At 31.4% G+C, this 57,671-nt stretch carries 47 protein-coding genes and 5 pseudogenes (1 of these 52 running past the window's edge); 25 read left to right on the top strand and 27 right to left on the bottom strand.

The genetic code is table 11. The features are described from left to right. The 5 genes and pseudogenes from ACH5TX_RS02640 to ACH5TX_RS02620 form a co-directional block, all read right to left on the bottom strand. Window positions 1-150, bottom strand: partial view of a CAP domain-containing protein gene (locus tag ACH5TX_RS02640; RefSeq protein WP_439338004.1) — the beginning only. 363 nt of this gene lie to the left of the window's left edge; only the first 150 of its 513 coding nucleotides appear in the window; its start codon is at window positions 148-150; its stop codon lies beyond the left edge, outside the window. Window positions 151-752: 602 nt separating this feature from the next. Then, window positions 753-971: a hypothetical protein gene (locus ACH5TX_RS02635; protein WP_439338003.1), complete on the bottom strand. Its 219-nt coding sequence runs from the start codon at window positions 969-971 to the stop codon at window positions 753-755. 298 nt (window positions 972-1,269) lie between these two features. After that, window positions 1,270-2,434, bottom strand: a pseudogene (locus ACH5TX_RS02630) (IS4 family transposase). Between the two features lie 191 nt (window positions 2,435-2,625). After that, a complete protein-coding gene (locus tag ACH5TX_RS02625) occupies window positions 2,626-3,285 on the bottom strand; it encodes a response regulator (protein ID WP_439338002.1) in 660 nt (219 codons plus the stop codon). 3 nt (window positions 3,286-3,288) lie between these two features. Then, entirely contained in the window at window positions 3,289-5,202 is a 1,914-nt protein-coding gene (locus tag ACH5TX_RS02620) for an ATP-binding protein (protein ID WP_439338001.1), read from the bottom strand. Between the two features lie 587 nt (window positions 5,203-5,789). Here ACH5TX_RS02620 and ACH5TX_RS02615 point away from each other — a divergent pair. Beyond that, window positions 5,790-6,176, top strand: coding sequence for a hypothetical protein (locus ACH5TX_RS02615; RefSeq protein WP_439338000.1), 387 nt, complete (start codon window positions 5,790-5,792; stop codon window positions 6,174-6,176). A 515-nt stretch (window positions 6,177-6,691) separates the two neighbouring features. Here ACH5TX_RS02615 and ACH5TX_RS02610 read toward each other — a convergent pair. Further along, complete coding sequence (locus ACH5TX_RS02610) at window positions 6,692-7,720, bottom strand: DUF6588 family protein (protein ID WP_439337999.1); 1,029 nt, start codon at window positions 7,718-7,720, stop codon at window positions 6,692-6,694. A 1,487-nt stretch (window positions 7,721-9,207) separates the two neighbouring features. On the opposite strand from ACH5TX_RS02610, the gene ACH5TX_RS02605 reads away from it, so the two are divergent. From ACH5TX_RS02605 to ACH5TX_RS02560, 10 genes and pseudogenes are all read left to right on the top strand, one after another. Continuing rightward, window positions 9,208-13,356, top strand: coding sequence for a T9SS type B sorting domain-containing protein (locus ACH5TX_RS02605; RefSeq protein WP_500691795.1), 4,149 nt, complete (start codon window positions 9,208-9,210; stop codon window positions 13,354-13,356). Between the two features lie 748 nt (window positions 13,357-14,104). Continuing rightward, window positions 14,105-14,461, top strand: coding sequence for a single-stranded DNA-binding protein (locus ACH5TX_RS02600; protein WP_439337997.1), 357 nt, complete (start codon window positions 14,105-14,107; stop codon window positions 14,459-14,461). An 88-nt stretch (window positions 14,462-14,549) separates the two neighbouring features. Continuing rightward, window positions 14,550-15,044: a JAB domain-containing protein gene (locus tag ACH5TX_RS02595; RefSeq protein WP_439337996.1), complete on the top strand. Its 495-nt coding sequence runs from the start codon at window positions 14,550-14,552 to the stop codon at window positions 15,042-15,044. Window positions 15,045-15,059: 15 nt separating this feature from the next. After that, on the top strand, window positions 15,060-15,257 hold the full coding sequence (locus ACH5TX_RS02590) for a hypothetical protein (protein WP_439338031.1): 198 nt from the start codon (window positions 15,060-15,062) through the stop codon (window positions 15,255-15,257). A gap of 485 nt (window positions 15,258-15,742) precedes the next feature. Further along, a complete protein-coding gene (locus ACH5TX_RS02585; protein ID WP_439337995.1) occupies window positions 15,743-16,306 on the top strand; it encodes a BfmA/BtgA family mobilization protein in 564 nt (187 codons plus the stop codon). A 2-nt stretch (window positions 16,307-16,308) separates the two neighbouring features. After that, window positions 16,309-17,328: a MobB family relaxase gene (gene mobB / locus ACH5TX_RS02580; RefSeq protein ID WP_439337994.1), complete on the top strand. Its 1,020-nt coding sequence runs from the start codon at window positions 16,309-16,311 to the stop codon at window positions 17,326-17,328. Window positions 17,329-17,338: 10 nt separating this feature from the next. After that, the gene (locus ACH5TX_RS02575) at window positions 17,339-18,919 is read left to right on the top strand and encodes a type IV secretory system conjugative DNA transfer family protein (RefSeq protein ID WP_439337993.1); all 1,581 of its coding nucleotides are present in this window, start codon (window positions 17,339-17,341) and stop codon (window positions 18,917-18,919) included. Between the two features lie 89 nt (window positions 18,920-19,008). Then, window positions 19,009-19,275 (top strand): hypothetical protein, encoded by a 267-nt coding sequence (locus ACH5TX_RS02570; protein ID WP_439337992.1) that lies wholly within the window; start codon window positions 19,009-19,011, stop codon window positions 19,273-19,275. A 221-nt stretch (window positions 19,276-19,496) separates the two neighbouring features. Beyond that, window positions 19,497-19,958, top strand: a complete 462-nt coding sequence (locus ACH5TX_RS02565) for an Arm DNA-binding domain-containing protein (protein ID WP_439337991.1) — start codon at window positions 19,497-19,499, stop codon at window positions 19,956-19,958. After that, window positions 19,921-20,340: pseudogene (locus ACH5TX_RS02560) on the top strand (transposase); the annotation flags it as partial. The gene ACH5TX_RS02565 and the pseudogene ACH5TX_RS02560, both read left to right, overlap by 38 nt. 60 nt (window positions 20,341-20,400) lie before the next feature. Here the strand turns inward: ACH5TX_RS02560 and ACH5TX_RS02555 are convergent. The 9 genes and pseudogenes from ACH5TX_RS02555 to ACH5TX_RS02515 all read right to left on the bottom strand — a co-directional run. After that, complete coding sequence (locus ACH5TX_RS02555; protein WP_439337990.1) at window positions 20,401-21,096, bottom strand: hypothetical protein; 696 nt, start codon at window positions 21,094-21,096, stop codon at window positions 20,401-20,403. Then, a complete protein-coding gene (locus ACH5TX_RS02550; protein ID WP_439337989.1) occupies window positions 21,086-21,865 on the bottom strand; it encodes an urease accessory protein UreD in 780 nt (259 codons plus the stop codon). Before ACH5TX_RS02550 ends, ACH5TX_RS02555 begins: the two co-directional genes overlap by 11 nt. Next, the gene (ureG, locus tag ACH5TX_RS02545; RefSeq protein WP_439337988.1) at window positions 21,862-22,497 is read right to left on the bottom strand and encodes an urease accessory protein UreG; all 636 of its coding nucleotides are present in this window, start codon (window positions 22,495-22,497) and stop codon (window positions 21,862-21,864) included. The genes ACH5TX_RS02550 and ureG overlap by 4 nt, the downstream gene beginning before the upstream one ends. An 11-nt stretch (window positions 22,498-22,508) precedes the next feature. Then, window positions 22,509-23,195 (bottom strand): urease accessory protein UreF, encoded by a 687-nt coding sequence (locus ACH5TX_RS02540; protein ID WP_439337987.1) that lies wholly within the window; start codon window positions 23,193-23,195, stop codon window positions 22,509-22,511. Continuing rightward, window positions 23,195-23,689 carry an urease accessory protein UreE gene (locus ACH5TX_RS02535; RefSeq protein ID WP_439337986.1) on the bottom strand — a complete coding sequence of 165 codons (495 nt, stop codon included), beginning with the start codon at window positions 23,687-23,689 and terminating at the stop codon, window positions 23,195-23,197. Before ACH5TX_RS02535 ends, ACH5TX_RS02540 begins: the two co-directional genes overlap by 1 nt. A 1-nt stretch (window position 23,690) precedes the next feature. Beyond that, window positions 23,691-25,412, bottom strand: a complete 1,722-nt coding sequence (gene ureC / locus ACH5TX_RS02530) for an urease subunit alpha (protein WP_439337985.1) — start codon at window positions 25,410-25,412, stop codon at window positions 23,691-23,693. Window positions 25,413-25,418: 6 nt separating this feature from the next. Continuing rightward, window positions 25,419-25,778 carry an urease subunit beta gene (ureB, locus tag ACH5TX_RS02525; RefSeq protein ID WP_439337984.1) on the bottom strand — a complete coding sequence of 120 codons (360 nt, stop codon included), beginning with the start codon at window positions 25,776-25,778 and terminating at the stop codon, window positions 25,419-25,421. After that, the gene (ureA, locus tag ACH5TX_RS02520) at window positions 25,775-26,077 is read right to left on the bottom strand and encodes an urease subunit gamma (protein WP_439337983.1); all 303 of its coding nucleotides are present in this window, start codon (window positions 26,075-26,077) and stop codon (window positions 25,775-25,777) included. The genes ureB and ureA overlap by 4 nt, the downstream gene beginning before the upstream one ends. 458 nt (window positions 26,078-26,535) lie before the next feature. Next, window positions 26,536-26,761 (bottom strand): annotated as a pseudogene (locus ACH5TX_RS02515) (IS982 family transposase); the annotation flags it as partial. Window positions 26,762-27,103: 342 nt separating this feature from the next. On the opposite strand from ACH5TX_RS02515, the gene ACH5TX_RS02510 reads away from it, so the two are divergent. The 4 genes and pseudogenes from ACH5TX_RS02510 to ACH5TX_RS02495 all read left to right on the top strand — a co-directional run. Continuing rightward, window positions 27,104-27,247: a hypothetical protein gene (locus ACH5TX_RS02510; RefSeq protein ID WP_439337982.1), complete on the top strand. Its 144-nt coding sequence runs from the start codon at window positions 27,104-27,106 to the stop codon at window positions 27,245-27,247. A gap of 334 nt (window positions 27,248-27,581) precedes the next feature. Then, on the top strand, window positions 27,582-27,989 hold the full coding sequence (locus ACH5TX_RS02505) for a hypothetical protein (RefSeq protein ID WP_439337981.1): 408 nt from the start codon (window positions 27,582-27,584) through the stop codon (window positions 27,987-27,989). Between the two features lie 196 nt (window positions 27,990-28,185). Then, entirely contained in the window at window positions 28,186-28,338 is a 153-nt protein-coding gene (locus tag ACH5TX_RS02500; RefSeq protein ID WP_439337980.1) for a transposase, read from the top strand. Between the two features lie 24 nt (window positions 28,339-28,362). Continuing rightward, window positions 28,363-29,322 (top strand): annotated as a pseudogene (locus ACH5TX_RS02495) (IS3 family transposase); the annotation flags it as partial. A gap of 735 nt (window positions 29,323-30,057) precedes the next feature. Here the strand turns inward: ACH5TX_RS02495 and ACH5TX_RS02490 are convergent. The 6 genes from ACH5TX_RS02490 to urtA form a co-directional block, all read right to left on the bottom strand. Then, complete coding sequence (locus tag ACH5TX_RS02490) at window positions 30,058-30,756, bottom strand: ABC transporter ATP-binding protein (protein WP_439337979.1); 699 nt, start codon at window positions 30,754-30,756, stop codon at window positions 30,058-30,060. Between the two features lie 63 nt (window positions 30,757-30,819). Beyond that, window positions 30,820-31,611 carry an urea ABC transporter ATP-binding protein UrtD gene (gene urtD / locus ACH5TX_RS02485; protein ID WP_439337978.1) on the bottom strand — a complete coding sequence of 264 codons (792 nt, stop codon included), beginning with the start codon at window positions 31,609-31,611 and terminating at the stop codon, window positions 30,820-30,822. Continuing rightward, the gene (urtC, locus tag ACH5TX_RS02480; protein WP_439337977.1) at window positions 31,604-32,644 is read right to left on the bottom strand and encodes an urea ABC transporter permease subunit UrtC; all 1,041 of its coding nucleotides are present in this window, start codon (window positions 32,642-32,644) and stop codon (window positions 31,604-31,606) included. Before urtC ends, urtD begins: the two co-directional genes overlap by 8 nt. Window positions 32,645-32,660: 16 nt before the next feature. Then, window positions 32,661-33,554, bottom strand: a complete 894-nt coding sequence (gene urtB / locus ACH5TX_RS02475; RefSeq protein ID WP_439337976.1) for an urea ABC transporter permease subunit UrtB — start codon at window positions 33,552-33,554, stop codon at window positions 32,661-32,663. Between the two features lie 67 nt (window positions 33,555-33,621). Beyond that, on the bottom strand, window positions 33,622-34,416 hold the full coding sequence (locus tag ACH5TX_RS02470; protein WP_439337975.1) for a hypothetical protein: 795 nt from the start codon (window positions 34,414-34,416) through the stop codon (window positions 33,622-33,624). A gap of 87 nt (window positions 34,417-34,503) precedes the next feature. Continuing rightward, window positions 34,504-35,721 carry an urea ABC transporter substrate-binding protein gene (gene urtA, locus ACH5TX_RS02465; RefSeq protein WP_439337974.1) on the bottom strand — a complete coding sequence of 406 codons (1,218 nt, stop codon included), beginning with the start codon at window positions 35,719-35,721 and terminating at the stop codon, window positions 34,504-34,506. 1,365 nt (window positions 35,722-37,086) lie between these two features. On the opposite strand from urtA, the gene ACH5TX_RS02460 reads away from it, so the two are divergent. Both ACH5TX_RS02460 and ACH5TX_RS02455 read left to right on the top strand, forming a co-directional pair. Further along, window positions 37,087-38,040: an AAA family ATPase gene (locus tag ACH5TX_RS02460; RefSeq protein ID WP_439337973.1), complete on the top strand. Its 954-nt coding sequence runs from the start codon at window positions 37,087-37,089 to the stop codon at window positions 38,038-38,040. A 6-nt stretch (window positions 38,041-38,046) separates the two neighbouring features. Beyond that, window positions 38,047-40,530 carry a S8 family peptidase gene (locus ACH5TX_RS02455; protein WP_439337972.1) on the top strand — a complete coding sequence of 828 codons (2,484 nt, stop codon included), beginning with the start codon at window positions 38,047-38,049 and terminating at the stop codon, window positions 40,528-40,530. A 109-nt stretch (window positions 40,531-40,639) separates the two neighbouring features. Here the strand turns inward: ACH5TX_RS02455 and ACH5TX_RS02450 are convergent, their stop codons facing one another. Then, entirely contained in the window at window positions 40,640-40,900 is a 261-nt protein-coding gene (locus tag ACH5TX_RS02450; protein ID WP_439337971.1) for a helix-turn-helix transcriptional regulator, read from the bottom strand. Window positions 40,901-41,733: 833 nt separating this feature from the next. Here ACH5TX_RS02450 and ACH5TX_RS02445 point away from each other — a divergent pair. From ACH5TX_RS02445 to ACH5TX_RS02435, 3 genes are all read left to right on the top strand, one after another. Then, entirely contained in the window at window positions 41,734-44,778 is a 3,045-nt protein-coding gene (locus ACH5TX_RS02445) for a SusC/RagA family TonB-linked outer membrane protein (protein ID WP_439337970.1), read from the top strand. 11 nt (window positions 44,779-44,789) lie between these two features. Further along, the gene (locus tag ACH5TX_RS02440; protein WP_439337969.1) at window positions 44,790-46,187 is read left to right on the top strand and encodes a RagB/SusD family nutrient uptake outer membrane protein; all 1,398 of its coding nucleotides are present in this window, start codon (window positions 44,790-44,792) and stop codon (window positions 46,185-46,187) included. A 73-nt stretch (window positions 46,188-46,260) separates the two neighbouring features. Beyond that, window positions 46,261-48,531 carry a zinc-dependent metalloprotease gene (locus ACH5TX_RS02435; RefSeq protein ID WP_439337968.1) on the top strand — a complete coding sequence of 757 codons (2,271 nt, stop codon included), beginning with the start codon at window positions 46,261-46,263 and terminating at the stop codon, window positions 48,529-48,531. 110 nt (window positions 48,532-48,641) lie between these two features. Here the strand turns inward: ACH5TX_RS02435 and ACH5TX_RS02430 are convergent, their stop codons facing one another. The 5 genes from ACH5TX_RS02430 to ACH5TX_RS02410 form a co-directional block, all read right to left on the bottom strand. Continuing rightward, window positions 48,642-48,905, bottom strand: a complete 264-nt coding sequence (locus tag ACH5TX_RS02430; protein ID WP_439337967.1) for a DUF6520 family protein — start codon at window positions 48,903-48,905, stop codon at window positions 48,642-48,644. Window positions 48,906-48,987: 82 nt separating this feature from the next. After that, entirely contained in the window at window positions 48,988-50,064 is a 1,077-nt protein-coding gene (locus ACH5TX_RS02425; protein ID WP_439337966.1) for a hypothetical protein, read from the bottom strand. Then, a complete protein-coding gene (locus ACH5TX_RS02420) occupies window positions 50,061-50,510 on the bottom strand; it encodes a MauE/DoxX family redox-associated membrane protein (protein WP_439337965.1) in 450 nt (149 codons plus the stop codon). The genes ACH5TX_RS02425 and ACH5TX_RS02420 overlap by 4 nt, the downstream gene beginning before the upstream one ends. 102 nt (window positions 50,511-50,612) lie before the next feature. Beyond that, window positions 50,613-51,542, bottom strand: a complete 930-nt coding sequence (locus tag ACH5TX_RS02415; RefSeq protein ID WP_439337964.1) for a helix-turn-helix domain-containing protein — start codon at window positions 51,540-51,542, stop codon at window positions 50,613-50,615. A 141-nt stretch (window positions 51,543-51,683) separates the two neighbouring features. Then, entirely contained in the window at window positions 51,684-52,064 is a 381-nt protein-coding gene (locus tag ACH5TX_RS02410) for a DUF7793 family protein (RefSeq protein ID WP_439337963.1), read from the bottom strand. A 279-nt stretch (window positions 52,065-52,343) separates the two neighbouring features. On the opposite strand from ACH5TX_RS02410, the gene ACH5TX_RS02405 reads away from it, so the two are divergent. The 5 genes and pseudogenes from ACH5TX_RS02405 to ACH5TX_RS02385 all read left to right on the top strand — a co-directional run bounded on the left by ACH5TX_RS02405 (window position 52,344) and on the right by ACH5TX_RS02385 (window position 57,411). Next, window positions 52,344-54,665: an aminotransferase class I/II-fold pyridoxal phosphate-dependent enzyme gene (locus ACH5TX_RS02405; protein WP_439337962.1), complete on the top strand. Its 2,322-nt coding sequence runs from the start codon at window positions 52,344-52,346 to the stop codon at window positions 54,663-54,665. Between the two features lie 27 nt (window positions 54,666-54,692). After that, window positions 54,693-55,532: an RteC domain-containing protein gene (locus ACH5TX_RS02400; RefSeq protein ID WP_439337961.1), complete on the top strand. Its 840-nt coding sequence runs from the start codon at window positions 54,693-54,695 to the stop codon at window positions 55,530-55,532. Window positions 55,533-55,802: 270 nt separating this feature from the next. Beyond that, window positions 55,803-56,081, top strand: coding sequence for a helix-turn-helix domain-containing protein (locus tag ACH5TX_RS02395; RefSeq protein WP_439337960.1), 279 nt, complete (start codon window positions 55,803-55,805; stop codon window positions 56,079-56,081). A 178-nt stretch (window positions 56,082-56,259) separates the two neighbouring features. Then, a pseudogene (locus tag ACH5TX_RS02390) lies at window positions 56,260-56,456 on the top strand (IS982 family transposase); the annotation flags it as partial. Between the two features lie 199 nt (window positions 56,457-56,655). After that, on the top strand, window positions 56,656-57,411 hold the full coding sequence (locus tag ACH5TX_RS02385) for an Lcl C-terminal domain-containing protein (protein WP_439337959.1): 756 nt from the start codon (window positions 56,656-56,658) through the stop codon (window positions 57,409-57,411). Window positions 57,412-57,671: the final 260 nt, after the last annotated feature.

Genomic DNA, 57,671 nt, shown 5'->3' with positions numbered 1-57,671 from the left:
TTCCCAATTGTTCTCGTTAACAAGTGATAAATCTATGTTATTATATATTTTTAAGTCATTATTAGTGATTTTGTTAGCAGTGCAATATGCTAGTGATATCACAATAAATGACAGTAAAACTATTTTTATGATTAATTTATTAGAATTCATAAGTATAAATTAATTGCTAAATTGAAGGTATAAATTTGATTTTAAAAGTCCAAAGTAATAAGTGGAGTATCTATAGAGAATATCGTTATTCTGGTAATTTTGTTAAAAAAGAATAGTATTTTTAGGAGATTAAAAAGAGTTCAATCCTTGTTTTTATTTTATGTAACTTTTTAAGTTCCTATAGATTTTTATAGAGGAACGAATTACAGTTATTACTTTATGTTTAATAGATGTTATCTAAAAGTTAATTTAATTTACTATGAATAGATGATTCTTAAAATGTTAACAAAATAAAGTATATTATTAAATTTAGTATAAGAAGAATTAAAAACTAACATAGTTTATATCGTATTTTGCTAGTTTATCAATATTCGCTTTTTAATTAACTATTGTTTTTTGGTTGTCAAAATTTTTAAAATAATAAGTATGTTTTGGAAGAAAGAAATCGATTTGTGTATTAAGTAATTTTTAGTGTCTAATCATTAAATGAATTTGTTGCTAAAAACTGTTTTTTTTCAATATAAAGTATGATGTTTAGAATTGTATAAAGAGAAAAATATTTTTATTGATAAAATAGCAGTCTATTAAGCAAGTTGTATTAATCAATCAAAAGAGATGTTTTCTCTAAACCATTTTGATTGAATTAAGTTAATACCATACCATCCTGCTTCCCCCGAGAGTCTAAATACTATTAACTTATCTCCATCAGAAAAAAGATTTAATAAATAATCTTTAATTTCATAGGCATACTTATCAGATTTAACTAATATCAAATTTTTGTCAATACGTTTGTTGTAGCCAATTTTATTTATTTCCAGCATTAGAGTTTTAATTTTTTGCTCTTTTTTGTTTATATTAAAAATTATTAGGTGTGTTCTCATTTCGCTATTTAGTTTTTAGGAATCTGGGTTTTAAGTTTTATTTGACATAACAAAAATATATTTTATAAAGCATTTTTTTTATGGTTATCCATAAAATATAATTTATTAATGTTAATAAAATGTTAATTTAAAAATGAAAACATAACATTAATATTGTGAAACAATCCTGTCCTAAATAAATTTCAGGCACACTAAATCTAACCATTTTACAGGTTTAACCTCTTGTTTTATTGTTTTTTCAAAAAAGAACCCCTTGTATGCATTTATTAGGAGGCGGTTGCTCTTTCGTAAAAGGGTTGTCTAGCCATTTATAAGACTAAATCTACTTTCACAAATAGATTTAGTCTTATAAATGCGACTAAGTTTGATAAATACCAAGCATATTTTGCTTGTGTTTTTAGTGCTTTCAAAATCAGTATGGTTATTAACGCAGTCCAAATCTGTATCATTACTGCGTTTTGACTAGTTCCTAAAAAAGACTTGATATGTAGTTGTTGTTTTATGTCTCTAAAAAATATTTCAACTTCCCATCTAGCCTTATATAGTTCTGTTATCGTGTTTGCTGTCCAAGATGTTTGGTTTGTAATGACTTCAATGGTTTGTTGGTTTTTTTCATCCCACAGCGCTACTCTGCGTAGTTTTCTTGAGTATTTCTCTTTTGTTTTAGTGCCTGTAAGCTCAATAATTTCATCTTTTAAGACGTGTTGGTAATAGTTCTAGTTCTTTTATCGTTCTAAATTTTATATTGTCCTTGTGCCTAACCACAAAATAAACCTCATTGCTGTCCCAAATATTTAAGAGTGAAAAATCATTGTAAAATCTATCAGCAACAATCACGCTCCCTTTTAGTAGCGGTATGTCGTAAGCTCCTTTGTTATCAGCAGTTTTACATCTGTTATATTTACATAGGTGGGTAAATGTCCATCATAATCAAGCAGCGTATGCATTTTTACTGCGCCTTTCTTTGTCTTATATTTTGCCCAATCAAAAAGGCTTAAACAAAGACTTATGGTTGTAGCGTCTAACAAGAATATTTTTGACTTTATCTTGAAGTTTGTGCGTTTAAAATGAGCTTGCTGTCCTAGACCTTCAAGTAGTGTGTAATAGTAATCCCTAAAAAGTTCCCAACTCCTGTTTTTGTTCTGATAGCTCAAAGTAGATTTTGAAGGTGCTTTAAGCATCCCTAAATGATTAAGATTGCCAGTTGTAGAACGTAATCCATTACTTATATCTCGTAAAGATTGGCTATTAGCAAATTGACAAAATAGCATTGAGACTAAGTGAGACCAACTATCAAATCCTTTTTGATGTTTATCACTTTGATGTGTCTTGACTAATTTCTTAAATTTTGAGCGGTCTAATTTTGAGATTATTTGAGAAAACAATGTTATATTTAGCATCAGAGAAAGGTGGTTTTTGTGTTGCACCACAAAGGTAACTTTGAGGAACAAATTTCCCTTTCTCTTTTTTAAACGTTTAGGACGCTATTGATTGTGAAATATATAACTGATATTTTATTATAATAGAATAAAGTAATAAGATTAATTTTTATTAGAAGTTGTGTAAAATATATGTAGTATTTAATCTGTATTTATTAAATTAGAGATAGGTCCTTTGCAATGGTGACTATGTGAATCGTGTTATTAGCTTTAAATATATCTTTGAGTATAGACAGGCGTTTTTCTATCGCGCTTCGGCTATTGGGTCTTATTTTTTGTGCTTTAAATTGTTTACTTATTTCTCCTTGAGATAAACCAATTGAGAGTTGTTTTATCAATTTAATATCATAATCATCTATCTCAAAATTTGTAGATGGATTTATTGCATTTTCAACTTCGGAAGAAAGAAAAAGTTTTTTTGAATAAACGCATTTTAAAGCTTTTTCTAATTCATAAGACCCTTTTCTACCTTTGCAAACAAAAGCATTAACTTTATGGATATTAATTAAGTCTCTAACTTTTTGTAATCTGTTTTCCATTGAATACACAATGATTTTTAAATTGGGATATTGTATTCTTATAGAGGCTATTAAATTCTCACCTGATAAAATATTATTATAGTCTGTTTTAAATGATAAATCAGCAATTAGTAAATCAAAGGGAACTTTATCTAAAAACGCTTTTTTTATTTTTAGTATTGCTTCTTCACAATATTGAGCTGTGCATACATTCAAAACGGCATTTTTTTTTAGAACAACACGAATACCTTCATAAACGACATCATGGTCATCAACAATTAAAACTTTTTTAAACATGATTTATATGGTTATTATTGTTTTAAATCCTTTATTAATATCTGATTCAAAAATAATAGTTCCATTAATAGATTTAATACGGTTTTCCATATTTACTAGCCCCGATTTTTTTTTGATTTTACAATTACAACCTATACCGTCATCTTTATAAGTAATGATAATTTTGTTTTTATGCATACTCATAGTTATAGCAACATTAGATGCTTGACTATGTTTTTTCATGTTTACCATAAGCTCTTGAAGTATTCTGTAAAGAGTGATTTTTTTGAGTGCTCCTATCATCTTCCAATTAATATTAGAAATACCTTTTGTAATAATATTAGTAAATCCTCTATTATAGCTTAAAATTAAATCTTTAAGTAAGATGTCATAATTTTTTTTAACATCTAATTCGCTATTTTCTATTGATATATCTCTAGTTTTTTTGTACAATTTTTCTAAACTATATAATATATCTTCTTTGATATTGAAATTTCCTTCTATTTTGGATATGAGTTGGTATATGTCATTAGCGACTTCGTCGTGTATTCTTTTAGATATGCGTGATTCCGTGTGATAAATTTCCTTAATTTTCTCTTTTTTGTATTTTATTTTAAAAAAAAAGTAAAAAAATAAAGAAATAAATGCAATTAAAAGACCTATTAATTGATAAACTATTTTTAGAGATTTTTCTTTTACCAATTTTAATTCACTTTGAGTATATTTTAAATTATTTTCTTGAGCTTCTTTCTCTTTCTTATAATAATTATACTTTATAAATGAATAATTATATTCATTTTGATTTTTTATCATGTTATTGCTATCTATAACATTTTTGTATTCTCTTATTTTATCTTGATTATTAAATTCAATCATAAAAGAAAGTGCTTTCTGTCTATCTAATTTATTTTTTGTTTTTATAGATATGGCATATGCTAATTTTGAATAGGCATTAGCCTTGACCATATTATTTCTATCATAAAAGTATTCAGTTAACGTTATATAACTAGAATAAAGCCCAAAAAGGTCATTCGCTTCTTTTCTAATCTCTAAAGCCATTTCTAATTCTTTTAATGCTTCTGGGATATGTAATTTCGATTTTATTAAAGCTAAATTATTTAAAGCTTTTGCAAGTTCTTTTTTGTTATTAAGTTCTAAAGCAATAGCATATACTTTTTTAAATTCTTTTAATGCTAAAGTGTATTTTTGTTGTGCTTTATATAAATTGCCAATATTGTTGTAAACCTTATTTAAATAAGATTTTTCACTTGTTATTGTTAGGATTTTGTTATAAAAACTTAAAGCATAATTGTATTGCTTCATTTCTTTATATATAATACCCAATTGGTTATAAATACCAATTTTTGCTTTAGATGTTACTTTGTTGTTCGATAATTGATCTAAAAAAGTTAGGGCTTCTATAGCTGTTGATTCACTTTCTTTTATTAATCCAAGATTATATTGAATGCTAGATATAAATCTTAAATCTCTAATAACTTCTAATGAATCTTTGCATATAAAACTTAATGCTTTGTGTTGATTATAATATTTGAATGCATTTAAGAGACTGTCACTAATTCTATTGTAATCAGCTAGTTTTTTGTAAGCGATTAGTATGTATGAAGTATCATTGTATACTTTACTTTTTTTTAAAAATAATTTTGCTGTAGATATGGCAAGATTATAATCGCCTTTTTTTGAATATAAATAACTTTTTATGTTTAGACCCTTTAATAAAAAATCAGAATTGTTCTTTTTTCGTGATAAATCAATTAATTTATTAAGGCAATTTAATTTGTATGAAATTTTGTTGTTTTTGGATTTACTTAATTCGTAATAATAGGCTAAGCTATCAGTTTCTTCTTGAGCTGATGCCCTAGAATTGAAGACTAAAATATAGATTAAAAAAAAGAGGAATGAAGTCTTATAAGTTTTCATTCCTCTAAAATAGTAACTAAATTTTGCTAGGCTTAATTTACGTTGAAAATTCTATTAAAATTTTATTAACTGGTTTCTTCTTCAGGCAAAATTTCTGAATCATCACCATGAACTCTCATTTTTTTCATTATTGTTGAGTTTTCTGAATTATCACTTTGCGGTGTACATGAATATAAACCGATATTAAGTGTTATTGTAAAAAGAAGTAGATATATTTTTTTCATTTTATTTATTAAAAATTAGACAATAGCATTGCTGTTCGATTATTACAATCGGTTTTTATAGCTAAGCAATACATGATAATTTCGTAGAGACGTCTCTCTAGTTGGGAAGTGTAACGAGATTTGTATAGAGAAGTATAATTACTTCCCAAAGATTATGCTTTTCTATACAAAGTTTTTTTTCAAATTATTAGGCAATACACTTACTATAAGTATGCTTTTTATTAATTCTGATACAAATGAAATAAGATTAATGCGATTAACTAGGAAGTCTTTAGGAAAAATTGCGGAAATATTTAGGAAAGCAGTTTTTCATGATAATTTATTTATAGTAAAATGTTTTTAACAATTATAACTTCTATTTTGATGCATAAAGAATTAATACTAGAAGCCTTTAAAAAGGCAAATGTAAATAGAGCTCGTTTAGGTGAAAAAAATCCTTCATTAATAAGTAAAGCTAAACTTTTGTCAGATGCTGTTCATTTAGAGGCAGGATTCGTGTTAGGCGAACGTAGTTTTCGAAATTATTATAACAAAGCAAAAGAGATCTATTCTACAGATGAAGATATTAATATCAAACAGTTTAAGGTTATTCTTGGATTGTGTAAGTATTTACAATATGAAAATTATGAAGATTTTATATCTAAAATAAATTTTGAGAAAAGTAAACATAGGGGTGAAAATAAAGATAGAATAAAAAGTTTTTTTCTATCTTTATTTTCATTAAAAAAAAGAAGAAGGCATTATATTTAATCTATTGTTTATCAAATTTTTTAATGAGACGATACAGTTTCACTATGATTTTTACTTGTAACTATTAATTCAATAAATGATATGTTGTTATACTAAAAAAGGAGAGCAATACGTTTACCTTTTTAGTTTTTTTTGAATCGAACGACTCAAATTTAAAAAAAAATATCTTTAAAAATGCAGAATATATTAACGTGATTTAAAAAGTTATAATTGACACATTACGTTTTGTTCTGTTTTTTATTAGTGCTATGTGTGAATTTAAAATTCAGTTGTTAGTGCTGATAGTCTTAAATTATAAATAAGAAAGTTTTTGAATTTTAATATAGAAAAAAGCTATTTATTTTGTAGTATAAGATGGTTTTACAATAGCTGTTCTTTATTTAACAATTATAAATAGGCAATTGTTGTCTTTTTTTATTTTAAAATATAATAATTTGATATTAAGCTATATACTGTTCAAGTAAGCAAATGAATCTTATTCAATTACAATTAAAATGGATAAAGGATATTTTGTTTTATCTAAAACTAAATGCAATTCCTGTTGAAATAGTAGAATATTCTTGAATAGTGTAATTCCCAAAAATATTAAAAAAGCCTAGACTTAATCTAGCCCCAATAGTCGCTTTAAATCCACTTGTACTAAAATCTAAATTTATAGGGTCTGTAATTGTTGTTGTTACTTTATTATTAGGAGAAGGTAAACTAGTATTGTATTCTAAATTGTATGTTCCTAACATGTTTAATGTTGCTTGACCACCTGTATAACCAAAACCACCATAAACATTTATGATTGGAAAATTTAAAGATGCTATGGCTTGTGCAGTAAAAGCATCTAATTGAAATGCTGCGCGTTGATTTTGTCCAGGAATGTTTACCCCATTCATTTTATAATTAACCTCCATAGAGGTATATGCTGCTAATAACGAAACATGCAAAGGTAATTTATCTAATGAACCAAGTAAACTGGTTAGTTCTTTTTTTAGACCTAAGCCTAATAAGTTTCCTTTTACATCGTCATTTTCAACTTCAGGAACGAAACGTAACATGACATCAAGTTTGTAAGGTAATCCTAAATTTAATTGCACTGCTGGTGTTGGTATAGCACTTAATGGTAAATCTTTACTTATACCAGAAGGCATTTTGAAAGATGTTGTTACATCTTGTTTCCCAAATGGTGTCTCTATAGTTGTATTTACAAACATAGTCGCTCCATTACGAGATGCAATTACAGTTGGACTTGTAGTTTCGCTAGAAGAAATATTTGTTAAGCCTAAACGGGCAAAATTTATAATCTCATCTTTTTGAGGAACTATGGATGCATTTAAACCCATTGACAAATCAAATCCTAGTTTTTTATGCACCTTTGCTGTATGATACCATCCACTATTCATGCCATATATTAAGCCTTTAATAGCAGGGTTTATGTAGCTTTCTGTAAGTTTATTTGCGTCACTTTTTGCTGCTAGTAAAATACTTTCTAATTCTTGTGCTTGAATAAAATGTGTTATTATAGTACATAGAATAAGTAGCATTCCTTTTTTCATATTGAATAATTGATTTAAATAGTTTAACTAATAGAATCTCTGTGAATTATGCTTATGTTGATCTTGTTTTTTTAGGCTTTTCTATAGTATTTACGCTAAAAAATAAAAGCGCAAAATTTATAACTAAAAGTATAATAATTAAAAATGTTAATGTTTTCATTCTTTTTAAGAATCTTTCTAGCTCGATTAATTCATGTTTTTAATAATAGTTTATCTAAATTCACATATAATACGAAAGAAGGGTATATCATTATTGTTGATTATTATTATTATTATTATTTCTTGATTTAAAAATAGTATCAGTCATGAATAGTTTTTTTAATAACAATATGTAAATGTAAAATTGATTTTTCATAATATTATAATCAAAAAAATATTAGATAAGCTATTGAGTATTTCTGATATCTATTGAGTTTAAGATTTGTTTAAAAAAGGAAGCAGATAGTATCCCCTTCCTTTTTTTGTAAATTGCTATTTAACCAACTTCTTAAAATTATATTTAAAGCCTCTCACATTTTTAAACATTAAAGTTGATGTTTCAAATTTATTATAATTTTTAGTAATGGTCATATGTATAAGTAGTAAGTGGGATTCATTAGCTATAAATGGTGTTTTGTATTTTACTAAATTGTATAACATGTTATTTGTCATTAGTATCAGTTATTACTTTTAGATTTTAAAAAAAAAGAGAAGTTGTTTTTTGTCAGCTGTTTAATTAATTTTTTTATTTGGAATTAGTCATTTTATTTAAATACACATTAAACTTTGTTTTCAAATAATAGTTGGGCTTTTGTTCAACTATTATTTTTTTTACCTTATAGTTGTTTTTATATGTATTGGTATTACCATATTTCTTGCTAGTGTTATTAATATGACCACTAATATAAAACAGGTTTTTTTAGACTTCTTTTTTTAGAGACTTAATAAGGGAGGTTTAAAAATGATTATTATTTCACTTATGAGTTTTGTTCGTTTATTTGCTGAGTATTTAATATTGTGAATCAAATGATATACTTCTGAATTTTTACAAATTATTATTATGTATAATGTTTGCTTAATGAAGGAGAGAACATGTTGCTATTACTGAGGGTATGGCTTATAAAATACCTAGAATATTTGACATATAGGTTTATACTGAATTTCTGTATATGATACTAACTATAAATGAAACAAGTATCAAAATTCATAATAGTAATAATTTATGAATAGCTTTCAGATTATTAATTTCATTTATTAGAAATCTTTTGCCGTAGATTTAGTATACATATATAGATAGATTGACTTGCAATAAATAAGGTGGACATTATGTTGCTAGATTTAAGCTGCTACATTTTTTTTTTTTACATTTCTAATCTAAGTTAATTTAAGTAACTCTAAATCTCTCAACATAATGCCCAGTCTAATATAGTGAGTCCATTTTATAATATACCCGTTTGTAATACATATGTTGCAGTTATTTCTTTGTGTTTTTTTTAATAACTCAATATATGTTTTTTTATTTAAACAACTTTATAATTGATTTGAAATTCACTAGTTTTTTATTCGTTTTTTTATTTTTTTTTATCGCTCACACTCAGGTCTTACAAGTAGATAATTTTGATAGTAACACTCCAAAAGATTTGGTAAATATACTCTTAGCCAGTTCATGTACTGATGCATCCAATATTACTGTGTCTTCAAATAGGTCTGTTGCGAAATTTAATGCAGTTGGTACTTTGTTTCCATTTAAAGATGGACTTGTTCTTAGAAGTGGAGAGGTTGAATATACAGAAGGGAAATATACAGGTATAAATCTAGATAGTCAAATAAACACAAATAGTGATGCTTACTTAAAAGATATTTATCAAGAACTTTCAGGGGCTTTGTCTACTATAACGGATGTGGCTTTTTTGGAATTTGATTTTGTGCCTATTTTTAATAATCTTGAGTTAGACTTTATTTTTGCATCTAATGAGTATGGAGAGTGGCAATGTGGTTTTGGAGATGTTTTTGCTTTTTTATTGACGGATTTAACAACCAATATAACAACTAATCTAGCTGTGTTGGATGATACAGAGACACCTGTTTCAGTTTCTACGGTAAGAGATGTTAGGTATAATGCATCATGTGAGTCTCAAAATTCAGAACTGTTTAGTACCTATAATGTTATTAATCATGATGTCTCATTTATGAATATGCGAGGATACACAAAAGCTATAAAGGCATTTTCAGATGTAATTCCTAATAGGTCTTATCGAATTCGTTTGGTTATAGCAGATGTTAACGATTCAAGGTATGATTCTGCAGTTTTTATTAATTCGGGCTCGTTTGATATAGCATTTGATTTAGGTGAGGATAAAGAGCTTTGCGATGGAGATTATATTGAAATAAATACGGATTTTGATGCTGATATTTATGTACACGATTGGTATTTCAATGGGATTATTATTCCTCATGAAAATAAGAGTGTACTTACTATTTATGAACCAGGAACCTATAGTGTTCGTTTAACAAAAAAGGGAACTTCATGTATTATAACTGATGATATTGTGATTTCAGAACTTCAAGTGATACCTCCAAAAGACTTAAGGGTTTGTAATTCAGGAGAAAAAAATTATAGGTTTAATTTGGAGCAAAATAATGCCAAAGCGTTAGGTCTTGATGAAGACAAATATGAAGTATATTATTACATGGAATTAACGCCTGTAGATGTTTCTATAGATACCGCTATAAAACAAGATAAAAGTATATCTTATTCTAGTATTGGAAATGAAAGCATATATGTGAAAATATGGAATAAAAAAACGAATAGGTTTTGTGAAGCAATTTATGTTTTTGACTTAATAATAGCAAAAGATTTTACAATTAGTATTCCTGATGATATTTTGGTATGCGATGATGGATTAAGTCATTTCGTAAACTTTACAGATAGAAATGATCAAATATTAGGAACACTATCTGAAAGTAACTACGATATATATTATTATGCATCCGCAGATGATGAATTGAATAATACTCCTATTATAGATCCTACGAATTATCTTTTTTCTAATGATTTAGGAACTCAGAATATTTGGGTAAGGGTTGTTAATAAGCAATTTCCAGAATGTTATGTTGTAACATCTTTTGCTATTAATATTGTAGGGCTACCACAAGTAGATGTTCTTGAAGATGTTATAGCTTGTAGTATGTATCAATTACCTGCGTTGTCCCATGGAATGTATTATGATGCTCCGAATGGTTTTAAAGGAACTGGAGTAATGTTACCAGAAGGCTATATTGTAGAGACTTCTGGAGTTTATTATATTTATGAAGAGCCTAATGTTCAAGGTTGTTCAAATGAATCTAATTTTAAAGTTACTATTATTGATGAGTATGACATGCCTTTAGATTTCTGTGAAAGTTTAACGATTCCTCCAGTTATTGAAGGTGCTTTTTATACCGCATTAGACGGTTATGATGGAGATGCAGAAATAATACCAAGTGGTACTGTTATAAATACAAGTCAAACAATTTTTTTTTATGCAGAACATGATGGTGTTTTTTGTACAGAAAAACAGTTTGATATTACTATCCATGACCGTCCAATGGTTGATGATATTGAAGATGTGGTACTCTGTACTGGAGATACCTATGTGCTAAGATCTTTAACAGAGGCTTATAACAGTTATTTTATTAATGGATACGAAACCATGGCAGGAGAAGTCATTTCAGAAACAACTGAAGTCACTATATTTGCTGATGATGGGTTTTGTACAAATCAAACTTCATTTATGGTAACATTTGTGCCTGCTGTGAACAATATAGAAAATTGTGGTTCTTATAAATTGCCTAATTTATCAGTAGCTAATTATTATACACAACCATTCGGGCAAGGTACTATTATTCCTGATGGCTCTTTAATAAATGAATCTCAAACGTTATATGTATATTCAGAATATGCTAGCTGTACAGACAATTTGTCTTTTGATGTAACAATTAAGTCTATTCCAAGAGTGGATACCATACCGGATGTTAGACTTTGTGAAGCTGAAGTATATATTTTACCAACTTTAAATTATGGTAATTATTTTACGGGTACATCAGGTACTGGCAATGCATTGTTTCCCGGAGATGTTATAACTGAAACACAAACTATTTATATTTATGCTTTATTAGATGATTGTTCAAACCAAACGGATTTTCAAGTTGAAATAAGAGAGAAACCTCAAGTGGATAGTTTTAATGATATATATACATGTGGTTCTTATGCGTTACCAAGTTTATCCCATGGCTTATATTATACAAAATCAGGAGGTCAAGGAGAGCAATTATTTGCAGGAAAAATTATTTCTGAAACTCAAACAATATATATATATAATAGTTATGAAGATATTAAAGGGTGTGATAATGAGAAGTTTTTCACAGTTTATTGTATGGGAGTTAGTCTTGGTGATGATGATTTTAACGATGTTTATGTTTGCGATTCTTATATACTCCCAAAGTTGTCTATTGGAGCGTATTATTCAAGGCCAAATGGAGAAGGAGAACGTATTCCAGAATTGTCAGTTATTACGGAAACACAAACTGTTTATGTTTTTATAGAAAAAACTGATGGACGTAATAGTTGTAGTGATGAGGAGGATATTTTAATAACTATTGCAAAAACACCTGTTTTACCTGTTTATGAAGATATTGTTGTGTGTGGTCATTATATTTTGCCTACTTTAAATTTTGACACAACATTTTTGGATTCTGATATGTATGATTTAAGTTATTATCGTAAATCAGGAGGAGATGATAAAATAAGCATATCTGAATATAGTATAGACACCCCAGGATCTTATAATATTTATGTAAGAGCAACGGCTAAAAATAATAGTGATTGTTATGATGAAGTATCCTTTTTAGTTCAAATTTATCCTTTATTAGATTTAAATATAGAAAACCAGTTTCTTTGCCTAGACCCTGATTCTGGTATTGCTGAGGAGCCTGTAACCTTATCTACTAATTTAAATTCAGAAGCTTATGATGTGTTTTGGTATTTGAATGATGAATTAGTTGGAGAAGGTGTTAGTTATAATACAAAAACACCTGGTGTCTACTTTGTAGAAACTATAAAAAAAATTCCAGATGTCGTGCCAAACTGCAGCTATAAAGCGTCTAGGGTTCAAGTATATTCAATAAAAACGATTGCTAAAGCTAATGTTACAGATGATTTTGCAAATAATGCTATCATTACAATAGAAATAACAGAGCAAGATTTTGGCGATTATCAATTTCAGCTAAATGATAGATTGTATCAAGATAGTAACATCTTTGATAATGTATCGTCTGGTGAACATACCATTAAAATAAAGAGTCTACAAGGCAACTGTACGCCGTTACTCTTGCATGTTATGGTGTTAAAATACCCTAAATTTTTTACTCCTAATCAAGATGGGTTTAATGATACATGGAATATTAAGGATTTATATGAAGAAAAGTATCAAGCAGTTATATCAATTTATGATAGGTATAATAAATTAATAAAACAAATACAACCTTCAGGTTCAGGTTGGGATGGAACATTTAACGGGCGTAATTTACCGTCAAATGATTTTTGGTTTGTTGTAAATTATTTAAATGATGCAGGTGTATCTAAACAGTATCGTTCGAATTTCTCATTAATAAGATGAATTATTAGTTGAAAAGATATAGGGCTATTATTAAGTGTATTAGTGATTAATATAGTTGCTATATGATGACGCTTTTGAACCTTCTCATGAGTAAAATTGATTAACTAAGAATACTATTAAAACTGCTACTAGTATATTCAGCACATTCCTCTGTATTTCGCAAAAAGCTTCATTCCGAGAAAAAAGCTTCCTAAAAAAGTCTTAGACATAATTCACACTTTTGATTTTTTATTCCGTTAAGCCTTTCTGCTTTGCTGGAAATAAAACGTATTGGGAACTCAATAGAAGGACTATATTCCAAGTAAAAAGCGTGAATCAAGTCCGCTACATAGGATAAAAATGTATTTGTCATGGTGTTCTACTTCCTATGATTTTGTATTTCACAAAGACTTTAGACTCACATCCTGAGCCATCACCACTATACCTTTTTTTGACAGCAAAATAACAACATTCAGCTTTGAACGACAGCATAACCAGGCTCACTTCGACTGCGCTCGCACTTTTTATATGTCTTAACAAAGCTGAATATTGAAACGCACTAAGCAACAAAAAGAAGGTAACAGTGACGGCTCTATGGGAAGTAAATCTAAAAAGAATCTTATGAAATCATACAAAATCAATAAAAAGGAAGCGGAACACAAGATAAAAAAACAAAAAAAGGAAAACGCTCTGGATATCATAAGTAAATCAATAATAAAGCTTGTCTGAATCGTTCAGATAGGTTCATTAATCTTTAAATTTTTTAATTATGAGTACGCTAAAAAACAATGTGCAGTTAATTGGCAACGTTGGAAACGAGACTGAAATTACGAACCTAGACAGCGGAAAGAAAGTCGCTAAATTTTCATTGGCTACCAATGAATTTTATAAGGATTCTAAAGGAGAAAAAGTGACAAACACACAATGGCACAGTATTGTGGCATGGGGAAAGGTTGCTGTAATCGTAGAAAAGTATGTAAGTAAAGGAAAAGAAGTGGTCTTAAAAGGCAAATTGACTTCTCGTTCGTTTGAAACCAAAGCCGGAGAGAAAAGATTTATTACCGAAGTGGTCATTGATGAAATCCTGCTTTTGGGTATTAAAGGGAATGCGAATGTCACTAAATAGCAAAAAAAAAGTGGGTGTTACTTTAGATGGGTACACCTGCTTTTTTTCTCGATTGCTATTGGGGTTAATCTAATAATACAGAGAAACAATGAAAACAAAAAGGCACGAATTACAAAATACATATTCAGAAATGTGTAAAGGCACCGTTAACGAAATACAGATTAGTTACCGAGAAAAAATAAGCATGTCTAAAGCCATGATTGTTAAAAATTCGGAGGATGCCGCAACCTTGATTTTTAATCAATGGAATCAAGATACAATTGGATTGCAAGAATCCTTTAAGGTGTTGTTATTGAATAATTCTAATAAAATTAAAGGGGTTTACCAATTGTCTACGGGAGGTATCACAGGGACCTTAATCGATATGCGGATTTTGTTTGCCGTTATTATCAAAACCTTATCTGTGGGCGTTATTTTAGTTCATAATCATCCCAGTGGGAAACTGTTACCTAGTGAAGCGGATAAGCAATTAACAGACAAGATTAAAAAAGCTTCGAAATTGTTTGATGTGAATGTTTTAGACCATTTAATTATTATACCCGATGGTAATTATTACAGTTTTGCTGATAACGGCTTATTATAATTTAATGCCATGATTATGATCTATTTGAATTATACCAACCTCGATGCTGAAACCCAAGACCGTTTGCTTCAAAATTCAAAACAGGATGTGGAGCAACACTATGGAAATGATTTAAAAGCCTATGCTATAGAAAATCATTTGGATTATGATACGATTCTATATGAAGAGGCAGTGAAAAATTTATATAACTACCAATATGTTTTTAATATATAGGAGTATCATGAAACATCATGTAATAGATAAAAGGCTTTTGAAAAATTCAAGAGTCTTTTTTTTGTTATACAAAGTTCCTTAGCCGTCAATATTTTTCTAGCTTATTAGTAAAACGGACGTTTTGTTTTTAAGTTTTTATTACAATCATAAGTAATAGTTAGAAAACGTGGTATTTGATGGGGATTTGTGTTTTTGTTTTAAAAGGAAATCTCATAACTTTAAAAGAAGTAGGACGCTTAAAAAAAAGCAACTAAATGATAATCTGGTTGTTTGGAATTTTGGTACGCCTTGCCTACCGAAATGGAGAAGCAAGAGGGTAGCGTGCTCACGCAACGCTACATGTCTCATGTACTCCGTAAAGTTAATGTTTAAAGGTGTTTTATGGGGTTGGTAAAAAAAAGAAATAGGATGATTTGACGCAAAACCCTCGAAACCCCAATAAAACGGTCGTTTTTTGCGTCAAAAAGCGCCAAGTAATAAAAATTATGGATACGTTTTCTACTGTACGATTTAAAATTAAGGTTGCCAATAGGTTCAGAAAGTTCTCTATACAACTTGCCCGCACCCATACCGAAGCTTTGGAATCCATGCTAGATTTTTTTGAGGTTCATGAGTTATCTCCGATGGACTCAATTGATGGAAGTCTCAGCGCTATAGAAATTAGAATCAAAAAAAGGATTGGTAATGCCATTGCCATCATTAGAGACATTGAAAAAAGCCAAACCCTACCAACAGTTGCTATGTTACAATCCCTGTTTGAACAACAATTTGAGGAGGAACATGATAATGAATTTTTGGACGACGATTTTGAATTTATAGAGACCAAGTTTGAGGATGTAGAAAGGGGAGAAGCTTGGGAAGAAGAAACTACCATTCCCAAAATACGATATGACCGGCTGGAGGAAAAAATGGAAGGGCTTAAAGCCGATTTTAGTCATGTGCTGAGTAAAGTCAAAGAAGTCAAGCACAGTTTTGGGAAGGATTATTTAAAACTGGAGCTCACACTGGAAGAAATAGAAAAGTATAAACGTAGTATCAAAAATGCATAAGGATGTATATAGCCATTAGTAAACAACAACAAGGCGAAAATTTTAGCGGCAGTGTACGGGATTTTGTAAACTATCTGGAAAAAGAAAACCAGGAGAACAATCCGGAACTTCAGGACTCTTTTTTTGACCAGTACCATGATCACATCAGTGCAGATGAAGTAATTACCGAAATAGATTCTAACACGTCCAAACTTAATAAGAAAGCCCCCAAGTTTTATTCCATGGTGGTCAGTCCATCTCAAAAGGAATTGAAAGCCATCAATAATGATCCTGAGAAACTACGTCTATACGTCAGGGAAATGATGAAGGATTATGCGAGGTCTTTCCATAGAAATGAGCAGGTTGAGGTGGATGTTATAAAATACTATGCTAAAATTGAAAAGCAAAGAACGTTTAAGGGTACCGATAGGGAAATACGAGAGAACCAACCCTATGCTACCAAAATATTAAAACTTAAAAAGGACATACGAGCTATTGAAAACGGGGAATCAACAGGCGACATAAAGCGCATTAAAAAAGAGATCGACCGTTTGGAAACCGATGCGCCTCATAAGATTGATGGGAAACGTATTGTACGGGGTATGAAAAAAGAAGGCATGCAAAACCATGTCCATATCATCGTCAGTCATAAAGATGTAACTAACACGTTCAAGTTATCGCCCTTATCGCAGCATAAAGCGGCTGAGACTATTTTAAATGGAAAAACAATAAAGCAAGGGTTTAATCGGGACCAATTTTATAAGGCAGCTGAAAAGACTTTCGATAAGACCTTTCATTATAAGCGAAACTTTGTCGAAAGTTATAAAGCCAGAAATATATTGGATAAAGATCCCAAGCGCTTTCTAGCGATGCTAGCTGGACTGCCGACGACAGAAAAACAAGTCGCATTTAAAATGTTATTCAAAGCAGGCGTTAATCTGCCAACCATTCCAACTAATAAAGTACAACTAGCTTATAAAGCCCTTATGAAACTCAAAAGAGGTGTGGAAACCGCTATGAACTCGGGCTCTATAGGCGTTTAAACTAAATATTATGGTAAGCTTACACGTGTTAATTCCAGCATTGATCTTAGGAGGACTCATCTCTTATATGGTCAACAAATATGTGCGTCATGGGATTTTTATGATATTCATGTGTCTGATTCTAGCTTCTGTAATTATCGGGGTGATGATGGACTTTCACGCCTTATTAAAAGCCATTCTCCTTATGGTTGTACCCTGGCAATTTATAAACCTGGTGTGCTATGTTTATGGCGGGAGCACTGAAAATCAGATCATCCGAAAAGAATACAAAGTGGTGATGAAAACCCGTGGAGCTAATCTCGTTCTGGAAAATATTAGACGCGGCATCTCAATCATTGCAGCAGCAGGTAGTGGCAAAACGGAAAGTATCATCTACAGCCTAATGAAGCACTTTAAAGACCATAAGTTCTGCGGTGTTATCCATGACTATAAGCATTTTGAAATCACTGAAATGGCATATCCCTTATACCTAAACAGTGGGAACAAATTCTATATCGTTTCTTTTGATCCTATTCATTATAGAGTCAACCCCATTGCTCCAAAATATTTGCCTGATGAAGAGAGTGTTTATGAAGTGTCTAGAGTGCTTCTGGAAAATCTAATGGAGACCAAAGAATCCGATAACAACAGTACGTCACGTTTTTTTAAAGATGCGGTAGAAGGACTTATCAGTGGGCTGATTTGGCGTTTAAGAACAGATTATAAGGACTACTGTACCATCCCACACTTAATAGCCCTTTATCAGCAATTGGGAACCAAAGGCCTCTTGAAATTCTTAAAGGCAGATTTGACCGCCAGAGCCATGGCGGATGCTTTTATCAGTGGGGTAGGATCCGAACGGCAAACCGCTGGCGTGAAAAGTACCTTAGCGAATGCCTTTAAAAAAATCAGTACTAAAAAAATATTCATGGCCTTGTCCTCCGATGATATTCCACTAGATATCAATAACCCAGAAAACCCTGCTGTTATTTGTGTAGTCAATAACCCTAAAAAAGATGCTTCTCTCTCACCAGTCATAGCCACCATTTTACATACCATAACCAAACAAATAAGTGAACGAAAGCGGTTGCCTTCTTTTATATTATTAGAGGAAGCGCCAACCATCAGACTTTTACATATGCACCGCATCCCAGCGACCCTAAGAAGCTATGATATCGCAACAGTGTATGTCATGCAAGATAAAATACAGAACGATATGTTATATGGTGAAAAAGCTAGTAGAGCCATACTTAGTAATCTGTCCTATCAGTTCTTTGGGAAAGTTAATGATCCGGATACCGCTAAATACTATGAGCGTTTCTTCGAGATCGTGAAGAATCCAACCAAAAGTATAAGTAAAGGAACCGGGCTAACCTGGGAAGCCCGAATTACTAAAGGCGAAAGAGAAGTGCCTAAAAGACGAGCAGAAATCTTTTTTAGATTGAAGCAAGGGGAGTTTATCGTGTTTGCGGATGGCAAGGATAAAAAGGTGCGTTTTAAACAGCCACATATTATTAAGGAACTTCCAAAGCCGCCGAGAGCGTATACCGAAAAGGATTTACAATTAAACTTCAATAGGATCTATAGCGAGGTGAAATCTATGTTTAAATAGTATGTTTGCTGAAAATGTATCTCTAAAGGATGGGAAGTTGACTATAAAGGATTAAATGGGATGAACCTGATTAAAAGGACTTATTTTGTTTGAAGCGCAGCTCAAATCTTTCTAAATTTAATTATTTGAGTTATAAATCATATGAGACAATACTATCTGCGAATAAATCTGCTATGGCATTTTTTAAAACATCTAAAGAAACCTTGATGCATTCTACTAGCTATGATTTTATAGTCTTTAGATTTTATCAGTGGGATGACATTCTAGAAGAATTAGACGCATGGGAAACTTATATCACTATAGATGAAGAGACATATCATACTTTATATAGCAACTTATGCCTTGAGTCTTTTTAAGCATTATTCTAATTCAAAAAAAAACTGTAAATATATGATTTACAGTTTTTTTTTGTTTTTTTGATATCAAAACATACCATTTAAAATCATATAAAAAGGGGTTAATTCGGTGTTAGTAAAAAATTCCTACATCCACTGACACCGAATTATTTTTTTTTTTTTTTTGACACGTAATACCTTGAATTACAAATGATTAAAATTATTTTTTAATTAGCCTATTTGTGATTTTTTTTGTAAATTCAATCAAAATTAACAACAGATCGGTGTCACTTTCAATCTCAATTCTATCATACATTAAAAAAACCAAATTGGATTTCTTAGGAAAAACAAATATTTACCTAAGAATTACGGTGGATGGCCGAAGAGCTGAATTCAGTATCCATCGCAAAATTGAGCCAAGTCGTTGGAATAGCGATACTGGCTTAGCCAAAGGGAGTTCTAAAGAAATTCAGGAACTTAATAGGTATATTGCTTCTATAAAGAGTAAACTATTTTCATTGCATCAGCTATTTATTGATCGGGGTGAAATGGTAACAGCCATTAAATTACGTGACCGTTATTTAGGTAAAGATGAAGAATGGACTTACTATATTAGACTTGACATAAAGTTGCGAGATTTAGAGTTACAAGAATTAACTTTGAATCATGAAAAAAAGAAACAGAAATTACAGTCCATCATTTAAGCAAAAGGCAGTAGAATTAAGTTATTCTCGAGGCAATACAAAGCAAGTGTGTGAGGAATTAGATATTCCTTATTCGGTATTACACCGTTGGCGAAAAGAATCAAAAATTATGGTAAGAACAGTTTTCCAGGTCGAGGTAAAGCAAAATTGACAGATGAACAAAAAGAAATAGTTCTATTAAAGAAACAGCTAAAAGATATTTCAGAAGAACATGATATATTAAAAAAGGTGGTTAATCCAAAGCTTCAACTGGCACATCATTTAAAAGACACACAGTGTCTTTCCATTCTGTCCTCTCCAAGAGCGACAAGTAAAATTTAGGTTTATAAAACATCATAAATTTTATCTAAAAAAGACTTTTATTTTAGTGGCATTCTATCATCAACATTAACTTGGATATGCTATGACAAAGTTAAAGATTTACCTTCATCATTTAAAAGCACTACCAACCTAGCCAAATCATCCCAAATCCAGAAACTAATATTATAGCACCACTTATAAGCTCTATATATTTTTCAAATCCCTTATATTTAATTAAATTTATACCATAAAAACCGATCAAAACCATAGTCAACATGGTTAAAACGGTTGCCAAAGTATAAATTATAATTAAAACTCCAACCTCAAATGATGAATAATCAATTGCTGGATATACAATAAGTGGAATCATGGGTTCACTTGGTCCAGATGCAAAAATGAAAAACATCACCCACGGTGTTACTTTAAATCGTCGATTAGAGCTTACTATTTGCCCATGTTGGTGTTCAAAAACATAGATTTCACCTTCCTCTGTAGTATGAAAGTGTTTATGAATTTTGTTTTTATTCAAATTATAAAGAGCATACAATACATAGCCTAATCCAAAAAGAAACAATATCCAAGAAGCAAACCCACCTCGAACGGATTCAAGATTCATAGTCTTAGATAAAGTCCATCCTAATAAAATGCCCAACAGCCCTAAAATCACCGAACTGAATACATGTGCAATTCCACACAACGAAGTCCATAAAATTGTTTTTTTTAAGCTCCATTTTTTAGAACGAGACAAAACAATAAATGGAAAATAATGATCGGGGCCACTAAAGGTATGCAAGGCACTAATGAAAATTACTGTTAGGCAAAGTAAATTAAAATTCATTTTTTTTTATAATTTCAGCCATTTCTTTCATCCATAAAAATAATTTTTCGGCTTTGTTATACAAAATTTTCACTACTAAACCATTTGTTGGTGCTTCTGAAATTCCAAACATGACATTTTTTTCGTTTAAAAAAGTATTCAATTGCATTTTTAATAGTTTTACATCACAGGAATCGTGTAAAAAGACCAAGCACAACTGATGTGTGAAACCTTCATACTGACCTAGATTCATAGGGTTAGATTCAGAAGGTTTTAAATATAAATTTTCAAAAAAAACTAAGTTATTTTCTTTGTAAATCTTTGTGACAGATTGAAATTGCTTGAATTCAAAAACTTCCCCTTTTAGTTTTCTACCACTAGTGAAAATTTCCCCCCAAAGAATGGATGCTTTTTTATCTAAAAAAATGGTGGTAATATTCTTAAAACAAGCCCCTTTGTGAGGCACACAAGGATGCGGTAAGTAACATAAAAAAGCATTCTCATTTAATGTTACTTTTGTTTCTTGAAAAGCGCTTTTTTCCATGCTAAATAAACGCTGGAAAGATTGTGTGGTAAGCTCTAAATGACTACCTTTATTTAAGGTATAGTCAAAATACAGTTCATCTCCATCCAAAACCCCTGGAGAAGAACACATCAAAATGAGCTCTAACATTGTTTTCTGCTTATCCTCCCGAATATCTAACACTTTAAAAGGAGTATTAAAGAAAGCTGATTTCAATTGTGTTATCCCATTTTTTACCTCGGACTCTATACTTACTCTTGAAATCATCTCACCAAATTAGGTTCGTCTATGTCTTCCAAAAACCCATATTTTTTAATCCAGCCTATAACATCATCCAAACCTTCTTTTTTTATTAAATCTGTAAAGATAAAAGGTTTACCACATCTCATTTTACGAGCATCATGCTCCATTATACACAAGTCGGCATTAACATAAGGCGCTAAATCTATTTTATTAATTATCAACAAATCGCTACGCACAATTCCTGGCCCACCTTTTCTTGGGATTTTATCTCCTTCGGCAACATCAATTACAAAAATGGTTAAGTCAGCTAAATCTGGACTAAAAGTAGCCGACAAATTATCACCACCGCTTTCAATAAAAATCAATTCAATTTTCGTAAATCGTTCCATCAAATCGTCAATCGCTTCTAAATTCATACTAGCATCTTCACGAATGGCTGTATGCGGGCAACCTCCTGTTTCTACTCCAATGATTCGATTGGCAGGTAATAAACTGTTTTTTGTTAAAAATTCGGCATCTTCTTGTGTGTAAATATCATTGGTAATTACTCCAATAAAATATGTCGATGCTAACTCTCGTGTTAAACGCTCAATTAAGGCTGTTTTTCCTGAACCTACAGGTCCAGCAATTCCTATTTTTATATAATTTCTTTGCATTTTTTTTGTTTTCAAGACATATACAATCTTGAATATAAATTTTCATGTTCCATAGCACGTATATCAAACCCAGTTGTGTTCATTCCTAATAAATCTAGATTGGGCTGTAAAGCCTTACTTGTTAGTTTTTCTAAAACTGGCAATAATTCAAACAACAATATTTGTCCAAAATCCTGACTCAAAGGAATTAGCTTTACAGCATTAGTTATGTAACCAACGGTAGTGTTGTAAAAAAAACCCTTCAAAGATTCCTGTTTTTCTATTTTTAATTCGTGTGCAAATATTGCATACAAAATACAGTAATGCCCATAAATGCTTTCATTTTTTAGCGCCAATTTTAATTGATGGGTTAATTCGGTTTGTATTAAAGGACTAAAAATCTTCATCAATCTAATTCCTAGTTTCTGACTAGCACTTCTAATTTCTTTTGGTAATTTGGATGCATTGCACAAACTATCTAGTTCTATAATGTTGTTCCAATCTTTGTTTTTGCAAGCGTCGTAAACCAAACTAATAAAGAAAGCCTCATTTGGCAAAACATTATGGGTCAGAACTTCGTATAAAAAAACTCGAACACTTTCTACCGACTTAACGATCTCTTTTTGAGTATAAGTTTCCAATCCATAAGAATGAGAAAATCCACCAATAGGCAACATAGGGTCTGAAAGATGCAGTAGGTACAACAAGGAATTTTTCATTATTTTTGCGTTAGATTCATAATTTTTGAAAACAAAGTACTGCTATATCCATGCGGCGAAACCGATGTCCTTAGAGGTGTCAATAATTGTCTTTTATCTTCATATACTTCAAACCCCATGGCTATCAATTGTCTAAATAGTGGTCTGTCAAAAGGAACAAACAATCGTTCTTTTTCATAAAACAAAGGTAAATGCTTATTTCCTATTTCATAACAAATAGAAGCCGTCTCAAAATTATTTTTGGGAATAATTACTATACAATCACAAGGAATAATATTTACGACATAATTTGTATTATCTACCTGAATTAAGATATCACCTTGCCGAAAATTAGGATTTTCGTTCAAAAATTTTAATCGGAAACTTTTGCCATTTCTTGCCATTTTATGTTGAATACGTTTATTTGTTTCAAACCATTCAAAATCAATAAACACCTCTATTCCAGTAGGTTTAAGACTTGATGATTTAGCTTGATTTTTAGCTGTAATAATCATATTAAAACAAAAAATACCTTTGCGCCATTGGAACGACATTCAAGGGCTCACAGGTAATATGCTCCCCATCTATTCTAACTTGATAATTCTCTGGATTGACTTCAATAATTGGCGTTTTATCATTATGTATTAAATCTTTCTTTCCTATATTTCTGCAATTTTCAACTGGTAGAATAATTTTATTTAAATCATATTTTTCAATAGTTTTATTTTCAATGGAAATTTTTGAAACAAAAGTAATACAGGTTTTATGTAAAGCTTTTCCATAAGCTCCAAACATACGGCGATAAATTACTGGTTGTGGCGTGGGAATCGAGGCACTTGGATCTCCCATTTTACTGGCTATAATCATTCCTCCTTTGATAATTATTTCAGGTTTAACACCAAACATAGATGGTTTCCACAACACTAAATCTGCTAATTTCCCAGATTCAATTGAACCAATATGATTTGAAATCCCATGAGTAATAGCTGGATTAATCGTGTATTTTGCAATATATCTTTTGACTCTAAAGTTATCATTTTTTTTGGTTTTATCTTCTAATAAAAAACCTCTTTGAATTTTCATCTTATGAGCGGTTTGCCATGTTCTAATAATAACTTCACTTACCCTGCCCATAGCTTGAGAATCACTACTCATCATACTAAAAACACCTATATCATGCAAGATATCTTCAGCAGCAATCGTTTCTGGACGGATTCTGGAATCCGCAAAAGACACATCCTCGGGAACTGATTTATCTAAATGATGACAAACCATCAACATATCTAAATGCTCATCAATAGTGTTTTTAGTAAAAGGACGGGTTGGATTGGTACTGGATGGCAAAATATTTGGATACATAGCCGCCTTAATAATATCGGGAGCATGACCTCCACCCGCTCCTTCTGTATGAAAAGTATGTATTACCCTTCCGTTTATAGCTTTAATAGTATCTTCTAAAAAACCACTTTCGTTAAGCGTATCTGTATGAATGGCAACTTGAATATCATATTTATCTGCTATAACTAAAGAAGCATTTATTGTTGCAGGGGTAGCACCCCAGTCTTCATGAATTTTTAATCCTAAAGCTCCTGCTTTAATTTGTTCTTCCAAAGGTTCTAATGTTGAGCAATTTCCTTTTCCAAAAAAACCCAGATTAATTGGAAACGCTTCGGAACTTTCCAACATTTTTTGAATATTCCAGCTCCCTGGTGTCACAGTCGTAGCTTTGGTGCCGTCAGCTGGACCTGTACCGCCACCTATCATAGTTGTTATTCCACTATATAAAGCATGTTCTATTTGTTGTGGACAGATAAAATGAATGTGTGTATCTACACCTCCTGCCGTAACAATTAAACCTACTCCAGAATGCACTTCGGTTGAAGCACCAATAATCATATTTTCGGTAATTCCATCCATCGTATCAGGGTTACCGGCTCTTCCTACTGCAACAATTTTGCCTTCTTTAATACCAATATCTCCTTTTACTATGCCCCAATGATCAATAATAATAGCATTGGTAATTACAAAGTCAAGAACCCCGTCATCTCTTTTAGCTCTTGCTGATTGTGCCATACCATCTCTTATGGTTTTTCCTCCTCCAAATTTAGCTTCTTCTCCATAAACCGTAAAGTCCTTTTCAATCTCGATAAACAATTCTGTGTCAGCCAATCGTATTTTATCCCCAACTGTTGGTCCAAACATATTGGCATATTTTATTCTATTTATTTCTTTACCCATAATACATTACTGTTTTAGAAATTGATCTAATTTTTTTCGTATACTTTCTTTGTTGAAAGCATTAATATTAGAATCAATCAAATTATTAAAACCAAAAATAATTTGATCACCACTTATCGTGACTAGCTCTATTTCTTTACCTTCTCCAGGTTCAAAACGTACAGCTGTACCTGATGCTATATTCAATCGCATGCCCAGTGTTTTCATTCGATCAAAATCCATTTTTTTGTTCACTTCAAAAAAATGAAAATGAGACCCTATTTGTATGGGACGATCACCTGTATTACTTACTGTAATTGTAACACTTTTCTTATGTATGTTGATTCGAATAGAATCTGACTTTAAAATAAATTCTCCTGGTATCACTTAATTGGGTTATGAACTGTTAATAATTTAGTTCCATCAGAAAAAGTCGCCTCAATTTGAATATCATGTATCATTTCTGGAACACCTTCAATTACATCATTTCTAGTGAGTATAGTTGTCCCAAAACTCATCAATTCAGCAACTGTTTTACCATCTCTAACAGCCTCCAAAAGCTCACAACTTATTAAAGCTATAGCTTCTGGATAATTAAGTTTTACCCCTCTTCGCTTTCGTTTAACAGCTACTTCCCCAGCTATACTTAAAAGGAGTTTTTCTATTTCTTTTGGACTTAAATACATTTTATTACGTTAGTTAAAAAAAATATTGGATTTATTTAATCAATTATAATTTCACACCTTAATTTATACTGTGCATGCAATAGCATGTACCTCATTTTATCCTTGATCTCAAAAGACAAAAGTCTAAAATCTTTTAGTTTTCTTTTGATAATTCTTCCAAGAAGTAAATACTGTTTAATAGTATTAAAATAAAAACTTTCTCTTTTAAAATCTTATTGAACTTAAAAAAACAAAACAAAGATGTTTTAGAGAAAAAAAATTTTTATAAAAATAAATAAAACGCCTGCTAGCTTTAAACACAAAGTAATAACTGTTTGCTATTAGCAACCGTTACCCGTATTGTATTTGAAAAAAGTTCTGCAGACTACTATCAACAATGAAACAATCCTGAGAGTTGTTTCATTTAAAAGTCATCTGTTTTTTATCGCTTCTCTTAAACGGAATAATTTTCACTAACACCTGTTATAAACACTGCGTTCTGTTTTTTTCGATAGATCAATAGGCAATATCCTAAAAAGTTGGCATTCACTATCAATACTCATATATTCTGCGGTCAAGTCAATGACTATAAGCTCTAAATCGTTTAGCTTGGGTTTTCGGATTTGATGTAAATAATCTGATTTTGTACCTAAATCCTTTTAAAACATCTAATATTTTAGCGTAATTTGTTTTAAAGTTGAGCATCGCTAATTGTTGTGTCATAATTATAATTTACTACTATTTAGTAGTTTGTGCAACTTTTATCTAAATGTACAATGGGTTAATTTAGATAAAAAATGAATTTAAGAGCATGTATAATTATAAAGCTAATTTTTACAATTTTAACATTATTTATTGTATTAAATTATATTCTCAAGATTGTACTAAAGAAATTGTAAAACTTTCGATAAGGAGATTATTCCTTTTAATAAGAGAAATATTTAATTAAAAGTAATAGTTGATTCGACAGGAATGCGGCATAATCAAATTTCTGATCTCATATTATGTTTTTATAGAAAAAAGAATATTAAAACTTAAGGAGCAGCTATGCTGTATTGTCCTGGTAGTGATTACGGAATTGTTAACATAAAGGATGATAGAGAAAGTAAAGCAAAACGATATCTACAAATTGGTTTTAATGTTGTTGGCAGTATTAAAGAAGAGACTTCCCGATTACAGGATTGTAAATAATCAAGATAAAGTACCTTTATCTGATGCACAAAAAGTTCTAGCTATATTTTGGAGTTACTACATTTACTCGTACAGAAATTTTAAGACTGTTTATTTAAAAACAAGTTTATAAGTAGGGAGTCTAAATCAGAAGCAGTACGATTAAGTTATCAACGAGAAAATATTAAATAATTAGCAGATGAGCTAGTGTAAGCTTCCCTTAAAACCTGAAACCGATTCTATAGAAGTAAAACAGTTACATAAAGTCTTAAAAGAAAAATAATTAGAGCTTGTAACCTTTAAAAAAAGCTGATCACATCTTTTCCAAGAGTGATGGGAAATCTATCAATTTATAGTGAGTTATGAACATTTATATCTTATTGAAAAGAGGTGTAGAATTTTAAAAGTAAGTAGAAGTAGTTATTATAGGCAGTTCAGTCATGTTCTATCAAATGGAGCTATAGAAAATAGTCTGTTTACAGATTTGATAAAAGAGGTTTTTGATTTAAGCAATCATCCATATTCTATTTCTAGAAATCATTTAAATAGAAACTTTAGACCAAAATCATTAAATGAAGTTTGTGTATCTGATATCACTTATATAAAAACAACTTCAGGTTGGTCATTAAGTAAAGAATTGTATACAGATCAAACTATTATTCCAGCTTGGAAAATGGTAATATCAAAAAGACAAATAACCAAGTCTTTACTTTTTCATTCAGACAGAGTTATACAATATACTTCTATAGGATTTAGAAAATGAAGTAAGAAAAGTACTTTAATTATTCAAAGTATGATAAGAAAGGCTAATTGTACGGACAATACTATGGCAGAAAGTTTTTTTTAACGCTTAAAGTTGAACTGATATATCATCATAATTTTAAAACTATTTGTAGGCTTTCCTAAAAATAGGACAGTTAATAATTCGAATTTACTAACTTTAAATTCAAACTGTCACAATGAGAAACGGCAAATTTAGCGAGAGTCAAATTATCAAGGCTCTCAAGGAGAATCAACAAGGTAGATTCGTAGGCGATATATCAAGAGGATTAGGTATCGACAAGAGTACGTTTTATTACTGGCGTAAGAAATACGGAGGTATGGAGCAATAAGAACTTAAGCGTCTTAAAGAGCTTGAAGCAGAGAATAACAAGCTAAAGCAAATGTATGCTGATGTTAGTTTAGACAATAAAATGCTAAAAGATATATTGTCAAAAAAAGTACTAAAGCTTTCCGATAAGCGAGTTCGTGTAAAATATCTTGTTAAAGAATTTACCGTGCCTATCTTACGAGCCTGTAAGGTTGTAGGATTAAGTAGGTCAATGTGGTACTATCAGAGTAAGAAAAACGATAGTGAAGTTATTGACAAGCTCACAGAACTTGCAGAATCGTATCCCACTAGAGGTTTTGATGAGTATTGCCACAAAATCCGTCGTGAAGGCTTAAAATGGAACAGAAAACGAGTGCTACGCATATATCGTGAGATGAAGCTTAGTTTAAGACTTAAGCCCAAAAAGCGTTTGGATAAACGTGTAAAACAACCTTTAGAAACACCAGAAGAACTCAATGTGTGTTGGAGTATGGATTTTATGAGTGATGCTCTTACCGATGGTAGAAAACTTAGAGTATTTAATGTTATAGACGACTGTAATCGGGAAGCTCTAGCTATTGAAGCAGGACTATCATATCCAGCAAGAGCTGTTGTGGAAACGCTAGAGTATTTAAAAGACGAAATTGGAACACCTAAGTTTGTGAGGTGTGATAATGGACCAGAATTTATATCTAAAACCTTTATGAATTGGTGTATAAAGAACTTTATAGAAATCAAGTATACTCAACCTGGAAAACCAATGCAAAACGGATACATAGAACGTTTTAATCGTTTCTTTAGGGAAGATATACTAGATGCCTATTACTTCAATGACACATATCAGTTGCAGAAGATAAGCGATAACTGGAGAGAAGACTATAATTTTAATCATCCTCATAAATCACTAGGAAACAAATCCCCTAAAGAATATATGCCCAGATTTGAAGAAGAATTTAAATTCTTCTTTAAATCTGACCTAAATAATAATTATTTGTCGAAAATTTAAGGTATCCTAAAAAGGGGAAGGCTACATATTGGGTAAACCAAATTAGTATATATAAGTTTGGTTTAACAGTAAACGTTTGCACTCGAGGTGAAAATATAAAACAGCTAAAGAAATTGAATTAGAATTTTATCAAATTAAAAATGTGGCATAGATCTTAGATTATTTGCTCGACTTTTTGTTTCAAGTCCAAGATAATATTAAGAATATGTCGAGCATAAAAATAATTTTATTTAATTGATTTATTAGTTTTATTTCATCTGAAAGATCAAGAGTATTATGTTGTCTCTTCTGTTGTAAACACCTTGTTTTAGGAGATTATTTGAATAAAGACATGCTTACTAAATAGTTGTTTCTAGCTTAAAAAGTGTAATTCAAAATTTGATACAAAAATTTATCATTCCAATAATTTATAAAACTTAGAAAGTAAAATGTGTTTTTAAGGTTTGCGTTTAATGTTATAGATAAACGAGGATTGGTAACATGTAAATTTTTTCAAACTTATACTTGTAATTATTTTTTTTATTAACTAATTCATATTCCATTATCAAAAATTAATACTTCTGAATATAATTTCTAATTAGTTTCAAATCAGTATTATCATTTGTCATAAAACAAAATTAAATATTATTCAATTTTGCCTTGGAATTACCTACCCTTTAAAAATGAAAATATAGATTAAACTTCATATATTAAACAGTCTTTTTGAGTTTATATAGATTCTAAAACTTTAAAAGGCTATAATTTGATGCTTTCTATAACTGAGGTTCTATTTTTATTAGTTAAAGAACCTTCTTTAGTAACTTGGCCTCCTTGAAGAAAATAGTAAGAATTAGATAATTCAAGTGCGAATTGTACAAATTGTTCTACCAACAAAACAGTAACATCTAAATCTGTAGTAATTCTTTTTAAGATATTTCCAATTTCTTGTACAACATTTGGTTGTACTCCTTCGGCAGGCTCGTCTAGTAAAATCATTTTAGGTTCTATAACCAACATTCGTGCTATAGCTAATTGCTGTTGCTGACCACCACTTAGCATGCCTCCTTTTCTTTTTCTAATGCCCTTTAAATCTGGAAAATATTCATAACCTACTTCTAAAGCTTTTTTCAAATCCATCTTTCTAACTTCACAACCTAGTAACAGATTTTCTTCTACATTTAAATATGGGAAAATCATTCTTCCTTGTGGCACATAAGCAACTCCTAATTGCGAAATCGCTTCGGAGTCTAATTTTGAAATATCTTGACCGTCAAAAATAATTTCTCCTCTTTTAGATGGCATTAGTCCCATAATCGATTTTAATAGCGTCGTTTTTCCTGCGCCATTACTACCAACTATAGAGCAAATTTCGTTTTTAGGTATGTTAATATTTACATTATGAATTGCTGAGGATTCACTTGAATATCCAGCAGTTAAATCTTTTATTTTAAACATCTTTTACGTTTAATATTGTTAAGGTGGCGTTATTTATCAAACTACGTTACCTAAAATTTATGTTTAGTTTTGACGTCCCAAATAAATTTCAATCACCTGTTCGTTATTGACAATTTTATCAAAAGGTCCTCTATCAATAATACGCCCTTCATGCATAACCGTAACGGACGTTGAAAAATTACTAACAAATTTCATGTCGTGTTCTACCACTAAAACGGTATGATCTTTTCCTATTTCTTTTAAAAGCTCCCCTGTTCTGTCACGCTCACTTGGAGACATCCCAGCAATAGGTTCATCTACCAATAATAATTCTGGTTCGTTAATTATAGACATAGCAATTTCTAACCACTGTTTTTGTCCGTGAGACATAGATCCGCTAATTACATTTTTATAATCTAAAAGTTTTAGTTTTAACAACGTTTCATCAATAACTTCTTCTTGCTCCTTGTTTACCTTATGATTAAATAAATACCATATATTACGTTTCCCAGTTAGTAATGAAAGCTTCATGTTTTCAAAAACCGTTTGGGTATTAAATATAGTTGGGTTTTGAAACTTTCTACTTATGCCTAAGTGCACAATACTTTCTGGTTTCTTATTTTGAACTTCGTGTTCTTCGTTGTAAATAATTTTACCTTTTGAAGTTTTTACACGCCCACAAATAGCATCTAAAACAGTCGTTTTTCCTGCACCGTTTGGACCTATTATAAATTGCACCCCTTTAAAAGGAAAATCTATATTAATATTGTTCAAAGCTTTGTAGCCATCAAAATCTACTTCAATATCTCGTAAACTGATAATAGGATTTACAACTCTTGCAACTTGTTGTAAGTGTAATTCTAGATCTTTATTCATGCGCTGCTGTTTTCATTTTAATAAATCTATTTTGAAACCATTTTTTCTCCCTTAGTGTTCCAATAATTCCCTTTGGAATAATTAAAGTTGCGGCAATAAATAAGAATCCGTAGAAATACCACCAATATTCTGGTAACGATTCAGAGAAACTTGTTTTTGCATAATTAATAATCAAAGCACCTATTATTGGCCCCAGTAAAGTGCCGCGTCCTCCTATTGCTACCCAAATAACAAATTCAGTAGACATAAGTATACTCATAAGGGAAGGCGATATTATACCTACAATAGGTACAAATAAAGCGCCTGCAACACCACACATAGCGGCAGAAGTTGCTAAAGTTAAAATTTTAAAAGAATCTGTTCTGTAACCTAAAAAACGTAGCCTAGTTTCTCTGTCTCTTATAGCTTGAATTATAACACCACCATGGGTTTTTAACATAAATCTGCTAACAAAATAAATAGCTATTACAAAAACAACTGCAATACCATATAATATTTTTATAAGTGTTGGGTCTCCAATTGGGTAACCAAAAGCGCCTCTAAATCCAGTTATACCATTAGATCCGCCCGTAAAACCTTGTTGTCCAACAAATAAAATAGACATAATTAAGGTAATAGCTTGACTAATTATAGTGAAATAAACACCTTTAGTTCCAGACTTAAAAAGTGGAACACCAGCAACTAAAGCCAATGTTACAGGCAAAATAACAGTCATTGCTAATGCAAAAGGCAATGATTTAAACAGCCCCCAAAACCACGGTAAGGTTTCTATTCCAGACCATTCCATAAAATCGGGCAAAGGTTGTGCTTGTAGTTTCATATACATAGCCATGGCATAACCTCCTAATGCAAAGTAAACGCCATGCCCTAAACTTAATATCCCAGTATATCCCCATAATAAATTAACCGAAATAGCTACTATAGCAAATACTACAAACTTACTTAAAATCGAAAGTCTAAAATCTGAAAGTAAAAAAACGGGTAATATTATAATTACAGCCAGTACTATTGTATAAATTATTTTTTGCTTCATCTTTTAAATTGAAAAATTAATCAATAGTTCTGTCTTTCATTGGCGATAATCCCTGTGGTTTATAATGTAAAACCACTAAAACGAAAGTAAGAATAATCACTTTAGCCATACTTGAGGTTGTGAAATTTTCTATAAACGGACTGCTTATTCCAATTAATAAAGCACCTAATATAGTTCCTCTTAAACCACCAATACCCCCTAGAATAACAACTAGAAAAGTATCAATAATATAATTCTGACCTGTTGAAGGCCCTACCGAACCAAGCATTGAAATACAGATCCCTGCAATACCCGCCAAACCACATCCAAATGAAAATGTAAACGCATCAGCCTTTTTAGTATTAATACCTATGCATGATGCCATAGAACGATTTTGCATAACCGCTTGAAGCGTTCTACCTTTAGTTGTCTTATAAATAAAATAATATACAAATAAGCACACCAAGACAGCGAAAACAATTATAAACATTCTACTAAAAGGCAATGTAATATCTTCTGTAACTTTCCATCCTACACTTAAAATTTTTGGCATGGGAGCATCTACATTATTAGAGCCAAAAATATTCCTAGCCAATTGCTGTAAAATCAAACTTATTCCCCATGTAGCCAATATGCTGTCCAGAGGCCGCGCGTACAATTTTCTTATTACGATCCGCTCTATGAGGTATCCTATTCCAAATGATAAGATAAACGATAGTATAAATGCTAATAATAATGTAAGCCATGATCCTTCACTACCAAGAACCAAACTAACAACATAACTACTATAGCAACCAATCATAATAAACTCGCCATGCGCAAAATTAATTACACCCATCATTCCAAAAACAATACTCAAACCAATAGCAGTAAGTAATAAAATAGAACTAATGCTTAATCCATTAAATAAAAACGGTATAAAGTCTCCCATAATTTTATTACATTTTGATTTGTTACAGAAGATATCAAAATACCTTGCTGTTTATAAAGATTTTTATTTAGAAGAATGTCACTCCAAATAAACCAGTTATAGTTTTGTTAATTGGACTAGCAACAACTCCCCCACTTGCTTTAATACTGTAATTTGCTGATATTTTTACGGGCTTACTAATATTAATACCTATCTCATTAATACCAGCATCATTTGCATTAGCAACAGCATCATCTGTCCATTGCCAAAATGTTCCACCACCATTGTCACTATTTAATGCAAAACCAAAAGAAGCATATGGAGATACGGTTATATTATTTCCAGCATCAAAACTGTAAGCTGCTTTAAAGTAAGATGAATATCTTTGAGACCCATCTGAATTTCTATCCCTACCTTCTACAATTGTAGCTAAGAAAAGACTCAAATTTGTTTCAGGAATTGTGTAACTTAAAGACAAATCATAGAAGTGCCTCGTGTTAGCTCCTGTGAAATTAAAATAATCTGCTTGTGTATGGTTTCCATAAGTTGCAAATCCAGCAGATGCAGTATAATCGCTGTAATTATAAATATCCCAAAGAGCAATAGAAAAACCAGATTTAGTAGTATATGAAATGTACAAATCAGTATCTTTCCAAATACCAGCTAATCCGTAACCATTCCAAGTTCCAATTTCAAAACCACCGTACTTAAAACTTGCCTGAGCAGCAACTATAGGGTCTGGTCCTACAGCATATCCTCGCCAGTACCATTGGTTGTGCATTGAAGCCGTGATATCAAATTTTCCTTTTATAGTTTCTTCTTCTTGTGCAAACGTAAGTGTTGAAAACAACCCTACTAATGCTAATAGTAATACTTTTTTCATAATAATATAATAATAAATGTTAGATGTTAAAACAGACGATTCAATTCTTTAAATCGTAGTGTAAATCGCCTATTTATTTTATTTGGTTTATTGAATGTTACCTGGAGCGATAACTCTTTTATCAGTTGCAATACTTGGGAAAGGATCTGGAGAAATCATTTCTGGTGATTGATAAAGAATATCAAATTGCCCTTGACTATTTGCTCTACCAATCATGAAGTTTTTAATTGTATGATTTGTAACTGGATCGATGGATACAACACCTTCTGGTGCACTAAAACTCACTTTACTAATAGCTTGTTGCACAGCATCTGGCTCAAAAGAATTTGCTTTCTTAACAGCTTCTGCCCACAAGTACACACCAAAGTAAGCCGCTTCAATAGGATCATCAGTAACCTTATCTGCGCCGTATTTAGCTTGATATGCTTTTATAAATTTAGTATTAGCTTCACTTTCATAAGTCATAAAGTAGTTCCAAGCTGTTAATTGACCTTCCATAATGTCAACACCTATACCTTTTAATTCTACTTCTGCAATAGAAAAAGACATACAGGTAACTTCTGGTGCACTTAACCCAAGTGATTTCAATTGTTTAAAGAAGCCAATGTTGCTATCTCCATTAACCGTGTTTAAAATAGCATCAGCACCAGAGCTTTTAATTTTTTGAGCAATAGATGTAAAATCTGTATGACCAAGTGGAGCATACTCTTCTCCAACAATTTCAATACCTTCAGCTTTTAATTTCGCTTTAATAATTTTATTAGCAGTTCTAGGGAAAACGTAATCAGATCCTACTAAAAAGAATTTCTTTTTACCTTCTTTTACCATATAATCTACCGCAGGTAAAATTTGTTGGTTTGGTGCTGCTCCAGTGTATATAACATTTTTTGAAGCTTCCATACCCTCATACTGCACTGGATAGAATAATAAATTATTTTTAGATTCAAAAACGGGTAATACTGCTTTTCTACTAGAAGATGTCCAACATCCAAAAACAGACTTTACACCATCTTGATCTATTAACTTACTAGCCTTTTCTGTAAAAGTTGGCCAATCTGAAGCCCCATCTTCAATAATGACTTCAATTTGCTTTCCTAAAACCCCGCCAGCTGTATTGATTTCCTCGATTGCTAACATCGTTGCATTTTTACAATCAGTTTCAGAAATAGCCATGGTTCCTGACAAAGAATGCAAGATGCCTACTTTAATTGCATCATGGCTTAATTCTAATTTTTCATTTTTACTATCGTGTTTACAAGAAAAAACCAAAATTAATAATGCAATGTTCAAAATATTTTTTTTCATAATGTTTTTTTTTAAGTTATTCATTGTGTCTTTAAACAAAGAATTGTTAAATATTTTACAAATTAAAGCACAACTAATTTTATTTTAAAATACAAAGTAATAATTGATTTTAAAAAAAAAAGAGGGGGGGGGTGATGGTGTAAAGCATGTTTTTTTGCAAATTACCCCCAAAAAACACAGGGGTATAGTGTGTTTTTTTTATGATTTATTTTTATTTACCTTGTTTTTTTTATGGTTTATAGATTTATAAGTGTCTTTTCTTATAGATGCCTTTACAGCATAAACTAAATATTTCTAATTCAAACTTTAAAAGCAAGACCGTTGCAAGACATTGGATGTTTTCTACAAATTTCATATCTCTCTATTATGCAATTACCACAGCACCTAACTTTAGTTTATAGTATTTGTGATATCTGCTCACGAAAAATAAAACAGACATTTTAACACAAATCAATACACTTCTAGATAGACAAACAATCATAGAAGTTCTTAAAAAGCATTACACTAAGAACAATAGTACTTCCGGCAAGCCTAGTTATATTGTGGAGTTACTACTATTTACTCGGACAGAAATTTTAAGACTGTTTATTTAAAAACAAGTTTACAGTAGGGAGTTTAAATCAGAAGCAGTATGATTAAGTTGTCAGTGAGAAAATATTAAAGAATTAGCAGATGAGCTAGGAGTTCAGGTGCAACGGATTTATAAGTGGAGAGCAGGTGAAAAAGAAAAACTTCCCCAAAGGTTTCTATAAAACCTGAAACCGATTCTATAGAAATAAAAGAGTTACATAAAGCCTTAAAGAAAAATAATTAGAGCTTGAAATTTTAAAAAAAAGCTGATTACATCTTTTCCAAGAGCGATGGGAAATCTATCAATTTATAGTGAGTTATAAACATTTATATCTTATTGAAAAGAGGTGTAGAGTTTTAAAAGTAAGTCCACGATATAATATTTCATATTGAGATATGCAATATAAAGGGTCTTATAACGGAATAAATGATTTATTTTAGGTAAGTATTTTAATAAAGACTTGCTTGTTAAAGTGTTGTTTCTAGTTTGAAAAGTGTAATTTAAAATTTGGTACAAAATTTATAATTCCAATAATTTAAAAAACTCAGAAAGTAAAATAGGTTTTTAGGTTTGTGTTTAATGTTATAGATAAATGAGAATAAGTTTGACAATCAATAAAAAAATATCAGAATGTCTTTATTGTAAACAGTTACTATTTACAGTAAGTGAGGAGTAGAGTTAAAAAGGTTATATCGAGAAGCATTCAATAATTATAATTGTATCTCTAAAGTGATTAATTACTGTAGTAGAAGAAATAAGGGAGAAGAGATAGAAAATTTTATTACTTTTGTTACATGGCAACAGCAGAACAATTAAAATCATTATTACAATCTCATTATAAAAATGATAATGAGAGATTCACTTCTATTGCTTTGCAAGTAGCAGCACACGAAGCACGTCAAGGCCATATGACGATTGCAAAAGAGATAAAGTCTTTAGTTGATAGATCAAAAACTGATGGATTTAAAGTCATAAAAATAAATCCAGATTTAAGTGATTTAGTTTTAGTTTATTATCCAGAAAATAGATTAAATGAGTTGATTCTATCAGGTGATGTTTCAAATAAATTAAATAGGATACTAAGAGAGTATAAAGAACGAGATAAGATTCTAAAGTATGGTTTGCAAAATCGTAGAAAAGTTTTGCTTTCAGGTCTTCCTGGTACAGGAAAAACAGTTACAGCTTCTGCTATATCAGGGGAATTAAAATTACCATTATATGTTGTTATGATGGATAAGTTGATGACAAAATATATGGGGGAAACAGCTTCCAAATTGAGACAGATATTCGATATGATGATTTCAAATAGGGGCGTTTATTTATTTGATGAATTTGATGCTATTGGTGCTGAAAGAGGAAGAGATAATGAAGTAGGTGAAATGCGTAGAGTATTAAATTCATTCCTGCAATTTATAGAACAGGATACTTCTGAAAGTGTCATATTTGGAGCGACAAATAATGTTAAAATATTAGATTCTGCATTATTCAGACGTTTTGATGATATTATTACATATAATTTGCCAAATAGGGAAGATATTGAAGAATTAATAAAACTCAAATTACATAAATTCCTAGGGGAATTTTCTCTGAAAACAACAGTTGATGCTGCAAAAGGTTTAAGTCATGCAGAAATAACAAATGCTTGTAATGATGCACTAAAAGAAATTATTTTAACCGATAAAAAAAATGTTACGCAAAAACTTTTAGTCCAAATGATGAAAGAGAGAAAAAACAGTTATAATCTTTAAAAGATTATGAGTAAAAAAATAAAGCCACATCTTTTTCTGAAAAACGTTCACGCTTCACAAGATTATACTTTACCTCCTGGTCCACCAATTAAAACTGTATTACCTAATATAACTAGACAAGAGCATGGTGATTTTATACTTTCATCTTTAAAGGAAATATGGAAAACTCATAATAAGGAAGTTATTCAACGAATTGAAAATCATGCGCCAATTAAAGATGGGGAATATATCACTTTTATAGCTGCGGAAAAGCAATTATTAGAATTAGATTCTTTAGGTTCTGATGGTGCTAAATTGCTTAATGTTAAGGTTAGTCCAGAAAAAAATCAGTCAGCTACTGTATATATTCCAGAAAATAAAAAAGAAAAGTTAATAAATAAAATTGAAAAATATCTTGGAGAGAATACAAAGACAGGAGCTCCAAAAAGTCAAAAATTAGTAGAAAAGATTGAAGTTATTAAAAGAACTACTCTTGAGTTTTTATGGAGTAGTTCAAATGAATATTTGCCTAAAGAAGTTGCTGTTTGGTGCGAATTATGGTTGGCTATTGATGTAGAAGAAATAGAAACTGAAATTCAAAATCTGAAAGAAATATGTGACTTTTTGGCTGTTGATTATACAGAGAATTTAACAGTTTTCCCTGAAAGGGTAATTATTAATGTTAAAATAAATTATGATCAGTTAGTAGAACTTATATTGTCGTTTGGGTGGATTGCAGAGATTCGTAGAGCTGAGGAGTTGAATAGTTTTTGGTTGGATCAAACTCTTGTGGTTAGAGAAGATTGGATTCAATCAGCTATTGATAATATTAGCTTTAATAATTCAAATAATTATATTTCCATATTAGATTCTGGAATTAATAACGGTCATTCATTACTTAAAGATGTTTTGTCTAATGAAGATCGTTTAACTATTGATATGAACTGGGGTAAAAATGATTCTGGGCATAATGGTCATGGAACAAGTATGGCTGGTATCGCTACATATGGTAATTTAAATATCATATTAGAAAATAATAACCCTATAGAAGTTAAACATCAGTTGGAGTCTATTAAAATTCTTCCTCCAAATGGGATAGAAAATAAACTTGATAAATGTCATTTTATCACACAAGATGCAATCAGTACAGCTATAATAAATAAGCCAGATTATAAAAGAATATTTTGCATGGCAGTAACGGGAAGGAATCAAAATGATTTTGGAAAACCTTCAACTTGGTCTGCTTATTTAGACAAAATTATTTTTGGTGAAAATGAAATGGACAAAAAAATTTTTGTAGTAAGTGCTGGAAATGTTAGAGATGAAGACGATTGGGTGAATTACCCTGAAAGTAATTTAAACCTTTCTATTGAAAGTCCAGCACAGGCTTGGAATGCAATAACTATAGGGGCATTTACAAAGAGAATTTTACCTAATGCTGTAACAGTAGCTAATAAATTTGAATTATCTCCTTACAGTAGAACATCTAGTTCATGGGAAAGTTCTTGGCCAATAAAGCCTGAGGTTGTTTTTGAGGGAGGGAATTTAAAGAAATTAGAGAACGGCAGTATTGATTATGATGAAGATTTAGATATTCTTTCAACATCAACAAAAGCAAATATAAATTCTTTTTCAAGGTTTAATGCCACAAGTGCAGCTACAGCTTTTGCTTCTAATTTTTTGGCAAAATTGAGAGATGTTTATCCTAATGCTTGGCCAGAAACTTTAAGGGCATTGATGATACATTCAGCATCATGGAGCCCTGAAATGATTAATCAATTTAATATTGATTTAAATAAAGTTGGAGATATACATAAGCTTTTAAGAATAGTTGGTTATGGAGTTCCTAACCATGAAAAAGCAATTGAATGTAAATCAAATTATTTAACTTTCATCTCAGAGGAGGTTATACAACCCTATAAGCTTGATGGAACTATTAAAACTAATAAGATTCATTATTATGAGTTTCCATGGCCAAAAGAAATTTTAGAGAATCTTGGAGCAACAGATGTTACTTTAAGAATTACTTTATCTTATTATATAGAACCAAACCCTGGGGATAAAGGTTATTCTACTAAATATTCATATCAATCTTGTGCGCTTAAATTTTTACTCATAAATCCAGGAGAAACTCCTGAAAATTTTAAGATTAGGACCAATAGAGTTAATATGGAAACTCTAAAAGTTCAGTTAGGAGTCGATAAATTAGAGAGTGGAGATTATGAGAAAAGTACAGGTAATAATAGGTGGTTTTTAGGGGCAGATACTGTTTTTAAAGGTTCTATACATAGCAATTTCTGGAAAGGTTCTGCAGCAGAAATAGCATCATGTAATAGGTTAGCAATTGCTCCATTAGCTTCTGGTTGGTGGAAACAGTTAAAGAAACAACAAAAATCGAATTCCAAATTAAGATACTCACTTATTGTGTCAATCGAAACTCCTGAAAATACACAAGATATTTATACTCCCATTAGTACACAACTTGCTGTTAATAATTTAATTAGAGTTTAATTTTTAGACTATCAATAAGACATTATAAGACTATTTTATTTTTGTTAGTACAAGGATAGCGCTTTAGAATCTTAATAATTATGTGTACTAAAATAAATTAGAAAGGATATTATTGTTTATGAGTATTTTCTAATTCAAAATCAAAGAATTCTTTTAAAGAAATATCAAGCATATTGCAAAATCTTTTTATAGTATAGATTGTAATACCTCTTTTATTTGTTTTACTTTCCCAACGATTGATTATCTGTCTATCAATATCATGTAACTTAGCGAAATCAGATTGAGATAAACCAGTTTTAATTCTCAAAGATTTTACTCTTTCTGCAATCTTATTTTTTAAAATTATATCTTCTTTGTCTAATCCTGCCATGTTGCAATTTTGGTATATTTTTAAAAAATATCGTAATCCATTTGGATTACATATTGTAATTGTATATATTCGTCATTAATATTAAATTTGCGATTCTTCAAATCAAAATATTGAAGCATTCGCTTAGAATCTCGGACAGAAAACTGGTGATTTTATGACAACGAGAGGATAAGTAAGATGCTCACGTCTATGGGCGTGGGCTCACTTATTGTTGTCCGGTATACCAGTACCACTGTCCAATAAGCTGAGTTCCACGCCTTTTTGTATACCTACATTTTGGTTTATACTCAACATTTCTTAGCAGTGCTTTTATTATTTTTTGGAATCGCGACATGGTTTTAAACTTTAATTAGAATGCAAAGCATATTTTGTAAATCAAAACATAGTGTATGTCTTCAGCTCTTTTACGAGCAAGGAGTTTCTGTGCTGGACATTCTTTTTAAGAAAAAACCTAAAGGCCCGATATAGGCTAATTTTCTATGGGGTGTACGCTACATCTATTCTGGATTTTATTATTTACTCCTTTTTTATCCCATAGCCACGACATTCATATTTTAATGGTATCCAGACCAACCATGTTACATAAAGCCTAAAGCTTATATGCTTTCAGATGCCCTTTTGTGCATTCGTTTGAGTTAGTCACTTACACCAAATATGGTGTATAAAAGGATGAACCCAAGGACTTAAGAAGGCTATATAAATAAATACTAACATAACACTACACTGCCTATGACAAGACACTAAAAAAACAAAAAGCCTCCTAATATACTTTGCAAGGTCAATAGGAGGTTTATACCGTTTAAACAAATTAATGTTCAACCTAATTCAAAATTATGAAAAATAATTATATAAGTAAGGGTAGGCGTCTACTATTCTTTACTTTTTGCTTAATACTTTCCCCATTTTTTACCGATGCTTTAAATCCTACTGATGTTTTGTGTACACATGTGTTAGATAATGCGCATGTTCAACAGTCTGAAATTCATGGAACCATTACGGATGCATCTGGAATGCCATTAGCCAGCGCACATATTATGGTAAAGACCACCAAACAAGGCGTGGTTTCAGATTTCGATGGCTCTTATACCATTAAAGCCCAATCAAATGATGTGTTAATAGTTACGGCGCTTGGTTTTGTAACACAGACGATTTCTGTTAACAATAGATCTGAAATTAATATTCAATTGGAAGTGGATATTACGCAATTGGATGCCGTGACCTTAAATGCAGGCTATTATAATGTAAAGGGCAAAGAACGCACCGGAAATATTTCTAAAGTCAAACAACAAGATATAGAACTGCAACCTATTTCAAATCCTTTGGCAGCATTACAGGGGCGCGTATCTGGGGTTGAAATCACTCAAACGTCAGGTGTTCCAGGTGCAGGTTTTGATATTAAAATTCGAGGACAGAATAGCATCCGTACTAATGGTAACGATCCTCTATATGTTATTGATGGTGTGCCCTATGCTTCCGAAACTTTGGGAGATAAGCAAACATCGGGTTCCATTATTCCGCTTTCTGGTGTAAGTCCTTTAAATAATATCAATCCAACAGATATTGTAAGTATTGAAATCTTAAAGGATGCCGATGCGACAGCAATATATGGATCTAGAGGAGCAAATGGGGTCGTGCTTATTACAACTAAAAAAGGCAAACATGGCACAGCTTCTTTTTCCTTGAATATGTCATCTGGTTTTGGAAGTGTAGCACATAGGTTGGATGTACTCAATACCCAAGATTATATCTCTATGAGGAAAGAAGCCTATGCTAATGATGGGATTACCACATTGCCATTTAATGCTTATGATATTAACGGCACTTGGGATGCAACCAAGAACACCGATTGGCAAAAAAAACTTTTTGGTAAGACCGCTTATATAACTAATATACAAGGCGCATTTTCTGGAGGGAGTGAACAAACGCAGTTTTTAATTAGTGGTAATTATAATAAACAAACTACAGTATTGCCGGGCGATTTTGATAATAATAAAATAACGCTGCATAGTAATTTAAACCATCAGTCTAAGGATAAGCGATTCGTACTTCAATTTTTAGCCAACTATACGTCTAATATTAATGATTTACCAGCCACCGATTTGGTAAGAGAGGCTTTGACTTTAGCTCCTAATGCGCCTGATTTGTATAGTGATGATGGAGCTCTAAACTGGGAAAACTCTACATGGGATAACCCACTTCGTAATTTGGAAGGGAAGTACTTAGCTAATAGTACCACTTTAATAAGTAATGCAACTATTAATTACACGATTAATAAGGGGGTAAAGTTAGTGACCAGTTTGGGCTATACTGAGAGTGGTTTACAAGAACTAAGAACTGTACCATCTACTACGCTAAATCCAGCTTATAGCTTAGGTAGTGATATTTCATCAGCAATACATAACAATGCAGATAGAACCTCATGGATTATAGAACCCCAATTACACGGTACAGTACATTTAGGAAACACCAAAATAGAATCGTTGATTGGGCTTACATTTCAAGAACAAAAGAGTCATCGACGCTCACAATTTGCCTATGGGTTTACCAATAATAATTTTATAGAAAATATGGCGGCAGCATCTAATCTATTTGTTCTTGGTGATACCCAAACACAATATAGGTACCATGCCCTATTTAGTAGGATTAACCTAAACCATCAAGGGAAATATATTCTTAATCTAACAGGCAGACGTGATGGATCTAGCAGGTTTGGGGATGACAAGAAATTTGCCAATTTTGGTGCTTTGGGTGCTGCTTGGATTTTTTCAAACGAATCTTTTATAGAAGCTGCTTTGCCATTTTTAAGCTTTGGTAAAATACGAGCGAGTTATGGTATTTCAGGTAATGACCAGATAGGGGACTATCAGTATTTAGATACCTATGCTTTTGGCAGTTCGCCCTATCAATACATTATAGGGTTACAACCTACAAGGCTATACAACCCTGAATTTAGTTGGGAATCCAATAAAAAGCTGGAGTTTTCTCTAGAGATTGGGTTTTTACAAGACCGAATTTTTATAAGTAGTAGCTATTACTGTAACAAATCATCCAATCAATTGGTAGGTATTCCATTGTCAGGGACAACAGGGTTTAATTTTTTAAATGCCAATCTTAATGCAACGGTAGAAAATAAAGGCTGGGAACTTGAATTGAATACAACCAATATAGTTAGTAAAAATATGCGTTGGACGACTTCAATTAATCTAACCATACCTAAAAACAAACTTTTAGAATTTCCAGATTTGGAAGGGTCTACTTATGCCAACCAATTGGTGATAGGGAAGCCCTTAAATATTTTAAAGGTATATGAATCTACAGGTGTAAATCTGCAAACTGGACTTTATGAATTTACAGATTTTAATAACGATAATGCGATTTCTGCACCTGATGATAAACAGGTTACTAAAGATCTTAATCCCAAGTATTTTGGAGGCCTAAACAATCATTTTTCTTATAAGAAATTTAATCTGGATGTGCTGTTTCAGTTTACCAAACAATTGGGTGTGCACTTTTTGGGTATTCCTGGGACTATGGGGAGTCAGACTAAAAACGTATTGAAACGATGGCAAAATGTGCGTGATCAAACCCATGTGCAACGTTATACCAGCGGATTGAATGTTGATGGATTAGTAGCTTATTCTAATCATAATCAAAGTGATGCTGTTATTAGCGATGCCTCTTATCTGCGCTTAAAGACATTGGCTTTATCTTATCAGGTGTCTAAAAAGACAAGCAACGGAATAGGCTGTAACCTGTTTTTAAGAGCTCAAAACCTACTTACCATTACAAGCTATAATGGACTGGATCCAGAGACTAATTCCAGTTCAACCGTTCCTCCATTACGATTTATCTCTTTAGGAACGCAACTTACATTTTAAAAAAGAACATTATGACATATATAATTAAACATACAAACCCGTCTAGATATTTAGCCTTTGTACTTTTACTTTTGGGGCTTTTGACCTCTTGTGAAGATTTTGTTGACATAGATCCTCCAAACAATCAGCTCACTAGTGTCCTTGTGTTTGAAGATGCAGCAACTGTTAATGCAGCTTTAACTCATGTTTATGGTCAACTTAGAGATCAGGGACTCACCAATGGGGGAACCTCAGGATTGGGTTATTTATTGGGGCATTACACCGATGAGCTATCACTTTATAGTACCTCGCAGTCTGGGATTCAGTTATTTTTCGATAATAATGTATTGTCAACAGACAGTACCGTTTTGAGCCTGTGGAATAGCAGTTATAATCTAATTTATGCTACTAACAACATTATTGAAGGTGTTAATAGTTCAACAAACTTATCGGAGGAAAATAAAGACTTATTTCTTGGAGAAGCTTATTTTATAAGAGCCTTCATTCATTTTTATTTACTTAATCTCTTTGGAGATATCCCATATATTGATACTACTGATTATCGTATTAATAGTAAAATTTCAAGACTGGAAGAATATCAAGTGTATCAAAAAATAATAGATGATCTGGTGTTATCTAAATCACTATTAGCTACAAATTATGCAGAAGAAAACAGAGTACGTCCTAATAAATGGGTAGTAACTGCACTTTTAGCGAGGGTATATCTTTATAGCGAGTATTGGGACGAGGCTTTAAGCGAAGCTAACGAGGTACTTTCTAGTAGTGCTTACGCTTTGAATACAGATATTAATCAGGTGTTTTTAAAAAACAGTATTGAGACGATTTGGCAATTTGATGCTGCGGATTCTGGCGCTAATACCATAGATGGCCTGACTTACATTTTTACAAATGGTCCACCTCCAAACAGTGCTTTAACCAATTATTTTATTGATAGTATTGAAGCGGGAGATGCTCGCTTGAGTAATTGGATAGGAGACGTTTCTAATGGTATAGATACTTGGTATTATCCTTTTAAATATAAGCTTAATACCAATACAGGAGTTACTCAAGAGTGTTCTATCATATTTCGATTGGCAGAATTATATCTTATTTCGGCGGAAGCCAACGCGCAATTAGGGCATGTGTCTATTGCCTTAGATCAATTAAATGTTATTAGAGAAAGATCGAATTTAGCACCTATATCGGTTATAGATATAGCTGCACTTTTAGAAGCTATTTATCAGGAGCGTAAAATAGAGTTTTTTACCGAAATGGGGCATCGTTTTTTTGATTTGAAACGGACAGGTACTGCAACTAGTGAGTTGTCTCCGGTAAAACCTAATTGGGAAAGTACGTATATACGTTTACCGATTCCCCAGTCTGAGCTCCAATTAAATCCGAATCTTAATCCACAAAATGCGGGGTATTAAAATGAAATACTTAAATCTATTATATCATTTTAATGATTGTTACATAAATTTCATTGCTAAACTAAAGTTTTCAATGATTATTTTGTTAGTCACCTGCTCCTTAAGGGGGCAGGTTAACAGCAAGATGGAAGCTTATGATTTTGAGGTGTCCGATAGTTTTATGAAGATTCATTTACAGGATAATCAAGTGTTTTTGGAGCTTGATGAAAAACTATTCGGTAGAGAATTGTTATTTGTGAGGCATGGTAGAGGATATAAACATGTGGTTTGGACCAAATATCTAGATCATCTCCTTTTAGAAACTCCAAGAATTAAATCGCTTTCTGGTGCTATAATCCCTATAAACAACAAGCCATCCCTCGAAAAAAGTATTATAGGAACATTTTCTATTATTAAAGAAAAGAGTACTACCAAAATATTTTGTATCGATATTACCGATTTATTAAAGGAGAATAGTGTTGCATGGTACTCCGGTTTTAAAGAAACGGTTTTCTCTAATCTGTCAGTAATAGAAGCAGTAAATTATTTAGAAAATGAGGTTGTATTTAAAACTAATCGGGTCATTTCAAAAAATGCAAACAAGGTGGCCATTCAAGTTGATTTTAGTTTTTTTCTATTACCAGAACCTATGAGACCGAGATTGTTTGATCATCGAATGGGATATTTTGCAGAGGATGAACTTAGTGCTATCAATCATTTTCCTAAATATGCTAAGGCAAGTATTTCGAGATGGCGTTTGGAGAAAAAAGATAAAAGTAAAGAAGTAAGTGAACCTATAACGCCTATAACGTTTTTCTTAGCTCCAAATATTCCAAAGAAATGGAGGCCTTATATAGAAGCAGGTATTCTAGAATGGTTACCGGCATTTGAAGCAGCTGGATTTAAAAATGCCATTCAGGTTAAGGCAGTCTCTGTTGAAAAGAAGAATTTGAATAGTGTAAACACTTCTGTTATAAGGTGGGTAAATAAGGAAGACATAAGAGGAGAAGCTAATGATGCGGGTTCCCATGTTTCTAAAATAGTAGATTTAAGGTCTGGTGAAATATTAAAGTCCGATATTATAATTGGTTCAGGTTACCAATTCCTTTCAGATACTTATTTTATAAGATGTAGTCCATTAGATGAGCGTGCTCAGCAATACCCTTTTCCTGATGATTTAATGGGACAACTCATTCAATCTGTTGTAGCACATGAAGCAGGTCATGCTTTCGGAATTAAGGACGGAAACTATGGTGAATATATTTATCCGTTTGATAAAATGCGCAATCAAAAATGGCTTATAGAAATGGGGCATACCCCAAGTATCATGACTTATACAAGGCATAATTATGTGGTGCAACCCGAGGATAGTATTTCGCCATCTTTATTGATTCAAAAAGTGGGACCTACCGATGTTTACAATATTAAATGGGGATATGCGTCTTTTCCTAATATTGATACACCACAAGACGAATTTCCTTATTTAGAAAAAATGATACACCAGCAGGATTCTAAACCTTGGTATAGATATAATATTGGTAATTACGAGAATATAGGTCCAGACCGCAGCAATAATGTAGCAGATAATGATAATCCCATAAAAAGTACGGAACTAGGACTGAAAAATATGAAACGGGTTATTGCTTTATTACCAGAAGTTACTTCTACTGAAAAGGATAGCGAATTACTGGAACGCCTCTATGGTAAAACGCTAACATTTTGGTTTAACCAAATGCAGCAGGTCATATCTTTAATTGGTGGCTATACGACATATTATAAGTCAGGTGTTCAGAAAGGGGCTGTCTTTACTCCAATACCCATGAATACGCAACAAGAAGCCATGAAATTTCTAATTTTAAACGCATTTAATGTGCCTGAATGGTTAGCACATCCTGAGTTTACATCCAAGATTCAATATTCGATGTCTGCGGATAAAATATCGGAATATCAATTAAAATTATTGTCAGAAATATTGAGTTCATTAAGAATGAAGCGATTGGAAAATACAGTATTATCTACTAATGATGAATGGCTTATAAAAAGTTTGCTGTCAAAATTACGAAAGGGACTTTGGAGTGAACTATCACAGGAAGATATAAACATAAAATACTATCGTCAGGAGTTACAAAGTGCCTATATAGCTTTTCTAACGGAAGCTATTATAAAACCAAAGGAATATGGTGACACAAATCCTAGTAATGTTTATTATTCATATAGCGACTATTCAAAAAGTTTGTTTTTGTCTGAACTCATGTTACTGAAAAATGACATTGTAAGTACAGGAAAAGCTGTTAAAGATCGTATTACTTTTAGTCATCTAAGGTTGTGCTTGCAAAAAATTGACGGTATCTTAATGAATAGATGATTAATGGCAAATATTTTGTATGTGTCAACATATTGAAATAAAATGAACCAAGATTTAATGTGGAAAAGGGGCTAAATAAGACCCCTTTTCTTTTTTAAACCAAAAATCCCTTAAGGTTTGAAAACGACTCTAGGACAAGATGTTTGGTTTGGATAAAATTTTCCGTAAGCCTGTTGTCCTTGAGCATTAGTACAAAGAATATTTCCAGTTGGAGAACAATTAATTCGCTCAGTACAAGGTACAGGCGCATCAATATAGCCATCAACAACAGCAAGGGCATCTACATCAGTATTAGTTGACGTGGCAAAGGCACTGGTTAAAGCAAAAATGATTGCTACAACCGGAATTAACAATTTAAATTTGAAAGTTTTCATAATGATTGTTTTTATATGAATATTATGATCTACTCTTTTATACAGGTTTTCGATCTTACTCCTGTTACCGGCCGGTAATTTTTTATATAGTAGTATGTTTTTTGAAATATGCTGGTTTTAGTTGATAGACTGAAAGCACATTATCAATAATAGCCACCAAATGATTGTCATAAATATTAAATTCCTTAACTCCTTTTTGATGAATGTTATAGATATAGAAACTAAATAGATAGGTTTGTTTTTTCCAATTATAAACGTCAATAATGGATGCTTGATTAAGCATGGTTCGCTCTTCATATTTCCCTAGTCTATTAGAATGAAACATTATTAAATTTTGGTATAGTGTTGCTGTCTTATTTATTTCCAATGGAGGTGCTTTCATTTTAACTTCTCCGTTCTTGTTTATTGGAGTCAATTGGATTTGTGCCTTACTGACTGTATCTATAGTTTTTTCTCTATGAAGTAATTCCAGACTAGAATTCATTACCATAAACTGGTTTCGGTAGAAATATGCATAGCCTAAATACTTTTTATCTTGAGAAACGATCATGGATCCATCAACGTCGAACATACCATCTATTTGTTTTTCTAATATGTTAGAATTCAATTTGACTTCAAAATCTTTTCTTTTTTTTATGATACCGAGTATGCTGTTATTTGCTTTACTACTAATCGTTTTTATATATAAGGTATTTGAATCTATAGGTGTAGCATTTGTAAAATAGGCTTTGTCTTTCATCCATAGTCTTGCTTGCCATGTTTCCATAGTGCCACGAAAAACACAAGGTATGGTTCCGTCCATTACAAAGAAATATGGTGGATGTAATTTTATGCTTATTGACCGGAATGGGAAATCCTTTCTTTCTAATCTAATTCGGATGTGTTGAGTGTCTTTTGTTTTTAAGTTTACTTGTAAAAGATGTAATGGAGCTGTTGTATTTCCTAAATATAGGATGTTGTTTTTGTAACCAGCTATATAGTAGGAGTTGTATTTAAGAGAAAGGTTGTAGGTTTTACTAATTGGGTGGTGAGGGTATCTTCTAACAAAGGCATTGTTACGATGTATTTGATTTTCGGAAAGTAAAAACATGATAACCATAAGCGCACTACTCAGTACCCCAAGAATGATTAATCTAAAAAGAGTTTTGAGAACTTTCATGATATTTTGTTTTTTTTGGTTGAAGGGTTTATTTCTAAATAATAGATCGAGATTAGTGCCATTGCAATAAATAGGATATTAAATATAATATGCTCTGTCCATCCCAATTCTTCTAACACACCACCACATGAGCAGGGTATATAGTCACTAAAGTTTAAAATGAGTATGATATAAGTTGTAAATAAAACCATCAGTGAGAAACTCGCATAAAAGGCTAAAAGCATATATTTTGGGACTAAGAATAAACTTGAAAGCACTAGTTCAATTAGGGGAATGCCCCAGGCGAATAGATTAGCATACCTAGTAATAATTGGAGATTGACCTAATTGTATTTGAAACTGATCAAATTCAAGAAGTTTAGTTGTTGCTGCATATACCAATAATATGATAAAGAGTATTCGGGATATTTGCAGTAAAATTTGAATGTGTTTTGTTGAAGGTGCCATATCTTTTGATTTGATATGGTAAAATTCGATAGTAAAAATTATTAGAAAGGGATAAATTTTTGACTGTAAAGGATTTAATTAGAAAAAAAGGCTTAGAGGGTTTTATATATCCTTATTTAATGACTTTTTACGTAGGGCACTTGGGGTGTATTCGTATCTTTTTTTAAAAGTTCTTGAGAAATGAGCCATACTTTTAAAGCCTGTCTTATAGGCAATGGATTTAAGGGAATGATCCGTGTATTGAATCATCATTTTTGATTTTCGTAAGCGTTCTTCCATTAAGAAGCGATATACCGATGTACCATATAATTCTTTAAATCCGTATTTTAATTTGAATTCGTTTGTCCCTAATTCTAAAGCAAAGTCTTTTAATGATGGGAAATCTTTTTCAAGATGATTAATTATCATATCATGCCCTTTTCTTATTTTGCGTATATCGTCATGATTTAATCGGATTTTTGATTTTCTCTGGTTGCTTGAAACCTCTTTTGAAGCCTGTTTTTGCTTGTTAGAGAATTGAATTACATGTTGTTTTAATTCGTTTTCTAAAAGGTTTTGACTGTTTGTATGTAGAATGACTGTAAGAAGGGTTTTGTTTTGAGAGTTATTCTTCGATTTAAAAGTACTGAGATAACAAATTTTTGGAAGTGTTAAATGGTCTTTTGCTTTGAAGGTTAATTTTATGGATGTGTCCTCACATTGCTTTTGAGTTAATTTATGCCAGGTCTCTACCCAAATATGTTTTGATTTTTCAACCAGGTAATCTGTAAATGGTTTTCCAATGATACTGCCATGTAAAGACGACAAAATATTGCTTGCTTGTTGATTAGCCATGTCAATAAGACCATCTTGATTTATAATGAAACTCATTTGGATAATGTCTATTATGATGTTATTTAAATTAGCATACCCTTGATGTAGCATGTTTTCTTGTATCTCTTCAGCTAGCATATTAAGAGATATGCTGATGGCTTCAATATTATCATTTTTAGATGTTCGTTCCAAACGATAAAAGAAATTGCCAGATGCCATTTCTAATACCATTTGGTTAATTTGTCGTATTCTTTGTTTTTTATTTTCACTCACTTTTTAATAGGGGTATTTAATTTATTTTTGTGAGAGACTTTAATTTTAATCAAAAAATAGAATTATTTATAGTTTTTATTGGTTATGTTAAGTCATGAATGCGCGTAGAAATTTTAAAGCATCTTCTTTATTTTCAAATGATTTTGTTGGAATTTGAGGGGTACTCGTTCGAATATAGAATTCAGATAGCATTTTGGAAACTGGAGGTTCAATAATTACAGCCACGGCTTTTATTAATGTTGATCCTTCCATAGCTACATAAGCTCTTGCCGACTTATTAATATTTTTAATACCTCGTATATCACATAGAATAGGTAGGAACTGCCCCTCATGAAGTAATAGCCTGTCCTTGACTACTTGAATAGCAGCATCTAAGTCTATACTCACACCTTGGTGATATATAATGTGTAAGATGCCATCATCTAGGAATTTATACGATGCATAGTCATTTTCAAAATAATTTCGCATGGTAAATAGAAAACTGGTTTTTCATTATAAACATACAAAATTATCAATAAAATCATTTGCTATACATTGAAAATCACCGATGCCTGATGTCTTTTGTTTGCCTAATAAGGATTAAAAGTTTACTCTAAAGGATTATGGAAAGTGGTTATTTTTCAATCTCCTGCAAATTCATCTAAATTATATGACATTTAAATATATAATCAGATGGCAAAAATAAAACACAACAATTTTTTAGACACGGTAAACGAGGTTTTTACGGATGCAAAACAAGAAGGTGTTATGCATTTGTATGCCGAAGGGGATGGTTTTTCAGGAAGAACCATCGGTATTAATAAAAGAAAACTATTTCATTTTGGAACAACAGGGTATTTAGGGCTGGAACAGGATGCAAGATTGAAGGCAGCAGCGATAGATGCTATTACTAAATATGGTACTCAGTTTCCTTTGTCTAAATCTTATATATCTAATCCACTCTATAAGGAGTTGGAGGAGAAACTTACCGAGATGTACCAGAATCCCATAATAATTACCAAAAATAGCACTTTAGGACACATGGGAGTGATTCCTAATGCTGTTAGTGATCAGGATGCCATAATACTAGACCATCAAGTGCATTGGAGTGTGCAGAGTGCAGCCAAGGTATTGAAGAATAGAAGTGTTCCTATTGATATGATTCGGCACAATAATTTAAATATGTTAGAAGATAAGATAAAATCACTTTCTGATAAGCGTAAAAGAATTTGGTACATGGCAGACGGTATATATTCCATGTATGGAGATTTTGCGCCACTTAAAGACTTAAAATCCCTGAGTTTAAAATATCCGCAATTACACCTTTATATTGACGATGTACATGGGATGAGTTGGATAGGTAAAAATGGAACAGGTTATGCGCTGAGTCAACTGGATGCGCTTTCTGAAAATATTTTGTTATTTGGAACGTTGAGTAAAACCTTTGGAGCTAGTGGCGCAGTATTGGTCTGTTCTAATAAGAAAATGTATCATGAAATAAAAACCTTCGGAGGGCCTTTAACGTTTTCAGCACAACTAGAACTGGCTTCCGTTGCCGCTGCAACGGCCTCTGCTAAAATTCACTTAACTCCTGAAATTTATGAGATTCAAAATGATTTGAGGGAACGTGTAGAGTATTTCAACAGTTTGTTACAAGATACTGACCTGCCTCTCATTGATAAAAATAATTCTCCAGTATTTTTTATAGGGACAGGGATGCCTAAGACAGGTTATAATTTTGTTAGTCGACTTATGAAAGAAGGCTTTTATGTGAATCTTGGAATTTTTCCTGCCGTTCCTGTCAAAAATACAGGGGTTAGAATTACCATTTCAAGGCATAATGAGAAATCTGAAATTAAGGATTTGGTTGCAGCGATGGTTTATCATTTCCCAAAAGCTTTAGAAGACACCCATACAAATTTACATCGGGTTTGTAAAGCATTTAAATTAGAGATGAAATCAAAAGTAGAGGATAAAGTACAGACTGATTTGATTGTTAAAATTGAAGATTCTATTTTGAAATTTGATAAAAGTCTTTGGAATGATTGTGTTGGAAAGCATGGGGTTTATGATTGGGAAGGCCTTAAATTTCTAGAACAAGTATTTAGCGGTAATGAATTAAAAGAGCATAATTGGACGTTCCAATATTTGATTATATATGATAATAATCACAACCCAATTATTGCAACATATCTAACCATAGGTTTATGGAAAGATGATATGCTTGCTAAAGTAAGTGCATCTGAAACTATTGAAAAAGAACGAAAAACAAACCCTTATTATTTAACGTCTAATGTATTGAGTATAGGTTCGCTTTTTACAGAAGGAAATCATTTGTTTATTGATGAGAAGCATCCATTAAAGCAGCAAGCATTACATGTTCTTATGCAATCTATAGAAACTTTAGAACAGGATTTCAATGCTAAAATGGTAGTGCTTAGAGATTTTTCTGAGCAAGACCCTTTACATTCTTATTTTCAAGGTCAGGGTTTTGTGAGAGTTCAAATGCCTAATACGTGTACCATTGATTTAAGAACGGAAAGCACTATTGAAAACTATGTTGCAAAATTATCTTCAAGAAATAGGCAACATGTAAGAAAAGAAATTTTAGCGTATGAGTCTTTATTGAAAATTGAAGTAATGAAAAATTGCGACAACAATCAATTAAAACAAATTCAAGAATTGTATGCCAATGTGCATCAAAATAATTTAGGGCTGAATACCTTTTCTTTTCCTGAAAAACTATTTAAGTCGATGGGAACTCACCCTAACTGGGAATTTATCATTATTAGTTTACTAGAAAGTCCAAATCAAATCATTGGAGTCATGCTTTGTTATAATAATAAAAACCATACATACGTTCCTGCTTTTGTGGGTATGGATTATAAGTATCTCAGAGAATTTTACACTTATCGACAGCTTTTATATCAAACCATAAAACGAGGTATTGATTTAAATTTTAGGCATATTGATTTAGGAATGACTGCTTCTTTTGAGAAACGGAAATTGGGGGCTACTATTGAGGAAAAATACGCATATATACAAACCTCAGATAATTACACCTTAGAGCTTATGGGAATATTAGAATGATAATGGATAAGAGAGGTTTGTTTTTCAATGATGTATCAAGAATTAATATCGGAATTTGAAGCGAAATTAGAAACGTTAGAGTCTCGCTGTGATGATATTTTATATAAAGCAGAAACAGGGATTAATCATACTGAGAAATGTATTAAATGTCTTAGAAATGAAGTTGTTAAAAATGGTTTTTTGTCTACTCAGGATGAAATACAGTTTTTTAAACATATTAAACCACAAATTATTAGTAAGCTGATATATTATGTAAAGTTATATAATATTGAAAGTAAACGCCCTAGAAGCAGTTCTAAGTTTCAAATTAAATACCTAAATAATCAAATTAATAAGTTACAGGTTTTTTTTAATGATAACTTAGAATTCTATCATTACTACCGCAGGGGAGCTACGACCCTTGATGAACAATATTTTGTTAGAGGAAAATCAGATTTACGTTCTCTAACAGATTCGTTTCATGCCTTTATAGATGATGAGTTCTCTACATGTCAGGATAATACAGTCGCGACTATTATGGCTTTTGATATGCTCATTGTATATCTACAACAGGAAATAGAAGCCTTAGAAACGGATACTAACCCAACTAAAAAAAATGTTATGAAACCAGGATCAAAGCTTTTCTGGACAGGAAGCAAAACAGATTTAATAGAATTGATATATGCCTTGCAAAGTAGTGGTACGATTAATAGTGGTACTGCTGATATTAAAGAATTGGCGTCCTTATTTGAACAAATTTTTAATATAGATTTAGGAAATTACTACCACACATTTATTGAGATAAGAGCACGGAAATGTAGTAAAACGAAGTTTTTAGATAGCTTAATTGATAGCTTAAATAAGCGTTTTGAAGAGTCTGATAAATAATCCCTAGTTATCCCCATCTTGGGGCACGCTATTAATGTTTAAAATAGGGGCTAATTTAAATGGTTTTCATGTTAACATGAAAACTAGATCGTTTATATATCTATAATATTTATTAAAAAAAAAGGATAAAAAAACACCCATCTTGGGGGCTTCTATGGATGATAATAAAAAATACTCTCCCAGATTTGTAACTCGAAAGTCAAATCAATTCAAAGCCGTCTCTGCCTTTTTTAAGTATTGGCGGCTTTGTTTTAAACTAAAAAAAATCAAATGGGAGCAACAATTATTACATCCGAAGATCTTCGAAATTTTAAAATGGAACTACTCGATGACATTAAGCAATTACTTAACAATCAATCTTTACAGCCACCAAAAAAATGGTTAAAATCACCAGAAGTTAGAAACTTATTAGGAATTTCTCCAGGGACTTTACAAAACCTCAGAATCAATGGAACATTACCTTATACCAAGGTTGGAGGGGTCTTGTATTATAATTATCAAGAAATCATGCAAGTATTAGATCAAAATAGAATTCATAATAAATTTTAAGTTGTTTAGGAGCATATAAATTATATCAAACACCTTAATAGTGTAGTTAGAGCAATTCTTTAAAGATACATGTTTAAATCTAACGCATACTATTTTATAAGTAGCGTTGTATTTGTTTTGTAATCGTAGCTTTTTTAAGAAACCTTTTGTCCAATAGTGGAGAGGTAATGGGGGTTAAAAATCAAGAAAACGTATTGAAACTTTGTTTTTATCAAATTATGTGATGAATTTATTATGAGACGCAATTATGTCAAATCTTTTGATAGATTAAAAAATAGAATCTTGTCCAAAATTAATAGAATGGCAGTAGTTCAGTTTGTTAAAAACTTTGTATTAAGAAGTAATATTAATAACTTAAAAGCACAGTGGTTATAAAAGAGTTTTAGTTATAATTATTCACTTATCTATAATATATTCCGTTTATTACTTTGGTTTTTTAAAGTTTAAAATAAGCATGTTTCTTTGCTTATGAATGTTTTTGTTAAAAACAATAAAAACAATAAAAACAATAAAAACAATAAAAACAATAAAAACAATAAAAACAATAAAAACAATGAAAACAAATTTACTTAGTTTGTATTTACTATTTACAGTTGTAATTTCGGGATATTCACAGATAGGTATAGGAACACCAACGCCAGATGCTTCATCGGTATTAGAATTAAGTTCAACAACACAGGGATTTTTGCCTCCTCGAATGACATATTCCGATATGACATCCATAGTTTCACCAGCCGAGGGTTTGGTTGTTTATTGTTTAGATTGTGATCCAAAGGGATTATGTTATTATGACGGAACAGATTTTTTGAATACAGTAAGCGGATTAGTAGCATCAGAACTACTAGAGATAGGCAAATTTATGCACGGCGGCATTGTTTTTTGGATAGATCCAACCGATTCTTCTCATGGTTTAGTTTGTGCAGTAGAAGATCAAAGCTCTGGAAATCGATGGTATAATGGTAGTTATGTTGAAACAGGAGCAACAGCAACAGCTATTGGAACAGGCTTAGCTAATACAGATACTATTATAAGCGTACAAGGAGCTCTAGAAACAACTTACGCAGCTGGTTTAGCGAATGCTTATACTGGAGGAGGTTTTTCCGATTGGTTTTTACCTAGTAAGGATGAGTTAGCTGAAATGTATGATAAAAAGACCGAAATAAATGCTGGTGCAAGTTTAAATAGTGGTAGCGATTTTTATCTGGGTTACTACTGGTGTTCTACGGAGTCCGGTACCGCTGCCGCGTGGTCCCAGAATTTCTCCAATGGTAATCAGATCAGCGGCCTTAAGGGCAGCACGTACGTTGTGCGTCCCGTTCGGGCTTTTTAGTTATTTAATTATTTAGTTATTAAAAAAGTTTACCGCGTAAGCGGTCGGTTTATTTTTAAAAAAAATGGCATTACACACAGAGTTACCTGTATATAGAGACACATATAAATTGGTGTTATAAGTTTTTGTAAGTACTAAAACCTTTCCTAAAGAATATAAGTATAGTTTAGGTAGAGATATGGAACGCGATGTATTGGTTTTAATGCGTTGTATTTACCGTGCCAACAGATCTCAAGAGAAAACTGTTTTTTTAAATGATT

This window comes from Thalassobellus citreus, assembly GCF_044385915.1.
Lineage (GTDB): Bacteria > Bacteroidota > Bacteroidia > Flavobacteriales > Flavobacteriaceae > Thalassobellus > Thalassobellus citreus.
This window is presented reverse-complemented; position numbering and strand designations above follow the sequence as displayed.

Bases quoted from the DNA above. Each gene is read 5' to 3' on its own strand.
- ACH5TX_RS02400 (WP_439337961.1), top strand. From the start codon at position 54,693: ATGATGTATCAAGAATTAATATCGGAATTTGAAGCGAAATTAGAAACG.
- ureC (WP_439337985.1), bottom strand. From the start codon at position 25,412: ATGGGTAAAGAAATAAATAGAATAAAATATGCCAATATGTTTGGACCA.
- ACH5TX_RS02500 (WP_439337980.1), top strand. From the start codon at position 28,186: ATGAGAAACGGCAAATTTAGCGAGAGTCAAATTATCAAGGCTCTCAAG.
- ACH5TX_RS02435 (WP_439337968.1), top strand. From the start codon at position 46,261: ATGATTATTTTGTTAGTCACCTGCTCCTTAAGGGGGCAGGTTAACAGC.
- ACH5TX_RS02420 (WP_439337965.1), bottom strand. From the start codon at position 50,510: ATGGCACCTTCAACAAAACACATTCAAATTTTACTGCAAATATCCCGA.
- urtA (WP_439337974.1), bottom strand. From the start codon at position 35,721: ATGAAAAAAAATATTTTGAACATTGCATTATTAATTTTGGTTTTTTCT.
- ACH5TX_RS02440 (WP_439337969.1), top strand. From the start codon at position 44,790: ATGACATATATAATTAAACATACAAACCCGTCTAGATATTTAGCCTTT.
- ACH5TX_RS02535 (WP_439337986.1), bottom strand. From the start codon at position 23,689: ATGATTATTACAGCTAAAAATCAAGCTAAATCATCAAGTCTTAAACCT.
- ACH5TX_RS02610 (WP_439337999.1), bottom strand. From the start codon at position 7,720: ATGAAAAAAGGAATGCTACTTATTCTATGTACTATAATAACACATTTT.
- ACH5TX_RS02415 (WP_439337964.1), bottom strand. From the start codon at position 51,542: ATGGCATCTGGCAATTTCTTTTATCGTTTGGAACGAACATCTAAAAAT.
- ACH5TX_RS02585 (WP_439337995.1), top strand. From the start codon at position 15,743: ATGGATACGTTTTCTACTGTACGATTTAAAATTAAGGTTGCCAATAGG.
- ACH5TX_RS02540 (WP_439337987.1), bottom strand. From the start codon at position 23,195: ATGAAAAATTCCTTGTTGTACCTACTGCATCTTTCAGACCCTATGTTG.
- ACH5TX_RS02395 (WP_439337960.1), top strand. From the start codon at position 55,803: ATGGGAGCAACAATTATTACATCCGAAGATCTTCGAAATTTTAAAATG.
- urtD (WP_439337978.1), bottom strand. From the start codon at position 31,611: ATGAATAAAGATCTAGAATTACACTTACAACAAGTTGCAAGAGTTGTA.
- ACH5TX_RS02430 (WP_439337967.1), bottom strand. From the start codon at position 48,905: ATGAAAACTTTCAAATTTAAATTGTTAATTCCGGTTGTAGCAATCATT.
- ACH5TX_RS02615 (WP_439338000.1), top strand. From the start codon at position 5,790: ATGCATAAAGAATTAATACTAGAAGCCTTTAAAAAGGCAAATGTAAAT.
- ACH5TX_RS02620 (WP_439338001.1), bottom strand. From the start codon at position 5,202: ATGAAAACTTATAAGACTTCATTCCTCTTTTTTTTAATCTATATTTTA.
- ACH5TX_RS02595 (WP_439337996.1), top strand. From the start codon at position 14,550: ATGAAAACAAAAAGGCACGAATTACAAAATACATATTCAGAAATGTGT.
- ACH5TX_RS02490 (WP_439337979.1), bottom strand. From the start codon at position 30,756: ATGTTTAAAATAAAAGATTTAACTGCTGGATATTCAAGTGAATCCTCA.
- ACH5TX_RS02590 (WP_439338031.1), top strand. From the start codon at position 15,060: ATGATCTATTTGAATTATACCAACCTCGATGCTGAAACCCAAGACCGT.
- ACH5TX_RS02425 (WP_439337966.1), bottom strand. From the start codon at position 50,064: ATGAAAGTTCTCAAAACTCTTTTTAGATTAATCATTCTTGGGGTACTG.
- ureG (WP_439337988.1), bottom strand. From the start codon at position 22,497: ATGCAAAGAAATTATATAAAAATAGGAATTGCTGGACCTGTAGGTTCA.
- ACH5TX_RS02605 (WP_500691795.1), top strand. From the start codon at position 9,208: ATGTTTTTTTATTTAAACAACTTTATAATTGATTTGAAATTCACTAGT.
- ACH5TX_RS02625 (WP_439338002.1), bottom strand. From the start codon at position 3,285: ATGTTTAAAAAAGTTTTAATTGTTGATGACCATGATGTCGTTTATGAA.
- ACH5TX_RS02410 (WP_439337963.1), bottom strand. From the start codon at position 52,064: ATGCGAAATTATTTTGAAAATGACTATGCATCGTATAAATTCCTAGAT.
- ACH5TX_RS02550 (WP_439337989.1), bottom strand. From the start codon at position 21,865: ATGATTTCAAGAGTAAGTATAGAGTCCGAGGTAAAAAATGGGATAACA.
- mobB (WP_439337994.1), top strand. From the start codon at position 16,309: ATGTATATAGCCATTAGTAAACAACAACAAGGCGAAAATTTTAGCGGC.
- ACH5TX_RS02600 (WP_439337997.1), top strand. From the start codon at position 14,105: ATGAGTACGCTAAAAAACAATGTGCAGTTAATTGGCAACGTTGGAAAC.
- ACH5TX_RS02470 (WP_439337975.1), bottom strand. From the start codon at position 34,416: ATGAAAAAAGTATTACTATTAGCATTAGTAGGGTTGTTTTCAACACTT.
- ACH5TX_RS02460 (WP_439337973.1), top strand. From the start codon at position 37,087: ATGGCAACAGCAGAACAATTAAAATCATTATTACAATCTCATTATAAA.
- ACH5TX_RS02575 (WP_439337993.1), top strand. From the start codon at position 17,339: ATGGTAAGCTTACACGTGTTAATTCCAGCATTGATCTTAGGAGGACTC.
- ACH5TX_RS02405 (WP_439337962.1), top strand. From the start codon at position 52,344: ATGCATTTGTATGCCGAAGGGGATGGTTTTTCAGGAAGAACCATCGGT.
- urtB (WP_439337976.1), bottom strand. From the start codon at position 33,554: ATGGGAGACTTTATACCGTTTTTATTTAATGGATTAAGCATTAGTTCT.
- ACH5TX_RS02635 (WP_439338003.1), bottom strand. From the start codon at position 971: ATGCTGGAAATAAATAAAATTGGCTACAACAAACGTATTGACAAAAAT.
- ACH5TX_RS02450 (WP_439337971.1), bottom strand. From the start codon at position 40,900: ATGGCAGGATTAGACAAAGAAGATATAATTTTAAAAAATAAGATTGCA.
- ureA (WP_439337983.1), bottom strand. From the start codon at position 26,077: ATGTATTTAAGTCCAAAAGAAATAGAAAAACTCCTTTTAAGTATAGCT.
- ACH5TX_RS02510 (WP_439337982.1), top strand. From the start codon at position 27,104: ATGCTGTATTGTCCTGGTAGTGATTACGGAATTGTTAACATAAAGGAT.
- urtC (WP_439337977.1), bottom strand. From the start codon at position 32,644: ATGAAGCAAAAAATAATTTATACAATAGTACTGGCTGTAATTATAATA.
- ACH5TX_RS02455 (WP_439337972.1), top strand. From the start codon at position 38,047: ATGAGTAAAAAAATAAAGCCACATCTTTTTCTGAAAAACGTTCACGCT.
- ACH5TX_RS02445 (WP_439337970.1), top strand. From the start codon at position 41,734: ATGAAAAATAATTATATAAGTAAGGGTAGGCGTCTACTATTCTTTACT.
- ACH5TX_RS02555 (WP_439337990.1), bottom strand. From the start codon at position 21,096: ATGAATTTTAATTTACTTTGCCTAACAGTAATTTTCATTAGTGCCTTG.